We start from the raw sequence: 41257 nt of genomic DNA on the forward strand, positions 1-41257 counted from the left end.
CACACCAACGACCGACCTGGCCAGCAGTCACGGCAGACACCGTTGCAGTACTAGGAGCCGTTCGAGACGGGCCGGCTCTTCACTCCAAGTGTCGATCGCTACAGCCAGATCGCGGTTCACGCGAACCGGTACTCGGCCCAGGTCCGGCTGATCAGCAAGCGGGCCGGGGTCGCACTTCACACGTCTCACCTGGTGGTTACTGCGGAACATCGAGATTGCCCGGCACGAGCGTCTGATCGCAGAGGGAGGCTGCCGCCGGACGCCGCCTTGTCCGAGTGATCCCGTCTGCGGCGGCAGAAGAGCGGACGTATCCCCCACGCCTGCTCGTCGCTCCTCAGGGGAGGTTGCTGCGAGCGCGAGTAGCGTGCGATGGCTCCATGCGTCAGGGGCGAAGGTGCTTGAGGGTGAACTCGGGCGCGGCATAGAGGCCGGCCTGGGTGGCGCTCGGATCGGCTGAAAGGTCACCGGGAATTTCCGCAGCGTGGACTTCGGCATTGTCGACGGGGACGTAGGCCAGTTCCGTCACATCAGGGAGTTTCCAGAAGCGGCGGGTGTTGGCGGAGACGGCGTACGCCGTGACAAAGCGGGTGGTGGACGGCGCGGCCAGCGCAGCCCGGATGTAGCCGACGGCGTCGCGCGGGCTCAGCCAGGTCGCCAGGTGCCGGGGGTCGGTAGGAGTGCGCTCGAAGCTGCCGATGCGGAGGCAGATCACTGACAGACCGAACTTGTCGGCGTACAACTGTCCGAGGGCCTCGACAGCCACCTTGCTCACCCCGTAGAGGCCATCAGGGCGTACCGGCTCCTGTGGGCCCGTGAGATGTCCGGCGGGGTAGAAGCCGGTCACACGGTTGCTGCTCGCCAGCACCACCCGCTTGATTCCCGTGCGCCGCGCCGCTTCCAGGACGTGGTGCGTGCCCAGGACGTTGGCTTCGAGCAGGTCCGGGAGAGGAGCCTCGTCGGGCACGCCGCCCAAGTGGAGCACGCGGTCGGCTCCCGCGAGGGCCGATTCCACGGCGGCGGCGTCCCGCAGATCCACTCTGTGCACGACTTCGTTCTCGGCCTGCGGGTGGAGCGGTACGCGGTCGAGCAGGACAAGGCGTGCCGCCTCGTGTCGCAGCGCCTCACGCACCACGGAACCGACGGTGCCCGCCGCCCCTGTTACGGCCACTGTTCCCAGACTCATTGCGCTCCCCCTGGTTTCGACGCTCCCCGCATTTTCGCGCCCGTTGATCCACTCATCAAGGCGGTGGGGAACTGAGAAAACAAGGCCGGGGACCTCCTGGAGGATACGTGGAGAAGTTCTGGTCGGATCTGCACTGGATCCCAGCCCGTCGGCTTGCACGCAGGATTGTTTGCTCCTTCCTGGCACCGGTCCGCTCCTCAGCCGGCTTGCTCGGTCACAAACCGTTCGACCAACCCCCCGCTGGCTTCGTAGGATCACTGCATGCGACCTGCCTCGGATCGCAGTTGGCCTCGGCCGACCAGGGCGACAGCCTGGAGCGGGGCGGTCGGCTCGTAAGCTCAGTTGGCCAGAGCTCCCGGCTGCTTGTCGGGGCGCGCGGGTTCGAATCCTGCCGAGTCTGCGAAACACGGACCAGATGCGCTTGCAGTCCGGCCGGCACAAGACGCACTCCAAGTCGACGCAAGACCATTCACGCAATCGCGGCTTGAGGCGTCTTCAAGACAGCCGTCGCAGTCGTCCTTGTCGACGGGCCGCTCCCTCCACCGTCACTGGGCACCGATCCGGTACCAGCCGTCCGCGTCCGGCTCGACGACCCGCTCCCGCCGGCCCGGCAGCCCGGCCCGCTACGGTGTTCGGGATGGTGGTGCCCGGGGTGGTGGTCACCATCGGGGTTCCGTTCCAGAGAAAGAAAGCAGGCCGGCCAGCCCGGTACCGGTGGAGGCAGCAAGCGCGTAGAGAGTCACGGCGGCCAGGACGATGACGGCCTTGAGGCGAGCGGGGGTGGGTCAGCCGATCGTCAAGCCCGCGCGGAGCCGGTCGACGAAACGGCCGGCCGGAGGGCCGGGAAGGCTCCCCTCGCGGGCGGGAACTGCCGGGCCGCTCGGCCCCTTACGAATTTCGCGGCCGATATCTACATTTGCCCCATGGCCATTCGAAACACGGGCCCGTTGGCGGGAGTTGTGTCGGTGACGGCAGCGGGTGCACGGCTGGTTTTCGTGCCAAGTCGAGTCCGGCAGTTCGGCTTCGTGCTCGGCGCGAGCGTCATGGTCCCGCTGTGCATCGCGGCCCCCTCCTGCTGCTGACCCTGGTGGTCGCGGCGCTCACGGGGTCCGGGCTCGTCTGGGCCATCATCTGGGTTGGTCTCTGGTTGACAGTCCTGGCCGTGATCGGGCTCGCCCTGGCCTTGACAGGCATGATGTCGACCACGATGGTGCGGTGGATCGAGTTCCGCCCCCAACAAAATGCGACGCAACTCGTGATCGCGCGCTTCCTGCGTTCCTCGACCGTTGCTACGGCTGATCTCCAGCGCGTCGTCGTCGTCGAGCGGCTCAGATTGGGTCAACGGAAATCGATCACCGTGGTGCTGCACACGCGTGGAGGGACTGTGGACTGCGAGCCGGCGCTTCTCGCCCCGCTGTCCCAGGTCGAAACCGAGGCACTGCTCGACTGGCTGACCAGCCAACTCGGCCCAGCCCAAGCGGCGGTGGAGCACCGGACGGAAGTTGACCGGAACTTCCTGTGTCCGGACCAGTGGTGGACGCCTTCGGACCTTGCTGCCCTGTGGCACGTGCCCGTCAGCGCGGTCGACGAGCTGGCTGTCCGCCACGGCATCCGCAGTTACCAGTACACGCCCCGGGGCGCCGCGACGTATTCCGCGCACAGGACGATGACGGTCTACGACCCGTCTCGGGCACACGAGGTCGCGGAGGAGCTCCGCGAGGAACCCACCATGGGCCCGGAGGCCGACAGTACGAAAGAGAGGCGTGCCGGGACGGCCTGACAGCCCGTCCCGGGCATCTGGGGCGGGCTGTCGGCGGCTCGGCCGAGCGGGAAGTCAGCCGATCGTCAGGGCTGCGCGGAGCCGGTCGATGACGGGGGCGTTGCGCGACGGGCCTGGGTGGCCCTGCGGGCCCGCACGGCGGTCATCGGTGTACGGGAGCAGCGGGTCGGGGCCGACGCAGGTGGTGGTGCTCGCGGCTGGCGGGCGGCCCGCACAGCGGGAATGTACGCCTCGGCGACCTCGTCGAAGATCAGCTGGGCGGCACGGTGGGAGTACCGTCCAGCAGCGGGGCAGCGTCGGGGCCGTCCTGCTCGAACGCGGAGACCATGTTGTCGACGAACCGGCGCTGGGACGGGATGCTCGCGGTCTCCTCACACGAGACCGCATGACGTGCGGGTCACCAACTGGCACTGAGCGGTCCGCTACGAGGCGACCGTCCTTGCAGCAGCCGTCAACGAGTGGCCACAGCCATCACATTCGAACCGGCCGAGGGCAGAGGAAATGGTTCGCGATGGGTGTGGAGCGGATGGCAGGGTGCGGCGCATGGCACCCCAGTACCAGATTCGCGCAGACTACGACGCCGACACGATCGTGGTCTACCAGGCATACGCGCCCGCCATAGCCGACGCGGCGCTGCGAGCGGGCCGCTTCGTCGTGCCGTTCTCATTCCACAGGATGACTTGGATCAAGCCCTCCTTCCTGTGGCTGATGCACCGCAGCAACTGGGCCCGCAAGCCCGGTCAAGAACGCGTTCTCGCAGTACGGATGACCCGGCTGGGCTGGGAGGAAGCCCTGTCCCAGGCCGTGCTCACGACCGCGGATGCGGCAGCCGTCGCCCAGGCGGCCGTACATGTCCAGTGGGACCCGGAACGCTCCTCGCGTGGCGCGGCGCTGAACCACTACAGCATCCAGGTCGGCATCGGCCGCAATCTGATCCGCACGTTCACCGACGACTGGATCACCAGCCTCACCGACCTCACCCCCCAGGTCCGCAAGGCGGCGACCCTGAAGCAGACCGGGCACGCCGCCAAAGCCCAGCGGCTGTTCCCCGCGGAGCGCGTGTATCCACTGCCACGGCCCCTGGAAAGCCTTCTTTCCCCGGGCAGATGAGGACCGACCGGCGAGGAAGCGGTCACCTGCGACCACAGACACAAGATCAAAGTGTCGGAAGTGCTCACCTCCGCCGGCCTGGCCACGCTCGCCCGCCATCGGCGAGGTGCGGCCCCTGCTCGCGCAGCGGGGATGCACCATCGCGCCGGACGTCCGGCTGCGTACTCTCGCCGAGGTCATCGAGTACCTGGGCGTCGACGGTCGGACCGGGATCATCGACGGGCATGGAGATCCGTGTGCGACGCCCGGCCGCAGGCCGCAAGGACCGGGACACGTTCGTCTCCGGAAAACCAAGCAGAACGCCGTGAAGTCCATGGTCCGCACAGACGCAGAGGGGCGCATGCTGTTCTGCTGCCCGGCCCGGCCGGGCAGCCGGGCCGGCATCACCCAGGACCGGCAGCTCGGACCGGTCCAGCTCCTGGCCGGCGGCCCGTTTCATGGAGATCCTCGCGGATGCCGGCTACCAGAGCATGGGAGCGCAGACCGGCGGCCGGTGGTGACCCTCTGCCTCGCCCGACGCCCGGCCGACCTGCTCTTCGCGACACCCGGCGACCGCGCCTTCTGCCCATCACCAACCCCGATCACCCCGCGAATTCCGGATGCGCACCTGTCCCAGGCGGCCCCCGGCAGCCGCGCTCGCACCGGCGTGAGCCCGAACCGTGGCGCCGACGTTATTGCGAGCGTTGATACCTGAGGGCGCTCGGGCCCTCAGGCCCCGCGGCGGATCTCAGAAGTCGTCCGCGCCATTGCGGAGCTCGGGGGTCCAATAGCCGGTGAGGGCCTTCGCCGGTTCGACGGCGATGCCGCCGCTGCCGGGTGCGGTGACGGCGATGACCGTCGAGTCGCCCTCAAGCATGACGGAGAACGCTGACACGGGCTCATTGTCCTCGTCGACGCCGCCGTCCGACAGCTTGACCAGGGCATAGGCCGGGGTTCCCGCCGTGAGCACGACCGGTGTGGCCGGCTTGCTCTTGGCAACGACCGGAACGTCCTGCTTGTGGCTCTCCAGGAACTGGACATGCGGAAAACCCGTCAGCCGGCAGGAGTGGCCGGAGGTGTTCTTCGCCGTGAGGACAACGTGGGTGTACGGCGGGCCGTCCTGCGTGGCGGCGGTGACAATGACGTCCCGCGCGGCGCAGACCGGGACGGAGGTGGTCACCTGACCGCTGGTCGATCCGGTGGTCCCCGCGGAGCCGCCGGCGTCGGTGGAGCCCGTCGATCCCGCCGAGTCGGTCGAACCAGTCGGGTCGGACGTGCCGGTGCCCTTCCCGTCCGGCGCCTCCACCGTCGCCGAAGAGGCGGCCGCGGACGTCGACTTGGAGTCCGCGTCGTTCTGGCAGGCGGTGAGGGACAGGGTGAGGGCCGTGCCCACGACAGCGAGCAGGGCGGAGCGGCGACGAAGAGTGTTCATGGAGAGTTCCCCCGTGAGTGGTGTTGGGCCGGGGCTCGGTGCCATCGGCCGAAGTCGTTCTGCTGGTGTTCCGCGGTTCTCAGTTGCCATGGCCCGACTGGAGGTCGGACGGCAGGGGATGCACGGACTCTCCGGAGTCGACCTGCGCGGCTTCCAGCAACTCGTGGAAGTTGTGACAGTCGAGCGTGTGCAGGGTCCGGGTCGGGTTCAACGCGCCGGTTCCCGAACGCTCTTCCTGGACACCCCGACAGTCTGCTGCTTGCCGCTGTTCATGCAGGATTTCCCCGTTCGAAGATCGATGATGTGCATGCGGTGGGCGTTCGGCGGCAGGTGATCTGCGCCGCTCCCCCGGCCCGCACCGGGTCCGTCCCGGCGGGTCGTGTCCGCTCGGGCTCCGTTGCCTGGACTTCGTATGCCCGGGGCGTCCCGCGTCTGTCTTGAGTTGATCATCTGTTGCAGCCGCGTCCCAGGCGGTTCTCCCGGCAGAAGTGTCGTCAGCCATACTTCTGCCGGGGGCTTGCATCCGGGCGAGCCGGACGGTCGGGGGACATCGACGGTGCGCATGGAGGACTTCGGGCAGCAGCTGCGACGCCTGCGGGCACGTGCCGGACTGAGCCAGGAGGGTCTCTCGCACGCCGCCGGGGTGAGCATCCGGGCCCTGGCCGACATGGAACGCGGGCGCACCCGAGGGCCACAGCGTCGTACGGTGCAGGTTCTGGCCGAGGCACTGGGACTGAACGACGACGAGGCGGCGAACCTGGAGAAGGCCGCCGCCCTGGGCCGTCCGCGCCCCCGGACGGCCACCGGCCCGGCCGCCCCCGCCGTCTTGGCCCTGCCGCGCGACATCCAGGACTTCACCGCCCGCGTCCCGCCCCTCGCCCGGCTGCTGGAAATGGCCCAGGACGCCGATCCGAACCGGCCGATGGTCGCCGTGGTCGCCGGGCAGCCCGGTCTGGGCAAGACCGCGTTCGCGGTGCATGCCGCACACCGCCTCGCCCCACACTTCCCGGACGGACAGTTCGCCCTGGACCTGCACGGCATGGATCCCGAGCCGACCACACCCCGGGACGCGCTCGCCCGGCTCCTGGGATCGATGGGAGTCCCCGACGCCGCGATACCGGCGGGCACCGACGACCGTGCGGGCCTGTGGCGATCCGTGGTCGGCGACCGGCGTGTACTCCTGCTGCTGGACAACGCCGTCGACGAGTCCCAGGTCAGCCCCCTGCTGCCCGGCATCGGCCCGTCGCTGACCATCGTCACCAGCCGCCACTCCCTTGCGGGTCTGGAATCCGTCCACCGCAGCGATCTGGCCCTGCTGCGACGGGAGGAGGCGGTCGAACTCCTGACTCGTATCATCGGCTCGGAACGGGTTCAGGCGGAAGCACAGGCCGCACGCGACCTCGCCGACCTGTGCGGACACCTGCCGCTGGCCGTCCGCATCGCCGGCCAGCGACTCCTCAGCCGCCCGCACGAACGCCTGGGCAAGCTCGTCGCCCGCCTCGCCGCCGAGGGCCGGCGACTGGACGGCCTCCAGGCCGGAAGCCTGCGGGTGCGTGCCGCCTTCGCACTCTCGTACCGACAACTTCCCCCGGAGTCCCGGACGTTTCTGCGCCGTGCCTCGCTGGCCGCAGGAGCCGACTTCAGTCCCGAGACCGGCGCACTCCTGGCCGGCCTGCCCTACGACGAGGCGGTCGCCCGGGCCGAGGAGCTGACCGACGCCGGACTGCTCCAGAGCGATGCCGCCACGGAGCGTTACCGCTTCCACGACCTGCTCAAGCTCTACGCGGCCGAGCAGATCGCGGTCGAGGACGGCCCCGAGATCCGCGACGCCGCCCTCGACCGGGCCGCGCGATGGATGCTGCGCCGGGCCACCGCCGCCGCGCTGCACTTCGACGCCGAGCACGACCGGACCGCTCCGCGCGACGCCCCGACCCCGCACGACGACCCGGGCCCGGACGGAGCGCCCACCGGCCGGGAGGAGGCGCGGACCTGGCTGGAGGCCGAGCGAGCCCAGTGGCTCGCCGCGCTGCGCCGGGCCCACGTCACTGGCCGCCACCGGGAGGTCCTGGACACGGCGGAAGCGATGCACTGGTTCTCCGACCTCAACCAGCACTGGGAGCAGTGGGTGGAGGTGTTCCAGCTCTCCGTCGACTCCGCCCGCTCGCTGGGCAGCAGGCGGGAGGAGGCGGTCCACCTCAACTACCTCGCCTGGGCCTACAACCTCTGCGTCGCCGATCCCCACGCCGCCCTGACGTCCGCCGACGCCGCGCTCGTGGCCGCCCGCGACTGCAGGGACGGACTTCAGGGAGGCTGGGCGCTCGGCTACGGCGCGGGCGCGGTCCACCGGCTGGGCCGCTCGGAAGAGGCTCACGCGCGGCTGCGCGAGGCAGCCGACTGCCTGGCCTTGCAGGACTCCCCACAGGCCCGGCTGGCCGAGCTGACGATCCTCAACTCCCTCGGCACCCTGCTCCGTCAGGTCGGCCGGGCGGCGGAAGCCCTGGACATCCACCGCCGCAGCGAGAGGATCTGCCGCGCGGGAATCCCGGGCCGGACGGACGAGCTGATCACCTTGTACCACGCGGTCGCCCGCCAGCAGATCGGCAACGACCTGGCAGCCCTGGAACGCTGGGACGAGGCCGAACCGCCGCTGCGTCAGGCCCTCGCCGCCTTCGAGGCCTCACAGATGCCGGCCTGGGCCGGACCGGCCCGGCTCGACCTGGGCCAGGTGCTCAGTGCGACGGGCCACCCGGACGCCCGAGAGACGCTGCTCGCCGCCCGCGACGCCCTCGCCGCGCTGAAAAGCCCGCGCCAGGCCGAGGCCGCCACCTCGCTCGCCGTGCTCGACGAAGCGGCCGCCTGACTCGAGGCCGGTTGTTCCGTGTGTGCCGGCTGTCCGACGGGTCCCACGGGTGCAGCCCGGGCCCGGTCGGCGGTGCCGCCCCAGCGACCTCCGTATCGACCCGGTCGGTTCCCAGGAGCTCCCCAGGCGATGATGTGTCCTGACCCGGCGGAGGACCCGATGAGTGCAGTGGACTTGAGCCGCGGGGAGGCGGTCGCGCTCGTGCAGCGGATCATGCAAGCGGACTATGCTTCGGACGACGAGGTGACCGACTGGCTGAACAGGCTCGACAGATCCCTGGCATGCCCGTCCGGTCATGTCAGCGACTTGATCTTCTGGCCGTCGGAGCGGGAGCTTTCAGCTGGTGAGGTGGTCGACCAGCGCCCTGGCGTATCGACCGATCGCCTGGTGAGGCCGGGACTCGACTCCGAAGCCGATGAGCAGCGCCGCGGTGGTCGCGGTGCCGAGGACGTGGCCGCGCTTGTCGTCCCGAAACGTCGGTCGTTCGACCGATCCCGTCGACCGCCGCGCGCTCGGTCGTGGCGGCATGACTGGTGCCTCCCACCACGACTCCGTGGAGCGGGCCGGCGCCACCCGCAGATCCGTCATCGCCACCTTGGGCGGCGCCGCCCTCGGCGTGACCGCCCTCGGACGGGTGTCCTTCGGTCGCAGATGCTCGGCGTTGTCGGGTCCGTCAGGCGGCGGGCGGCGATGGCGCCGCCTCGGTCTACCGTGGCTTTGACACCGGCGAAGATCGCGCCTTGCAGGACTGCACACACCGACAGCTCAATGGTCGCCGACATCGCCCAGGCAGCTCTCTCGCCGTCGGCGGGTTCGGACTCACGAAGATCCCTGACCTCCTGATCGCGGCACTGGCCGAGCAGGAGGCCGATGGCCTGGAGGTCTTCTCCAACAAGTACGGTGTGGACGGGACCGGACTCGGCGTCCTCCTCGACCTCGGCCGGATCCGTCGGGTCACGGCGTCCTACGTCTGGGAGAACATGGAGTTCGCCCGCCAGTACCTCTGCGGGAAACCGGAGGTTGAGCTCACACCGCAAAGCACCCTGGCCGAGCGGCTGCGCGCGGGCGGCTGCGGCATCCCGCCTTCTACACACCCCCGCAGGCGTGGGCACACCGGTGGCCCAGGGCTGCCTGCCCTGGAGATACGACCGAGCTGGGGCTGTCCTGGTCGCCTCCCCTCCCAGGGAGGTCCCCGAGTTCCGCGGCAACCCGTACATCGTCCACTCCACCGCACCCACCGCATCGTCCTTGACCTGGACGTGCTCCAGCAGCCGTGCCCAGCTCCCGTCGTTCTCCCAGCGGGCGAACAACCGCTCGTAGACCGTCTGCCACGGGCCATAGCGCTCCGGCAGGTCCCGCCGGGGCGCCCCGGTCCGCAACCGCTGACTCACCCCGACCCACCACAAGATCCATCCTCAAGGCGCTCGCGGTCAGGATCACCTGCGGAGTACGGAACGAACATGCTCAGCCGATAGACGGTCGGATGCGACAGGCGTCCGCAGAGCGTGTCGATCCGGGCCAACTCCCCGTCGAATCGCTCCTTCCCGGCACGCAGGCCACGGAGGTGGGCATTGAATTCCGACACGTCACGAGTCTCGAAGACCACTTCCCAGTGACCCTTGTCCGGGGCGGTGCGAGCGGCAGTCCGTGCTCGTGAGTCCCGTTCCTTGCGCTTCCTCTTCCGCTGTCCTGGCATCGGGTCAGCATCACTGCCCCAGCCCACCACGGCAAGGCCATCGGCCCAAGCCGCAGTCGCGAGAAACGATCATTTGTCAGACAGAACCTAGGGAAGCACCACGGTGCGCGTGCTCTCCGTGTGCAAGAAGCCGATTCGTTCGAAAATCAGCCGGGCGGGATTCCCCTCCGTGACGGACAACCCCACTTCTGTCTCGCCGGCCTCTGCGGCATGTGCGAGGACCCATTGCAGCAGCAATGTGCCCAGACCCGAGTACCGGGGCAGTGGATCGCGGAACACGTCGGTGAACCAGGGCCCTCGGCGCGATGGAGTCCCGTCGTGGCGGTTGACCGTGACGGCTGCTACCACCTGCGTCCCCTCCAGCACCACCGCACTGCAGTCCAGGAGGGCGCCGTAGCGCGTACCGTCGAGAAGTCCCTGTAGTCGGCCGACACTGCCGGTTGCTCGGTCCGCCCCGTGGTCCGGGTGCCCCGGGCGGTAGGCGGTCTGGCGCGTTGCTGCCAGGTCCTGCGCGCTCATGGTGCTCGCAGCCACCAGTCGAAGGCGCGCCGGCAGCGTGGGCGCAGCCCAGTCGGAATCCGGTCGACGCAAGGCGAGATCCCATCCGTAGTGGTGGGCATACCGCACCGAGCGCGCCCCGGCCAGCAACAAGTCCGCGGCCAGGTTCTCGTCCGTCGTCACCGCCCAACCGGGTAACCGGTCCAGCAGCAAAGGGACGGTGCTGCCGGGGTGCCCGCTGATGGTCCGCAACGCGTCGGCCCAGGGACCGTCGTGGCTCTGACCCTGCACGTATTCGGCGGCCGGACGGCCGGCCTCATCCAGCAGCACCTCGCGCTCGGACGGTACCGCCGACGTCACTGCTCATCACTGTTCGCCGGGAGCGGACTGTGCCCGAAGCTGATCCCGCCGTTCACGGTGTCCGCCTGAATCACCGTGGCCACGTTGGCATTGCCCGCCACCTCGTTGTGCACGCCGCTCGCCCGCGAAGCAAGTCCCAGGCTGGCGCTGGAGGCATGGGTCCAGCTCTGCAAGGCCGCCGCGAAGTCGTCATTCCGCGCCGCCTCCTCGAGAATGAGCCCGGCGAGTATGCGGACCTGAGCCGGATCCTGCGGATCCACGGGTAGCGCGTCCTCGTCGGAAGTCCCGGGGGAACGCCGAACGGCCCGCCGTACGAGTTCGAGCAGTGATGCCCACGCCTCGCGCCCTGCCTCGGTCGCGGCGCTGGTTGCGGCCACGGTGACAACCGCTGCCACCGCCTGTGCCGTTGACGCGTCGAACATGGGCTCCCCTTTCCCCTCCGACCCATTCAAAGTAGCGCTTTTTGACTGCCCCGGACAGAAGGCGAAGCTGGTGCCCCGGGCGGCCTGGGGAGAGGAGTGGTGAAGGAGCCGTACGGGTAGTCCCCTAGCGGCCGACCGGCAGGGTTCCGCATCATCCGATCGCGAGGACATGGCATGGGCACGGATTCTGTGGACGCCGCGTTGGGCTCTCTCCATGTCGACGACAGGTCGATCAGGCTCGACTGCCCGGGCGCGTGGTTGCGGATGCACCGCCACCGGCTGTCGGTGTGCGGCGTCCATCTGGCGACGCCGGAAGAGGTGGCACATGGAGGATTCGCGGAGCATGCCATCGTGCCGGATGCGCCTGTGCCTCTGACGACCAGGCGGTCCAGGTGCATCACGCCGTTCCTGGCGGCTCCCGGGACGCCCGCAGGTCTGTGTGTCGGCTTCGGAAGACTGAGCCGCTCCCACCACCGGATGGTGGCCGCCGCGTCGGAGGAGGCCACCAGGCCGGATTTCGTACCCCACTACGGCTCCCGCTACGCACTCGGCTCGCATTCGGGCCGGCTGGTGGACGTACTCACGGCGCGAGGGGGCACACGGACCACGACGGTGATGGACCCGCGCATCGCCCAGTACTCCGAGCCCACGGCGGCCCGCTGGGTGGGCATGCATTACGACAACGCCTGGACCAGTCAGGGCGAAGGCGAACGTTATCTCCGCGACGTTCGCGTTGCGTGCGCGGATCGGCGTGTCATTCACAACTTGGGGCCGGGTGCCCGCTCACTGGTCTTCGCCCTCAACATGTCCGCCTTGCATCTGTCGGACAAGGTCCGTCCCGGTGACAGCCGGAATGTACCGAGCACCAAGCAGCTCCGTGACTTCCTCGCCGAACACCCGGCCGAGGTGTTGAACATCGTTTGTCTCGTCTGGACGACCGAGGTGGGAGATTTGGTCGTCCTGCCTGCCGGACTCGCACTGCATGACGGGTCGATGGAGGGTCACCCGTATTCGTCCAGCGCCTTGGTCTTCGCCGGAAACTTTCCGCGGGGCGCTTTCTCCCAGGCTTGATCAGGTGCCGGGACGGCTCCACATTTGGTTCATCGACTGGAACTTGTGGAATACGAGAACACCGTCGTGATCGGGCTGGGTGGTGCCCCGAGGTATCGGCCGCAGCAGCCACTCGAGGCGCTCCGCCTCAGCGAGCAGAACGTCGCCGAGATCTGGTTCCGGAGTATTCCGGCTGGTCATGGTTGGCACAGCAATGCCCCTTCGGTCTTCGCTTGATGGAGGTTTCGGCAAAAGTTTGTTTCGGTACCGTCGAGCCGCCCGAGCTCGAAGTACTTGTTCGCCGGCCAGCTTCCGCCGCAGACAACGGCGTAGCGGCAGGTCCGGCGACACGTGTCCACACCCGCGAGGGCTTCGCGAACCCACGGAACCGAGCCCGCTCCGCTCAGAAGATCCTCAAGGGGGTCCCGCAGTACGTTGCCTACCGTGAAAGCCCCATGCCTTGGATGCCGGAAGCCCGCAAGATCAGGGGACATGACCGTCACCTCCCCGTTGTACGACACGGTGGGGATAGGCTCCACGGGCATACTCAGGACCTCCGCGGCGGTGATCCCCGATCGCACCGCGTCGTAGCAGTTCGCCACGGACTCCAGTTCTCGCAGTCGCACCACGGGATTCGCCCGCCACTGCGTGAAGAGTTCAGCGAAGAAGCTCACCCATTCGCTTTTTCCGGTGGGTGAGCGTCCGCCATGGGAGCCCTTCGTTTCCTCGGGCAGGATTCCCAGTGCTTCCGCTCCGATGGCGCAGGCGTGGGAATAGATCAGCCGAGCGGCCTCGGGTGCGGGATCGCGCACCACGGAAAGCATGTGAAAGGGGGTCCCATGGCGCCTCAACACCGCGATCCCGGCCGCAATCCTTCGCCAGGCGGGGCCACCCCCGCGTGTGACCCTGTCCGCGTTCATGCCCCGTGGCCCGTCGATACTCACGGACACCCGCACGTGGTATCGGTCGAACAGAGCACACCACGCCTCATCGATCAAGGTCGCATTCGTCTGGATGTGATGAGCGATTCCGGGAGGCCATTCGGAGAGTAGATCCTCGAAATTCCGGACACCGACGGTGAGCGGCTCTCCCGCGTGCCATAGGACCTCCATCTGATGCGCAGGGTCGCTCCAGCGGGCCACGGACTCCACAACTGCACGATTGACGGCGGGCGACATGTTGAGGCGCTGCGCCCGGTCGGGCAGGTAGCAATATCTGCAATCAAGATTGCACAACGTCGTCGGCTGCATCACCAAGACGGACGGTCGCAGCCCGAGAGCCGCTCCGCTGTCACCGTCGGACGCGGAATGCACGCACACCCTCCTACGGTCATCGCACAGGGAGCCTTGTCATGGAACGGTGGCGCAGCCGAGTGTGTCAATGGCACCGGCAGCGGGACGGTGCGGAATACAACGGTCCGCTTCCCTGTGGCCGTGGACAGCGTTCCGTGTGCCCCCTATGCTGAATCCCCCATATTCAGACGATTGATGCGGCCTCATGACAGATCGTGTTGATCCACGTCCGCCCGACGGCTCGCACAACGATTTTCCCGGGACAGCCGACAACGTCGTCCAGGCGCGGCAAATTCTTGGTGGCGTGCACTTCCACACCGGACGCCCCGCTCCGGCGACGGCGCCTCGTCAACTTCCCCCAAGGCCGACCCATTTCACTGGTCGAACGGCCGAACTGGCCCGGCTCGAGTCACTCCTCGCAGCCTCTGATGCCCATGACCCGGCAACCTTGCCCATCACAGCGCTCGTTGGCGCCCCGGGCGTCGGTAAGACGGCGTTGGCCGTCCACTGGGCCCACGTCGTAGGCGACCGCTTTCCGGACGGTCACCTGTACCTCAACCTCCAGGGCTACGACGCCAGCCCTCCACTCTCACCCCACCAGGCCCTGGAGAATCTCCTCGTGAGTCTGGGTGTGTCTCCAGGCAGCATCCTGCCGGAATTGGACGCCAGGGCGGCCCTGTACCGCCATATGGTGAGCGGGCGGCGCCTCATCATCTTCCTGGACAATGTGCGCAGCGCCGCTCAGCTGCGTCCTCTTCTTCCCGGCACCTCACGGTCCTTGATGCTCGTGACCAGCCGAAGCCAGCTGTCCGGTCTTGTCGTCCGCGAGGGTGCCCAACGTATCGCCATCGGCCCCCTCCGCCCCCAGGATGCGACTGACCTGATGCGGTCCATTCTGGGAAGGGAACGCGTCGATGCGGAACCTGTGGCGTCCGCCAAGCTGGCAAGGCACTGCGTCCACCTTCCCCTGGCCCTGCGCATCGCGGCCGAGCGGGCGGCAGTCCACCCATTTTCGCCTATCGAGGCCCTGGCTTCCGAACTCGAGTCAGGAAGCCAACGGCTGGACGTTCTGACCACGTTCGACGACGACGAGACAACGGCGGTCCGTGAAGTGTTCTCCTGGTCGTACCGCGAACTCTCCCCAACGGCTGCCCGGACGTTTCGCCTTCTCGGACTGGTTCCAGGGCCCGAGATCAGCGTGCTGGCAGCCGCGGCACTCACAAAGCTCCCGCCCGATCAAGCCGCCCGCGTCCTCGGCGGGCTTGCCGGCTTGCATCTCCTCGAGGTGGCGGGCCAGGATCGATACCGGTTCCACGACCTGCTGCGTGACTACGCCCGCGAGCGAGTGTCCGAAGAGTCCGAGCAGGACCGCTCTGACGCTCTGCGACGCTTGCTGAGTTGGTATCTCTTCACAGCCGAGGATGCCGCCGCGGCGCTCGATGTCCGCAGGGGGCCGACGGCCTTCGACCGGACGACGAGCGACCGCCCCGCACCTGCGCTGACCATCAACTTTCCTTCCCGAACCGCGGCAATGAACTGGTGCGAGACGGAGTTCGCGAACCTCCTCGCAGCCTGTCGCCAGGCCGCCGAGATGGGCGAGGACGTCGTGGCGTGGCAGTTGCCGATCGCCCTCAGGTCCTTCTTCCAGCTGCGACGGCCGACCACCGACTGGGTCACGGCCTCTGAGACGGCTGTTGCTGCCGCCCGTCGCCTGGGTGACAGACAGGCTGAGGCGATCACCCTGCGATCTCTCGGGGCCGCGCTCTCCTATCGCGGGGCCTACGAGGAGAGCCTGCAGCGCAACCGTGAAGCCCTCGCCGCCAGCCGCGAGCTCGGCCAGGACGAGGGGTGGTGCCTCAACAGCATCGGAGACTGCTTGGTGTCCCTCGGTCGTTTCAGCGAGGCGATCGACCAGCTGGACCAAGCTCTGATCGCCGCCGAACGCAATGGCGATGCCTCTCTGGCCGCTCACTCTCTGGAGAACATCGCCCCTGCTTACCGTGGACTGGGGCGCTATGACGAAGCCATCGATGCCCTGGAGCGTTCCTTGGCGATGTTCCGTGGCCTCGGGCGTGCTTACGGGGAGGCATTGGTACTGGACAAGCTCGCCGACACGTATCTCTCCCTGCGTCGCTTCGACGAGGCGGTCCACTTCGCCTCAAAGGCGCTCCCACTGCACGAGGACCTTGGCAATCGCCTCAGCGAGGCCGCCACCTTGCGTATTCTGGCGCGTGCCTTCAAGAGCAACGGCCGAGCCGCCGAAGCCCGAGACCACTGGCTTCGCGCGCTCGTGATCCTGGAAGACCTCGGTCACCCCGAAGGGATCGACGTGAGGGCCGAGCTGCTCGCCCCTTGAGCGGGATCCGGCCGCTCTGCCTGAATGAATCAGTCCGATGTAAGGACGTCTCGTGGAGGGCAGGCCATGACCGGCGACGGCGCGGGCAGGATCATCACGTTCTACTCGTACAAAGGCGGTGCGGGCCGGACGATGGCACTGGCCAACACGGCCTGGATCCTGGCCTCCTCGGGCAGAAGTGTCCTGGCGGTCGACTGGGACCTGGACGCTCCGGGTCTGGGCCGCTTCCTGCACCCCTTCCTGAGTGAGAGCCAGCTGCGCTCCACACCACCCGGTGTGCTCCAACTGGTCACCCAGTCCACCCAGTTCATGCTCCAGGCACTGAACACGGCAGAACAGACGTGCCAGACCGAACTGGATTCCGAACTGTTGCCCGCGGCCGACGCCTGGACGAGCGACGGAATCGCTCTCGACACCTGCCTCGTCCACATCGACTGGGAATTCCCCGCGGGTGGCCGGCTCTCCTACCTCCCGGCCGGCACAAGCAGCCAGGGTTACCTCTCGGCGTTCTCACAGTTCGACTGGAAGGCCTTCTTGGACGGGCCGCTGGCGACCAGGTTCCTGGAAGGGCTCAAGCGCGAGTTCGTCGAAAAATTCGACTACGTCCTCATCGACAGCTGCACCGGGCTCAACGACATCTCCGACATCTGCACCGTCATCCTGCCGCACGCCTTGGTCACTTGCTTCACCCCGAGCAGCCAGAGCATCGAGGGCGCGGCAGGCGCGGCCGAGCGCGTCGACCGAATCCACAGCAACCGGGGCATCCGAATCCTGCCGGTCCCCATGCGGGTCGAGAACGCCGAGGCCGATCGGCTGGACGCCGCCCGTGGGCAGATCCAGTACCGCTTCGACCGGATCGTGCGCAAGCACATCACCGATCGGGCCCCGGAGGACTACTGGGGCAATGTGGAGATCCCCTACCGGCCCATCTACTCCTACGAGGAGACGCTCGCCCCGTTCCGCGAGCAGCCAGGGGATCCCAAGAGCCTGCTCGCCGCCTACGAGAGACTCACCGAGGTCATCACGGACGGCCAGGTCGACTCGATGCCCCGCATCGACGAGACGCTCCGCCGCAAGACCCTCGACCGGTACACCCGCCACCGTCCGCCGCACATTTCCGACGTATACGTCAGCTTCGTTGCCCAGGACCGGAGTTGGGCCAACTGGGCCAAGGCGGTCCTGGCACAGGCCGGTTTCAAGGTCCACCTGGCGCCCGAGGGCACGACGGAGGGCGTTCGGCAGCGGGACGAGACCGAGCGCGGCATCGAGTCGGCCTCGCACACCCTGGTCATCCTCTCCGAGACCTATCTCAGGTCGTCCCGCTTCCGCACCACCTGGGAGGCGGTCTACGCGGAGGGTGACCGGCGCGCGCACCAGCTGGTCTTGATACAGATCGACCGAAACGTGTCACGGGACGCGCCATTCACGGAACAACTCGCCGACATGACCCGCTACGACACCGGAGAGGCAGCTTGTCAGGCACTGCTGGCCTGCTTCGGCCGGACTCCCGAGTCGCTGACGCGTGATCAGTTCATCGACAGCGAAAGGAAGCTGCCCCGCTACCCCGGTGCCGAACCTCCGGTCTTCGCGGTCCCGTTGCGCGGCTCGTCCTTCACTGGACGCACGCAGCTGCTGGAGCGCATCCGGGAGATACTGCGGAAGGAGAACAGCCGCGCCCTCGTGCTCAAGGGCATGGGCGGGGTCGGGAAGACCCTACTGGCCCAGGAGTTCGCGTACCGCTACAAGAGCGACTACGACGTCATCTGGCACATCCAGGCCGAGCAGAAGATCCTGGCCGTCGAGCAGTACGCGGCCATGGCCGAGGCGCTCCGCCTGCCGATGCGTCCGACTCCGACCGATACGGCCAGGGCGGTGTACGAGGCACTCAACCAAGTTGTACCGCACGCCAGTTGGCTGCTGATCCTGGACAATGTGACAGAGGCCGAAGACCTCCCCGAGTTCATGATGGACGCCCGAGGCGGCCACATACTGGTCACCAGTCAGCGCGCCGAGGGCTGGGGACCGTTCGTGGACACCGTCGACGTCCCCGTGTTCGAGCGGGACGAGAGCACCGCCCACCTGCGCAGCCGACTGCCCGATTGCGGCTGGACGGAGGCCGACCGGATCGCGGAGGCCCTGGGCGACCTGCCGATCGCGATCGAACACGCCGCGGCCTACATCGATCAAACCGGAGTCGACGTCCGCAGCTACATCCAACAGCTCCAGCCCCAGGCCACCGGAGCCCCGGACGACACCACGGTCGACGAAGTCGCAAAGTCGATCACTGGCACCCGGGAGTTCGCCCTCGGACAGCTGAGGGAGAAGTTCCCGCCCGCGGTGAAGCTCTTGCAGATCTGCTCGTACTACGGCTCCGAGCCGATCTCCCTGGACCTGCTGGCAGGCTCTGAGGTCTCCCGGGCGCTCGGCGGTGTCGGCACGGTGTCCCGCGCCTGCGAGGAGCTGAGCAAGTTCTCCCTCATTACGGTGGACCGCAAGGCACGGGGCGTGAGGGTGCACCGGATGACACAGATCGCCATGCGCGAGGAGATGACCGACGCGGAGCGCGAGGCCGCACAAAAAGTGGTCCATCGCTCGCTGATCGCCGCCAGGCCGAGCGGGGGCGACCCCGAGAACCCCGACACCTGGGAGAAGTACCGCATCATCTGGCCCCACCTCGGCACACCGTGGGCCGAGACCGCGCCCGACGAAGGCATCAGGGAATTGTTCGTCGACCGGGTTCGCCAGCTGCGCTGCGGGGGCGAGCTGAGCCAGGCCCTGGACTACGGCCTCCGACGGGTGGCCGCCTGGTCCGCGGAGGGCTCGGCGGAAGAACGCTGGACGCTGCACATGCGCTTCCAGATCGCCAACATCCTGCGCGCCCAGGGCAGGTACGAGGAGTCGCTCGCCCTCGACCAGGAGGTCCTGGAGCGACAGCTCGCCGTACTCGACGACGTCGACGACCAGCACGTCCTGATGACCACCGGTAGCATCGCGGCCGACCTGCGGGGCCTTGGCCGGCTGACGGAGGCTCTGCGGTACGGCGAGGAGACGTACCGGAGGTACGAGCTCATCTACGGTCAGGATCACGCGCGCACCCTCATCGCGGCCATCAACCTCGCCGACACCCTGCGTCTTTTCGGCGACTGCTACAAGGCCCGCGAGCTGGACCGCAAGACGCTGGACCTGCTCGAGGCGCTCCTGCGCCACGACCATCCGCTGACGATCCTGTGTGCGGTGAACCTGGGCCGCGATCTGTGTGACTGCGGTGACTACGAGGAATCCGTCACGCTGCTGAGGCGCGTCTACGAGTGCTCTCTGCGCAACCCCGGCCTCACCCAGGGATCGGCGCCTGTGCTCAACACGGCCAAGACCTTGGCCGGTTCACTGCGAAAGGCGGGTCGGCCGGTGGAGGCCGAGGAGCTCGTGCGCCATGTCCTGAGGAGCACACCCGAGGGAGAAGGGGAATCGTGCTCGGAGGAATTGCTGCTGGAGATGAGCCTGGCAGGCGACATGGCAGCCCAGGGCCGCGCCGCCGAGGCGCTGAGCCTGATCCGCAGGGTTCTGGGCGATCTGAGAGACAGCCTGGGAGAGAGGCACCCCCACGCTGTGGCCTGCTCGGTCAACTACGCGGTCCTGCAGCTCGACGACGTCGGGTCCGTCAGTCCGGTAGCGGCCCACGAGGCGTGGGAGGCGCTGTGCCGGGCCCGGACGATGTTCCGTGAACTCCGTGGCGAGCACCATCCCTATGTGCTCATCTGCCGTGCGAACCTGGCCGTTGCGGAGGCAGCGCTCGCCCAGTGGGAGGAAGCCCGGAAGAGCAGTCATGACGCGTACGTACTGCTCAAGGAGGTTCTCGGGCCGACTCACCCGTCGACGCTGACCTGTGCCGGGAACTTCGCTGTCGTCCTGAGTCATCTGGGCAGGGCCGACGAGGCCCGCACCAAGCACCACGAAACCCTGGCCTCGCTGAGGAAGCGCATCGGTGGGGAGCACCCCCGCGTACGGGCCCTGCAGGAGTGGAAACTCAGCTGTCTCGACCTTGAGCCGCACCCGATCTGAGAGCGACGAGCCGGGGCGTGCGGCCGGTGCCGGTATCGGCGGCGGCCGCACGCACAGCGGCAGATGTCAGAGGCCTGAACGTGTCTCGGGCCCGGGCGGGCGCCTGTGGCGGGGCAACGACGAAGGCACGTCACACCACCGGTGCAGAGCGCGGATCTGCCGCTCTTCCGCCTCCCGGATCACCGGGCGACACTGCGTTCAGACTTCACCATGACCGTACTGAGGTCACGGTCGAAGTCCCTGTCGACTCGGGGCGGATGAGGACGCGCCGGATTCGGAGCGCGCGGCTGGAATGCGACACCGTCTCCGTGGGCATACTCAGTCTGCTCAGCGGTCGCAGGGGCGAAATGGGGGTCGATGGCCAGCCTCGTCGGTCGACGACGTGAAGCGCTGCTCCTCTCATCGGGCCCTGTCCTCGGGGCCGCCGTAGGCGCGGTGACCAACATGGTCACCGCCACCTGGAACTGGTGGCTCTTCGGCGCCCTTCTGGTGCTGATCTCCCTCGCCTCCGCCGGCGCCGCTCTGGTGCCCGGCAGCAGTCCCGGCGGCGCCGGGTCCACCTACCAGAACCCTCCGTGCACCCTCCCCCCGGGCACCGCGGTGTTCGCCGGGCGGGACCGGGAACTACGCAGACTCCTCGACGCCCGCCCGCCCAGAAGCGGCTCCCGTCCCCTTGTCTGCATCATCACGGGCCGGTCGGGGAGCGGAAAGACGGAGTTGGCCGTCCAGGCGGCGCACCTGCTCGCGGCGCGGTACCCGGCAGGACAGCTCTTCGTCGGCTACCGCAGTCACGCCGATTCGGCCGGCCGACTCGACCCGCTGGACGCCCTGGCGGCGCTTCTGGTCACGGTCGGGGCCGCCCAGACCGCCACGAGCCTGGAGCCGGCCGGCATGAGCGGGCAATGGCAGTCCGTCGTGGGACACAAGCCGTTCCTGCTCGTGCTCGACGACGTCGACCACACCTCCCAGATGCTCGAGGTCCTTCCCCGATCCCCGCACTCCCTCGTCCTGCTCACCAGTCGGCACATGATTCCCGGAATCGATGCGGATGTGCACATCGCGATCGACACGCTGCCCGAGGAAGCCGCACGCTCCGTCCTCCGCGCCATCCTGCGGCGGGGCTCCCGCAGCGTCGACGACACGGTGATCGACGGGCTGGTGGCGACGTACCGGCTGCCGCTCACGGTGAGGCACATCGCGGACCGGATCGTCGCCGACCATGTGCCGCTGGGCCCGCATTCCGGCCCAGCTGGCCGCCACCTTCACGGTGTCGGGCTCGAACCGATGCTGGCGACGATCCAGGCCCTCGAACCGGCGCACCGTCTGGTCTTCCGACGGGCCGCGCTCCACCCAGGGCCTCATGTGACGGCCGAGATCGCGGCGGCCCTGGCGAACCTGACCATCAGGGATGCCGAACGCTCCCTCACCGTGCTCCACCATCAGGGCCTGCTCGTGAGACCCGACCCGCATGGTTTCGGGTTCCATGATCTGATGCAATCGCTTGCTCAGCCGGAGGAGACGGTGCCGAACGACGAGGCGTCCGCGCAGGCCCGAGGGAGGCTGTTCGAACTGATGGCGTGCCTGCTGAAGCGGGCTAACGCCTTCATCTCCGCGCCCATGGAGCTGCCCGTGCCGGACAGCGTCCATGCGGGGCCTGTTGTCCCGATGACGGAGCGACAGGCCCTGGAATGGCTGGACCACCACTTCGACGACCTGCGGTCGGTGGCGCGCCTGGCCATCGAGTGCGCCTGGCCCAAGAGCTGGTGGCTGACGGCCGGGCTCACCTACTTCATGCGTATCCGGAGAAACCTGGTTCAGGCCGAAGAGCTGAACAAGGCGGCGTTGCAGATCGCCCTCGCGTCCGGAGACCTGTCCGGTCAGGCCAACTGTCGCGCCCAGCTGGGAACCCTGCATCGGGTGTCGGGCCGGTACAGCTCGGCCGAGGAATACTCTCGTACGGCGATGAGCATCTTCGCCGGGCTACAGCCGAGTGAGCCACACAACCAGGCGTATTGTGCGAGCGAACTCGGCGTAATTCTCTACCACTTGGCGAGATACGTGCCCGCTCGCTCCCTCACGCAGCAGGCAGTCGATCTCTACCGGGCCACGTCCGACCGGCGTGGAGAGGCCAACGGACTCGGTAACCTCGGGCTGATCAGCAGAGCGACCGGCGACTACCAAGGAGCCCGTGAGGCCCTCACGGAGGCCTATGCGATCTTCGCCGCCGCGGAGAACCATCGAAACAGGGCGTGGATCCTCATCGAACTGGGCACCATCGACCGGCTCACCGGAGACCAGCACCGGGCCTTGGCGCAGTTTTCTGAGGCTCTGGACATCTACTCCGACGCCGCGGACCGCAACGGCCGCGCCTGGGCCCGCCGCGAGATGGGGATCGTACAGAGGAGCCTCGGGCACTACGCCGAAGCCGGCTCTTTGCTCGAAGCGGCTTGGCGCGAGTTCGAAGACCTGGGCAGCCCGAGGAACATGGCGGACGCCCGGGTCGAACTCGGCTCCCTGCACCGGTCGATGGGCGATCTCGCCGCAGCACGCTCGCACGCTCAGGCCGCGCACGACATGTACGCCGGTATGGGCAACCGCCGGGGCGAAGCCTGGGCGGAGCTGGAGCTAGGGGCGCTCGACGCCGCGGAGGGCCAGTTGATCTCGGCGGCCGGCAGATTCGGGCGGGCGCAGAGGGTCTACCAGGACATAGGCGACCGTTCCGGTGACGCGCGCGTCCAGCTGGAGCTGGGCAGACTCGAACTCGGCCGGGGAGACCGTGCAAAAGCACGGAACCACCTCCATGCGGCTCTGACGCTCTACACCCAGCTGAATGCCCCGCAGAGCGCTGAAGCCCGTGACCTCCTCGCCGGGATGTGAGAGGGGACCTGTGGGGCCACCCGCCACTGGTCCGCTCGACGACCAGCGGAACGCGCCCAGGCCGGTGCCGTGTGGCTGACCGCGTTCGGCGATCGCCGGGCGGATGCCGCGCTCGCGCAGGAGACGGTGGTATGCGTCGTGGTCGTGGCCGCGGTCCGCGAACAGCGTGTCGGGCCGTCGACTGGGTCGCCCGACGGAGCCGGCCACGCGTGGGATCTTGTCGAGCAAGGGCAGGAGCTGAGTGACGTCGTCCGCGGTTTCCGCCGATCAGGGACACCGCGAGCGGGATGCCCTGGCCGTCGGTGATGACGTGGTACCTGCTGCCCGGCCGTGCGCGGACGACTGGGCCGGGGCCGCTTCTGGGCCCCGGCATGCGGCCCGGACGTGGGAGGAGTCGATCACTGCCCTCGACCGGTCGAGCTGGTTCTCGCGGTTCCGGCGCTCTGGTGCGGGTAGCGCGGCCGGCACCAGGCCGGCGGCGTACGCCAGGGCGCGGTCGACGTCGCCGGACTCCCGGTGGATCCCGCCCCCCATGCCCGGAATACGTCTCTTTTCAGCCATGCCCCGACAACATCCCTGCACGGAAAGGTACTTCCATGCAGGAGCATGCACCTGACATCTTGCATCCACCACTCGTTTCGTACGGCCCCGCCGGTGCCCTCGGCACGGCCGGGCCGTCTCCGGAGGACGCATTGATACCCCACATATCGAGCCGGACCAGACGCACGCTGGTCCTGGCGGCCACGCTCGGCGCCACCCTCGCGTTCGGCGCCCCGGGCGCCCTCGCGGGCACGCTCCCCGTCGGCCCCTCCCCCGCGCCGGCCGCCAAGGCCCTCGCTCCGGTCGCCGTGCCGGCTTCCCAGAGTGCGACCTGGGTGGCCGGCACGCGTGCCTACCTCGTGATCACCGCCCCCGGTGACAGTTCGGCGGTCCGCTCCGCGATCGCGGCCAACGGCGGCACCGTCTTCTCGAACTTCGACGCCATCGGCGTGATCGTCGCCCACTCGGCGTCCAGCGGATTCGCCGCCACCATGCGCGGCGTCGCCGGCGTGCAGCAGGTCGGCGCCACGCGCACCTCGGACGTCCCGGCCGACGCCTACAACCCTGCGCTCCCGGCCAATCCGGCCCAGGCCTCGACCCCGGCCGGAGAACCGGTCCGGGCCGACATGAGCCAGATCAAGGCCGACCAGGCCTGGGCCGTGAACCCAGGCTCCACCTCCGTCACGGTCGGCATCCTGGACACCGGTGTGGACGACCAGCACCAGGACCTGGCGCCCAACTTCGACGCGGCCGACTCTGTCTCCTGCGCCTACGGCAAGCCCGACACCCGTGCCGGCGCCTGGCGGGACGTCGACACGCACGGCACCCACGTGGCAGGCACCGTCGCCGCGGCCAAGAACGGCAAGGGCGTCGTCGGCGTGGCCCCCGGGGTGAAGATCGCCGCGGTCCGGGTCGCCGAGCCGGGCAAGTCCTTCTTCTTCGCCGAGAACACCATCTGCGGCTTCGTCTGGGCCGGTGACCACGGCTTCAAGGTCACCAACAACAGCTATTACACGGACCCGTGGCAGTTCAACTGCCCGGACAACATCGACCAGGCCGCCATCATCGAGGGCGTCACGCGCGCCCAGGAGTACGCCGAGGGCAAGGGCTCCCTCCAGATCGCCGCCGCGGGCAACGAGAATTACGACCTCGCCCACAAGACGACCGACTCCGCCAGCCCGAACGACTCGACGCCGGTCACCCGCACGATCACCAACGCCTGCCTCGACATCCCGACCGAGCTGCCGGGCGTGGTCACAGTGGCGGCCAACGGCACAGGCGTCACCAAGGCCTCGTTCTCCAACTACGGGCAGGGCGTCATCGACGTCGCGGCACCGGGCAGCAACGTGTACTCCACCGTCCCCGGCGGCGGCTACGGCAGCAAGAGCGGCACCTCGATGGCCACCCCGCACGTGGTCGGCGTGGCGGCACTCATCGCCAGCGCCAACCCGGGCATCACCCCGGCGCAGATCCGCGCCAAGCTGGCCGCCCAGGCCAACGACATCGCCTGCCCCTCGGACAGCCGCTGCACGGGCACGACGGCCAACAACTCGTTCTTCGGCGAGGGACAGGTCGACGCCCTCAAGGCGGTCGGGACCACCCCGCCGCCGGGCAAGTACTTCGAGAACCTCGCGGACTTCGCCGTCAACGACAACGCGACCGTGGAGAGCCCGATCGCCGTCACCGGCGTGACCGGCAACGCCCCGGCCACCCTCAAGGTGGGTATGGACATCAAGCACACCTACATCGGTGACCTGAAGGTCGACCTGGTGGCGCCGGACGGCACCGTCTACACGCTGCACAACCACACCGGCGGCAGCGCCGACAACATCGCCCAGACCTACACCGTGAACGCCTCCTCGGAGGTCGCGAACGGCACCTGGAAGCTGCGCGTCAACGACAACGCCGCCTCCGACACAGGCAGCATCGACGCCTGGAACCTGACCTTCTAGCACAGGACCCGGCAACGCCCACGTACAACACACCCAGCCGCCCCGATCCCCCGACCGCACACCCACCCCGCCCCTGCCCGTCCCCTCACCCTCGTTCTTCTGGTCCAGGGGGCGAGGGGGTGTGCGGAGGGGGTAGTCGGGCTACCTACCGGGCCGGGAATCCTGTGGTGAGCTGGGCGTTTGCCGCTCAGGGAGGACGGGACCGTGCGCTTGCCGGTCGTCGCTGCTGAGATCAACGAGTGATGTCGCGGGTCGTGGCTCTTGACTGCAGGGACACGCCTCCGCCCACCGGCACCGGGCGTAGATCATCAGTGATCGTTGCATCGGAGCCGTGGTCGACAGTGGGAAGCGATCACTCCAGGGTCGGTCAGCCGGATGATGCAGAGGGGGCAGCGGCCGTGGCCGACCATGCTGGGACGAGCAAGCGGAGGAACGTCTACGTCGACATGGTCGGAGATCTCTTCCACCCGGGCCATGTGGCACTTCTCAAGGCCGCGCGAACCTTCGGAGACCGGCTGATCGTCGGCGTCCTCTCGGACGAGGCCGTGACCGAGTACAAGCGAACGCCCATCATGACCCTGGCCGAGCGGGTCACGGTGATCGAGTCATGCCGCTACGTCGATGCGGTGATACCGAACGCTCCGCAACGCGTGACGACTGAGTTCCTGGACGATCACGACATCGCGATGGTCGTGCACGGGGACGACATCTCGCCGGATGCCATCGAAGAGGTCTTCGGTCCGGTGGCCGCTGCGGGGAAGTTGCAGCTCGTGGAGTACACGGCGGGTGTCTCCACCACTGACCTCATTCGAAGATGCCTGGCGCGAGGCGACTCCTCGTGATCTTCGTGTGATGCCGCTCTGCGGACGCGGGTCCCTGCCTCACAGCACCATCCGCACCGGCCAGGGCCCGGCCAACCCGCGCAACACCCGGCATGGTTGGGCCGGGAACGGGCGTAGAGGGATTCCGGCATCGCCGGTGGCTGGTGGCGGGTCAGTGCATCCTCGTCACGGTGGAGTCCGAGGCGACAGGCTGATGGTGATGTTGTCGATCCAGCGGTGCGGGACGTCGCCGGCCCGGTAGACGTTGTCGGACTGGTCCACGGTGGTCGAGAAGACGAAGGTGCGGGTGCCGTTGTCGGCGCCGACGATGTCGACGAGGTCCGTGACGCCGTCGCTGTGGCTGCGGGTGACCAACCCGTCGGTCTGCGCGAGCGTGAAGGGGCCGGTCATGGGGTCCGCCGGAGCGGGGCGACGTCGGTGCGGTGGTACGGCATTGTCGGACCGCGCGGGTGGCCTGGCCGAGACGGCGGGCACGCGCTCAGGGAGAGACGCAGTGGCCGCCATCCTGCAGCCATTCCAACTCACCCTTTTGGCAGTAGAGTTGACGGGTGCAGCAGGACATATCCCATAAGGGGGACGAACGCGCGTCCGATCTCGCGTTCCGGGTGGGTAAGGCTGTGGTCGAAGAGGCCCAAGGCGATTCATTCCGATATTCGAACCTGACCAAGCTGATCAATTCCTGTCGCCAGGACACGGAAGACGTCGACCGCGACACGGACGCAGATCATGATTTTCCTTTGCTCGGCCGCGCCGCACTCATCGCCTGGCGCATCTGCGCCGAACCTGAGCTGCTCGACCCGCTGGACGAAAACGACCGGCAGACCCAGTTGCATGATCTGGGTGTCTTCCTGACCTGGCTCGTGATCCATCGCATTCCGCATCTCGCGCCTCAACCGGTGAGCGGTTACCCCCGGCTGGTGGCCCGTTTCATCGACGGCGAGAAGATGGCCCACTGCTGGCTGGCGGCCGGCGCGCTCATATTCGAGACCGGGGGGCCGGATGTCTCCCGAGCCGCCGCGGCGCAATTCGAGGAGTATCTGGCGGATCTCCCACGTGGCCTTGTGCGCCAGTTCGACGAGACGTCCGACGACGTTGCCTCTCGGCTCCCGCTGGCGGTGGGCCGGTCGGTCCTGGAGGAGGCCGAACACCAGTCACGCCGGTACACGGACCTCAAGGCGCTGGTCGAAGGTATCGCGAACCGCCCCGACTTCGGGACGCCGGACCCCGACGATCCGGCTTTTGGCGTGGGCGCCGTCGCGCTGGGCGCCCTGTCCCTCACCCAGGACCCCGGCGCCTACGCGCTTGCCTCGCAGGAGCTGCGCTCGGAGCTGCTGCGCGGCTTCGACCTCTACATCCGCTTCGTCGTCGAACGCAGACTCTGGCATCTCGCCCCGCTGCCGGTGTCCCGATACCGGGAGATCCTCGACGAGTACGCGGACGAGCAGACCCGGGCGCGGGTGACTCTTGCCGCGGCCTCCGTCATCCGGGAGCGCGGCGAGCTGGAGGAGTCGCTCAACACCATTCTCAGCCTCGAACCGCAGCTGCCCAGGCTATCCCCCGCCCTGGCCATGACCTTCCACGTCCACACCGCCAACACGCTGCGCGATCTGCGACGCTTCGACGAAGCCCACCAGCGCTACCGACTGGCCGAGGAAGCGGCGGCGGGCCTGCCCGACGAGGAACGTGACGAGCCGCTGCGCGAGATCCGCCACCAGCGCCACCGGCTCTCTCTCTACGCGAAGGACGACACCTACGCGGCACGCGACGCGCCCAGCGGCGCGGCACGCGAGTTCGATCCCAATCTCCTGCGTCCCGGTTCCGTCTTCGATGCACCCGAGCTATGGCGTGACCGCCCCTGGCAGTTGCTGACCATCGCACAGAGCGCGGCCCACTCCGGCGACTTCTGGACCGCCCACTTGGCGCTGTCCGAGATCGCCGACGCAGCCGCCCCTGACGACTACGACCTGCTCGCGCCCGTGCACCTCGAACTGGCCGACGTGGCGGCGCTCACCGGCGCCCCGACGGCAATCGTGCGCTGGCACAATCAGCTGGGTCTGTGCGCCCGTCTCCTCAGCAGCAACCACCGGGAACTGGGCATCAGCCTGTCCGTCCAGGCCCGGCGCCTGGCTTCCCAAGGCGATGCGCTCGGCGCGTACAGCTTCGCCCGCTGGGCCCAGGCCGCCGCCCGAGTACCGCTGTACATGGGCGGTGTGCAGGCCGACCTCGGCTATGTGCTGTACCGCAACGGCACTCTGGATGCCGCGCGGTCGCAGTTCGACGCGTCACTCGCCGTCGAGGAGTCGGACCTGGTGCGTGCGCAGCGCGAGATGGTCGGCGTACTCCTCGGCGAGCGTGGCGCAGCCGACGCCGAGTGGGGCCCTCTGCGCCCGGACTCCTGGTCGCAGGTCGGACCGGCCCGCTTCCGCGCCGCCGCCCTCCTGCTGACCGAGCCCGGCAACGACGTGCACGACTGGCCGGACCTGCTGCTGCACTCCAAGGGAGACATCACCCCCTGGTCCCCGACCCTCCAGGTGCTGCTGGAGTCGTATCAGATGCGGCGGGACGACTCCTCGATGCCGGACATGTTCGGCTTGAGGGCCATAGACCGCGTCAAGGCCCGGGTCTTCGAGAATCTGATGGTCCTCGGGCTGCTCGGGATGCTCGACACCTGCTGGAACATCCCGCCCTGGGCCGGGGCCGCATGGGTGCTGTCGTCGGATGTTCCCGAGCAGGTCCGCGAGCAGGTCGGCCTGGAGGTCACTCGCTCGGCCACACCCGCCCCGCTCGTCTCCGCCGTCATCGACGACAGCGCGGGCCTGCCTGCCGGGGATCCCGTCCGGCAGCGCGACATCCAGGCCCGGATCGACCGGCTCCTCGCGCTCACCTTCCAGCCGGCCGTATCGGCCTTCACCTTCGGCAATACGGAAGACGCCGCACAACTGCGCCGGTGGGCCGCCGAGTTCGTCCGCACCCACGGCAGGCGCACCGCCTTCCGCCTCCATGACGGCCCACCCCCACACCCCCTCGACCGCCGCATGCAGCAGGGGGTGCGCCGCTTCGGGCGCCGCGCCGCCCGGCTGCCCCAGCGACTGCAGTACACGCTGGCGGCGATCGAGTTCGGCAAGCGGACGGCCATCGCCATCGGCCCCATCCGCGACATCCGTCTGCTGGAACAGATGCATCTGCTCATGATCGAGCGGCGGGACGCCCGCCGGCTGAAGACGCTCTACGCCTCCCGCGTCACCGCGCCCCAGTTGTTCGCGCCCCACCTCGCACGGCAACGGGCCGAGGTGCGTTCCTGGTTCACCCGCCGGGACCAGGCCACCGTCGACCTCGTCCAAGGACCCGAGGACGCACACGTGATCGGCTGCCGCCGGTCCCGTGACGTGGACGTCACCGTATCCACCTTCGCTCTGCCGCGGGCCCGCGCACAGACGGTCGCCGATCTGCACCGCCTCGCACCCTCGGAGCCGCCACTGGAGCCGACCGACCAGACCGCGGTCCGTCAGCTGGCGGACCGGCTGCACGCGGCGGCGCGAGATGCGGTCGAGGTGTCACTGCGGCTGCCCGAGCCGTGGCAGGCGCTCCCGGTGGAGAACCTCCCGGACGCCACCGGCCGTGCGCTGGCGCAGCGCCACGTCGTCGTCCGCAGGCACAGCGCCCGCCCGCGGTTCGGCGCCGCGACCCGCCCGTTGTCGCGCCGCGCGCGCGTTCTGGGCGATCCGATGGGCGGCGCGCCGGGGAACGGGGAAGCGCTGCCCGGCTCGCTGGCCGAGGCACGCGAGGTCGCCGCCCTGCTCGGGGTACGCGCCCACGTCCAAGACGACGCCACCTTCGACCGTCTGAGCTCCTGCGCAGCGGAGGCGACCCTGCTGTGGCTGTCCACGCACTGTGAGGCAGTGCCCCATCTGGGCGGTACGCCCGCCCTGTTGCTGCGGGACCGCTGGGTCCTGCCCGCCGAGATCGCGGCGCTGCCGGTCAATCCGCGTGCGGTGGTGGTGCTGACGGTGTGCGCGGGAGGTAGTGGCCCGGCCCTGGGCGCGGTCAGCGGCCCACCGCTGGCGACCTCGTTCCTGGCGGCGGGAGCCCGCCTGGTCATCTCTCCCACCCGAACGATCAAGGACATGGTCTGGGGTCCGCTCATCGTTGAGGCTCTGCGGCAGAGCCTGTCCGGCCGCGCCACGCCCGCCGGCCTGGTCCGGGCACTGAATGCCAGGACACCGGTTCCCGGAGTCGCCCCCTGGGTGATGCACGCCTAGGCAGAGGCGAGCGCCACAAGAGTCAGATCCATCGGAGGTGTCGTGCGATACGAAGTGGAGAACAGCGGTCTGGAGCCGACGGAGCTCAAGGAGGTGCTGCCCGACGCGTTCCCCCCGTTCCAGCGGGAGACCGGAGGGACGGGCCATCGCGGAGTACTCCTCGACACCCTCGTCGGCGTGGGTCAGAACCTCGCCGCGGGCGGGGTGACGGCCCTCCTCGCCGCCGCCTGGGTCGCCGTACGGCGGCGCCGTGAGCGCGAGTTGCGGGACACGTCGGCCGCAGTGGTCCGAGTCGAGCTGTTCGACGACGAGGGCGCAGTGGTGCAGTCGATCCTGGAGCTGCGCGGCGACGGCGGCGACGTGCTGCGCACGTTCGAGGTGGAGGTGGGTCCCCTCCTGGAGAACGGTCGCCTGCAGCGCGTCCGCATCACGTTTCCCAGGGATCGCTGACGCCAATTCGGCCCTCAGGGAGTATCGGCGCAGGAGCGGCACCAAGGCGTGTCGCAGAAGGACATATTTTCGCAGGTCAAGGCCCGATCGAGAGTGTTCTGATCACGCGGCCAGGGCGAGGTTGTGCATGTGGGCGACGGCTTGGACCGCGTGGTGGAGGCCGTCGCCGTACTGTCGGGCAGTCACGGAGGATCTTGTAGCGCTTCATGCCGGCGAAAGCATGCTCGACGCGAGCGCGGACCCGGCGATGCTCGGCGTTGTCGGCTTCCTCGCCTTCCAGCAGGGGCCGGCCGGGTCGTTTGCGGTGCGGGACGACCAGGCCGGTGTTGATGCGGGCGCCGTCACCGAGCACAGTGACACCCTGGCACTGGTTCCGGCAGGCCGGAGGCGCGCCAGACATGGGCGTCGGCCTTGTTGCCCGGGGCCGGGCGGGCGGTGGCCACGACCAGGCGGGTGTCGGCGTCGACGATGACCTGCGCGTTCACGGAGAATCGGTAGTTGCGGTCGGAGGCGCCGACCGTGCGGTCACGGACCGGGACAAGCGTGCCGTCTACGATCCACAGCCGGTCCGCGGCGTCGACGGGATGCGAGACCGGCTCGAGAGCGAGAAAAGCCCCGAACCGCTGGATGAGCGAGCTGCGCATGGTGAGGTTCGGCGCAGTGGAACTGATCACCGACACGGGGTACCGGCCGGTCCTCCCCTACGACAACTACACGTCCCACCGCCTGCGTCGGCGCCAACCCATCGCCGCGGCGACCGCCGCTGGTCACCCGGCAGCAGGACACCGTGCGTCGGTGCTTCCCGAACACTCCCACGAAGGGACTTGGCGCTGCTGCCCAGACAGATGCGCAACCTCTACGTCAACGTCGTCGTGGAAGCCGAGGGACGGCGTACAAACCAGCAGATCCTGACGCAGGTGTCGCACCCGACGTGCTCAAGGAGCTGATGGACCACCGTCAGCTCAGCACGACACAGGGCTATTACCTGGTGGGCCAGCAACGACGCGGGCGGCCGTCGAGCCGGTCACGGCCATGCAATTCGACCGGCACGGCCGCCGGATCCGGCGCCAGGCCCAGCTCGTTCTGGAGTCCGAGCACGCGCGGCGGGCGGTCGGTGAGGTCGCCATTCCTACGGGTTGTGCACCGAGCCGTCCGACGTCGCCGCGGGCGGCCACGACTTCCCCGTCCGTTCCCGCCGTATGGGCTGCGGCCGCTTCCGCACCGACGTCTCCTATCTGCCCGACCTGGAGTCCTACGTTGCCGAGCTGCTGAGCAGCCGCGAACGCTTCCTTCACGCCCTTGATGCGGCCCTGCGCAGCGGTCAGGACATCACCGTGTCCCGGATCGCCCACGCCGCCCGCGTCGACCGCACTTTTCGCCATCGCCCCTGTGACCTGCTTGAACGCGTCCACGCCGCAGCAGCGGCCCCTGCCGAGTCGGGCAGAACAGCGATCGCGAGCAGAGCCTCGCTCCGGGCCTGTCCGAGGAGCTGGGCATGACGGTCTGGACCGAGTCCGACCTCGGTGCCCCAGGCGACCTCGACCGGCTTCAGCGCCGCATCACCCATCTGGAACAGCAACTCAAAGATATAAAGGGCGAGTTGAATGATCCAAGCCAGAAACTTTGAGGTCGACCTGGCGCCCCGTCACGACGGCGGGCGGGCGCGGGGCCCCGTACGCGAAGCGTTCCAGGGCAGCTGCCCCCGGTGCGATTCGGGCCGGTCGGCGGTCTAGGCGACCTCGCGCTCGGCGTAGGGCGCTGTTGCTTTCGGCAGCGCCGAAGCGTCCGAGAACCTGAATGGACGGTCGTTTCATCTCCCTGATCGTGAAAGGCATGGAAGACCTCGACGAGGCAGAACTCGTGCGTGGCGTCGCCGGTGGTGACCGGGCAGCGTTCGACGAGTTGTATCGGCGCACTTCGCCCTGGTTGGCGGTGCGGCTCCGCCGCCGCTGCGCCGACGACGACGTCGTCGCCGACGTGCTCCAGGAGACCTACCTGGCGGTCTGGCGTGCGGCCGGCAGCTATGCGGGCTCCGTGACGGCGGGCAGTGCGGTCGGCTGGCTCTGGACGATCGCCGCGAACCGTCTCGTCGACGCGTTCCGCCGACGCGCCCGGGAGGAGCGGGTGCCGGCCGTTGCCCTGCTCGATACGACCGCGCCGGCCGCCGAGGACGAGGTGATGGCGAACCGCGTCGACCAGAACTTCGAACAGGCGCTGCTGCTGTTGCCACCGGAGTTGCGGCAGGTGCTGCAGGCGATGGTGCTCGACGACCTGTCGGTCCGTCAGACGGCGGTGCTGCTCGGTATGCCGGAGGGCACGGTGAAAACCCGCGCGCGGCGGGCCCGGATCGCGTTGCGGAAGGCGCTCTCATGACTCATCCCACCACCATGATCCTGGCCCGCTACGCGGACGGCGGGCACGGACTCGACGATGCCGCGCTCTGGTCGATCGAGGTCCATCTCGACGCGTGCGCCGACTGCCGCGCGTCACTGGCCGCCGAGGCCACTCCTGCCACGACGGCTCTGCTCGACCGTGTCGCCGTCTCGCTCGGCCAGGCGATCGAGGCGAGCCCGTCGCCGACCCGGCAACGCACACCAGTTACGGCGGTGCACCGACGCTGGCTCGCGTGGACGCTGCTGCCCTGGCTCGCGGTGACCGTCGCGGTGCTGGGCTGTGGCGTACTCCTGGACTCCGCCGAGCCGAGCCTGCCGTCGCTCGTGCTGCTGCTGGCCCCGGTGGCTCCGCTGCCCGGCGTCGCGGTGGCCTGGAGCCGGCGGACCGACCCCGCCTGGGAACTGATCGCCACCACACCGGCAGCCGGCCTGGCCATGGTGCTGCGGCGGACGCTCGCGGTGCTCGTCGTCGTGCTTCCGGCATTGCTGGTGGCGGGTGTGAGCACAGGATCCTCGCTGGCCCTCACCCTGCTGCCGTGCCTGGCGTTCACGGGGGCCGCTCTCGTGCTCGGCGCCCTCATCGGCGTACGGCGCGCGGCGATCGGACTCGCGGTGGTCTGGTGCGCGGCAGTCCTGCTGCCGAGTGTGGCGGCCCAGTCCCTGTCCCCGGTACTGCAGCCGGACAGCACCGTCGGCTGGTTGGTGGCCACCGTGGCCCTTGCCTCGATCACACCGCTCGCCGCCACGCACTTCCGTCGCCTGACCAGCGGCAACTGACCCCCCATCAACAGGATCGACAGGAGAGAACCCATGCGAGCGGTGCGTGCTGCCGAAACGGCTCCAACCCTTCATCCCTGGCTCGTCCACGCAAAGGAACTGCGTGTCCGGGTCGGCCGGCACCTGGCCGTCGACGGACTCGACTTGACGCTGACTGCCGGCGTGCACGGTGTGCTCGGCCCGAACGGCGCCGGCAAGACCACGCTGATGCGCGCGCTGTCCACCGTCGTCAAGCCCGCCGGCGGCTCATTGGCGCTGCTCGGCCAGCAGGTGGACGGCCGTGCCGACCTGCGCGAGGTGCGTCGCAAACTGGGGTACCTGCCGCAGCAGTTCGGCTTCTACCCGCGGTTCACCGTCCGCGAGTTCGTCGCGTACATGGCCTGGCTCAGGGAAATACCCAGAACCGCGATACCCGACGCCGTACAACGCGCGATCGATCGGGTGGGTCTCACCACCAAGGCCGACGCCAGGATGAGGACGCTGTCGGGCGGCATGCTGCGCCGGGCCGGCATCGCCCAGGCTGTCGTGAACGACCCCGAACTGCTGCTGCTCGACGAGCCCACCGTCGGACTCGACCCCGAACAACGTCTCGACTTCCGCGACCTGCTGCGTGACCTCGCAGCCGACAGCTGTGTGCTGGTCTCCACCCACCTCGTCGAGGACGTCGTCGCTGCCTGCACCGACGTCATCCTCATGAACGAAGGCCGACTCCTCTTCCAAGGCACCCCCGACGACCTGATCGCCCGTGGTGGGCAGGGCGATGCGGGCGACAGCCCGGCGGAGCGCGGCTACTCCGCACTCCTGCGCCGGCACCGGAGCAACGCATGAACCGCATCCTCGGCATCGAGCTCCGGCGCTCGGCCGCCCTCGGCGCCGCGCTCCTGATCGCCGTCGCCGGCACGATCGTCCTCCAGGCCACGGCGGGGCGATGGTCCACGGGGTGGATGGCGCTGGCCATGACGCAGCGCGAATACCTCGCGGTTCTCTCGCCCCTTGCGATGGCCGCCGGCGCCTGGCAGTCGTATCGCGAGCACCGGGCGAACGTCGCCGAACTGCTCGCCGCCGTGCCCCGCCCGAGATCGCAGCGCATGGTGCCGATCCTGGCCACGACGGCCCTGGCGGTGCTCCTCGCCTACCTGGTGACGCTCCTCGCGGCGGCACCACGGATCGCCGGCACGGCGCGCTACCTGCCGCCGGCCGCGTTTGTCGTCGTGGCCGTCGGGATGGTCGCGATGATCGCCTCGGTCTGGCTCGGGTTGGCCGTCGGACGCTTGGTGCCGGCGCTCGCCACCGCACCCGCGCTGGCCGTGATCGGCTTCGCACTACTGATCCTCGCGCCCCACGCCCTTCCGGACGGCGGATTCACGGCGGCGTTCTCCCCGGCCATGGGGATGAGCATGTTCAGCGACTACGACACCGTCGGCGGCGGAGTCAGCGCAGCCCAGGCACTCTGGATGGCCGCGGTTGCGGTGGCCGGCGTCGTGCTCTTCGCCGTCCAGAACCGTAAGTTCGCGTTCGCCGCGCTGCTGCCGCTGGCGATCGGGGCCACGGCCACGGTCCTGGTGGTGCCGACCGGCGCCGCCTACGACCAAGGGACGCTCGACCCGGTCGCCCAGGAACTGGTGTGCACCGACGACACCCCGCGGGTCTGCGTCAGCCGGGCGCACGAAGGGGTGCTGCCCGAGGTGACTCCCAAGGCCCGGCACGCATTGGAACTCCTGACGAACACATCGATCGTCGAGGCACATGAGGACACCTCCACGTTCTCTCCTCCTACGGCACCGAGGTCGCGGGCCGACACCGCGCTGATGGGGATCACGGTCGACAAGCACGGTCACCTCGCCCACCCGAGGCGGCTCGAACCGACGCTGCTCACCGGAGTGTTCACCGGCTCTCTCAGCTGCGGAGACAACCGGAACTTCACCGTCGCCACCGCTGCGGCCTACTGGCTGCTCGACCGGGAGCCGACCGCCGGTCCCGATGGCCTCGAGTTCGACGACCCGGACGCCGTCAGGCTCTGGAAGGGACTCCAGGCACTGCCGCGAGCCGAGGCCGAAGCCCGGGTCGTCGCCGTCCATCAAGCCGCCCAGAAGTGCCAGGACACCACCGACCTCCTGAGCCGAGGCGCCCGATGACAGGACTGACGCTCTACATCCGCTCGCGCCAGGGGCCGGCGGCGCTCGGCGCGGCCGTCGCGGGCACTGCCCTCGCGTGGCTCCTGGCGACGGCCTTCAGCGTCAAGGGCGAGGTGAGCAGCACCGTACTCGCCCTGACGGTGCTGCTCCTGGTAGCCGTCGCCACCACCACGCTCGCAGGCCCCGACGACTCCCTGGACCGCACGGCGGCGAGGCCGTGGGAATGGCTGCGGTTGTCCCACCTGGCCACGGCCCTGGGATGGATACTCATGTTGCTGCTGGCCACACTGCTCACCGGCACGCGGTTCGGGCCGTTCGGATGTGCCGTCCGCGACGCGGCCGGCCTGCTGGGCCTGACCGCCCTGGGGACGGCCACGGTCGGCACCGCTCGGTCGTGGTTCCTGCCTCTCGGGTGGACGCTCGGCGCGGCGGCGTTCCCGGGCATGGGCCCCGTGGGGGAAGCGCTGACCTGGCAGACCCAGGCCTCGGACAGCCGACCCGCGGCCATGGTCGCAGCGGCACTCACCGCCGCCGGAACCGCCGCCTACGTCAGCCGAGGCCCACGTACTACAGCTGGAGATCTTGTGACGCCTCCTTCACCGTGAAGGGAGCCTCGCTCTTCTCCTGGCCGCCGTGCGCCCGCATCGGCACGGCTTCCAGCGCGTAGTCCCCGATCGCGAACTGGACGCGGCTTGCTGTCTGGCAGAAGACCGCCGGCCAGCAGCAACACGGCACACACAGCAGCGACAACACGGCGGCAGCCAGGCCGCCTGACCCCGTGCCGGCGCGCAACTGCTGGCGGCCCCTCTCTCGTGGTTGTGTGGCAGTCCACCCCGTCCCAGGGACTGGACTGGCATGGCGAATCGGCGGCGGCCGTCTCTACGGTGGTGCTCATGGATCTCTTCGAGGTCCGTCGCGCCCGGGGGCAGGGAGGTCAAACCAGGCCCCGGGCGCCAGCCGTTTCACGTCAGGAAGCAGTGCGGTTGTCGGCGGGCCGCCTGTCGTGCAGCAGACCGATTTGCATGGCCGTGTCGAACTTCAATGGTCCCGACAACCGAACGCCCGCCGGCAGCCGACCACGTGCACCCGTGACGCACCGGCCAAGACACGCCCCCGAGCAAGTGGTGACCGCAGCCTGTGGTGAGCGGGCTGGATCAACGGGTGCCCGTGCGTCGTTGGAGGTACGTCTGGACGCCGGGGCAGTGCGGCGGTGCGTGTTTTGTGCAGGCGTCCCGCCTGTGCCGAACAGCGTCGTCCGCTTTGGGTCAGGTGTTGAGGCGAGGTGTGCGGAGACGGGTGTACTCAGCGGCTTTCTCAACGCGTGACCGGTGGAAGCCGCCGGGACTGTCGCAGGGCGCGTTGCGGGCCCTGCGGCAGTCGGGACAGGTGACGTCGTAGGCATGCCACTTGGGGCCAGAGACCTCTTTCGATCCGCTGGTGCGTGGCGAAGTCGGGGCTGGCGACGTAGTCAGTGGCCCGCGCCACCATGAGGTCCTCGGCTTCGGTACGGCCCTCCGACGCGGTCGCTTCGACACGGAGCACAAGCCTGCGGACCTTGCCGGTTCTGTGTTCCGTCACGGCCCGGTCCAAGTCGGCGAACAGCTGTTGGCGCCTCATGTCCCGTTCTTCCAGCCAGACGCTTGCGTTCCGAAGAGCGGTCTCCAGCTGGCCCCGGATCTCCGGGTTCATTCAACGCCGTTCACGGCTGTTCAGGTGGGACCGAAGTCGGTAGTCGCTCCCATGACCGGCCGTGCATGAACGCAGGTGAACGGCCCCGTCCGAGGCTCCCAGGACCACCACAACTTGGAAAGCGGGCGGAGGCCGCTGACCGCCTCGCGAGTGCTCAGCCTTCGCTGTCAGTCCCGAGCTGTACGGTCCCGCCCATGACTGAGAGACCGACTACGAGCTGGCGTCACGGCATGGCCGAGGAGGCCGAGGAGCTTGCCGCCGGCACCCTGGATCCTGAGTGCGCCTGCATGGCCGGGCTGTTCCCCGACGTACTTCTGACGGCGACAGATGAGGTCCTCGACTCCTTCGAGGGTGAGCTTCCCGGGCTGGGCGAGGCCGGCGACGAGAAGGTCTTCGCCGTCGTGGAACGCGTTGTCCTGGCGCTGAATGCGGTGGACGAAGCCCACGACGGAGCGGCCTTCGAAACCGACGAGCGCGAGGAGCTGTGTGACTACATCGACCAGTCGCTCACCGAGCACGGCGTCGATGTTGTCGCCCTGACCACGCGCCACGGACTGGGCCGGTACCAGCTCACGGACAAGTGGCGGAAGTGGTAACGCCGCTCACCGACGCGGCCCGCGAGCAGCACGCCTCACCGCACCACAAGCGCACCAGATCGAGCGGGGAACAGCAGGGAACCACGGTGAAAGCCGCAGAGGCCGACGGCGCAGCGCCCGGGGCCTTTCGCCCAGGTCAGCACCCAAGCCGCCCTCAAATGCCCGCAGCTTCCCAAGCTGAGGGTCTTCACGGCACCATGGGTCGACTGACCGGAGGGGGTGTCGTGGGGAACAAGGAGACGGAGCAGGCCGCGATCACACATGTAATGGCCTTGGAGCGAGCCGCCGGCCGCGACCCGAAGGACGTCCATACCTCGGGCCTCCCATACGACGTCGAGAGTTCCCCTCGCATGATCGAGGTGAAGGCATTCAGTCGCTCGGCGCGCAGTAAAGCGTTGCCGCTGGAACGCCGGCAGGCGGAGGCTGTCAGGGCGAACCCCGAGCACTACTACCTCTATGTGGTCGACAATCTTGCGGGCCTCGACGGGGCAGAGGTCGGTGTGCGCATCCTGCACGGAGAGGCGCTTTTGGCAATGATCGAGCGAACCCAGCCCCAGATCACGTATTGGCCCACGTTCAGGGCAGCCGAGTACGAGCAGGCGGAACGGCTGCTGTGAGTGCTGCAGTACAGCAGCGAAGTACAGCAACCACCACGAGCGCAGCCGACCGCCAAGAGCCGTCAGCGGCCGATTGACCGGCTCGCTGGACCTCAATGACTACCCAGCCGAGAGTTCGGGACGAAGCGGTCAGGCCAGATGCGTGCCAGATCGTGTGGGGAACCGCGGGGAGCACCGGGAAACCAAAGGACCCGCCTACCGGCCGCCAGCGCCTTCCGCCGCAGGTCAGGTCAACGACAGGTCCCAGATCACCTCAGCTTCCCAAGCTGAGAGCGCGAGTTCGATTCTTGTCACCCGCTCCATGGAGAAGGCCGAGGTCAGCGAGCGTTTTCAGCGCTGCCCTTCCAGGGTGAGGACAGCTTTGGTGATGTCGGTCATGCGGTTGGGACTGATGCGGGATCTTCGGAAGATCTGCCAGGACTTCAGCCGTGCCATGCCGCGTTCGACCGGTGCCTGGGCTGCGGCCAGGGCTCGGTTGACGGTGCGCTGGGTGAGGGTGAGCCCGCCGCCCGGTGGCCGTTTGAGTCCGGTGGTCACCCAGAAGCCGGCACCCGTGTAGGCACGGTCGGCGAGGACGGGGACACCCTGGCATTCGCAGATACGGATCATGCGGTGGATACGGGCCGCGGTGAGGTCATGAGTGCGGACCGACAGGGCGGGCGAGATCCACAGCAGCTCGCCGGCCGGATCGGTGAGGACCTGGACGTTCAGGTGATGTACGCGTGGACGGTACCGACGGACATCCCCAACCCGGCCACGATCCGGGCGAGGGTGTCTTGGCGGCGCGGGTACATCAGAGCGACAAGCGCACGCTGGTACGGCGGGAGCTTGCAGCGGAGGTCACTCTCGCGGGTGACGATGAGCATGGTGACCCACTCGACCAAGGCGTGAGGGAGGTCGCGTGCGGCAGGACAGGGAACCAACAGAGCTTCTGTACCGGTGGGTTGAGACGTCGACGCTCAGTGCTTCCGTTCGCTCGTCGAGCCGGCACGGTATCCGCGAACAGGGGCCCACCCCGGCGCGGTTCGCATCCTGTCGGGGGCGGGGGACGAGCGGCGAGGCCCCCCACGTGTCTTGGTAGGGGGGTCTCGTCCAGTAGCGGCGCGGGCGGAGTTGCTGCCCTTCGCGGGCTCAAAGGCTCTTGTACATCGTGACCGTGAAGCTGACCTTCCTACCGTTGTGGTAGTCGGTGCTGTCCCACACCGAGATGTGAGACGTGTCCTGCATCCGCAGGTGCAGCACCTCATCGGCGTTGCTCCAGTTGTATCCGACGAACTGGAAGTTCGGCTCGGGACTGTCTCCCATTCTCCTGTTTCCCCAGCTGCAGATATGCGACGAGTCGTTCTCGCAGACGGACCAGGCCCTGGCGTACAGGTGGCAGTCCTCTCCCTGCCATACGTCGATACGCTTCAGCCTCGCGTCGGACGAGCGCCACGTTCCGTTGAACCGGCTGGCGGAGCACGAGGCGGCTGCTTCTTTCGTCGAGGTGACGGTGAGCACCACCGAGAGGGAGAGCGCCAGGGCGGCCGTCAAGAGCAGGGCCATGATCTGGCGTAGTGGAATGCGGGCAGAAGAGACCTGTGTCATCGTGAACCTCCGAATAGCGGGTCGCAGCGCGGGGCATCCCGTCGTCACATGACGCGTCGTCCCCCTCCTTCGGCTGAACGCCACCCATTCGGACCCGGATCATTTAGCCCTTTACCCCCCACCTCTTCCAGAGCAGCACTCCGCAATCCTGATCGCAAGTCGGTAGAATTTTACATTTTGCGCACGATTCAATGATGAATGCGATTCAAAGTGGATCGGTCAAACTGATTCCATCGATGCCGATATGCTTCTCTTCGACATCGATGACGAATCGGACAAGAGCTTCATAGTCACCCTGTGACTGCCTTGATGGCCTCTGGCGATCACTCACCGCAACACGACCCACCATCCCTGGGTGTATCGCCGAAGTCCCACCACCCAGCCGCCGCACAAGGTGAATTGACCGGTCAACTAGAGGTTGTCCCGTATGGGGTGTGAGTTATCCAGTGAGGGCCAGGTTGTGGAG

The 41257-nt window shown here is 68.5% G+C and carries 29 protein-coding genes, 1 tRNA gene and 6 pseudogenes; 23 read left to right on the forward strand and 13 right to left on the reverse strand.

All coding sequences use genetic code 11. The features are described 5' to 3' along the window. Positions 1-382: 382 nt before the first annotated feature. Positions 383-1132: an NAD-dependent epimerase/dehydratase family protein gene (locus IE275_RS42595; RefSeq protein WP_229871244.1), complete on the reverse strand. Its 750-nt coding sequence runs from the start codon at positions 1130-1132 to the stop codon at positions 383-385. Between the two features lie 377 nt (positions 1133-1509). Here IE275_RS42595 and IE275_RS42600 point away from each other — a divergent pair. The 3 genes from IE275_RS42600 to IE275_RS42610 all read left to right on the forward strand — a co-directional run bounded on the left by IE275_RS42600 (position 1510) and on the right by IE275_RS42610 (position 4073). Beyond that, positions 1510-1583: transfer RNA gene (locus IE275_RS42600), tRNA-Ser, on the forward strand. A gap of 654 nt (positions 1584-2237) precedes the next feature. Further along, complete coding sequence (locus IE275_RS42605; RefSeq protein ID WP_189718080.1) at positions 2238-2963, forward strand: hypothetical protein; 726 nt, start codon at positions 2238-2240, stop codon at positions 2961-2963. Positions 2964-3506: 543 nt separating this feature from the next. Beyond that, entirely contained in the window at positions 3507-4073 is a 567-nt protein-coding gene (locus IE275_RS42610) for a DUF4291 domain-containing protein (protein WP_189718081.1), read from the forward strand. Positions 4074-4800: 727 nt separating this feature from the next. Here the strand turns inward: IE275_RS42610 and IE275_RS42615 are convergent. Together IE275_RS42615 and IE275_RS46970 are read right to left on the reverse strand one after the other, a co-directional pair. Further along, positions 4801-5484: a DUF4232 domain-containing protein gene (locus tag IE275_RS42615; protein WP_189718082.1), complete on the reverse strand. Its 684-nt coding sequence runs from the start codon at positions 5482-5484 to the stop codon at positions 4801-4803. Positions 5485-5563: 79 nt separating this feature from the next. Further along, a complete protein-coding gene (locus IE275_RS46970) occupies positions 5564-5695 on the reverse strand; it encodes a hypothetical protein (protein ID WP_268255357.1) in 132 nt (43 codons plus the stop codon). A gap of 351 nt (positions 5696-6046) precedes the next feature. Here IE275_RS46970 and IE275_RS42620 point away from each other — a divergent pair, with 351 nt between their 5' ends. From IE275_RS42620 to IE275_RS42630, 3 genes and pseudogenes are all read left to right on the forward strand, one after another. After that, positions 6047-8344, forward strand: coding sequence for an ATP-binding protein (locus tag IE275_RS42620; RefSeq protein WP_189718105.1), 2298 nt, complete (start codon positions 6047-6049; stop codon positions 8342-8344). A 159-nt stretch (positions 8345-8503) separates the two neighbouring features. Then, positions 8504-8735 (forward strand): annotated as a pseudogene (locus IE275_RS46475) (bacteriocin immunity protein). A gap of 349 nt (positions 8736-9084) precedes the next feature. After that, positions 9085-9554 (forward strand): annotated as a pseudogene (locus IE275_RS42630) (CoA transferase subunit A); the annotation flags it as partial. A gap of 4 nt (positions 9555-9558) precedes the next feature. Here the strand turns inward: IE275_RS42630 and IE275_RS47405 are convergent. The 3 genes and pseudogenes from IE275_RS47405 to IE275_RS42640 all read right to left on the reverse strand — a co-directional run. Continuing rightward, positions 9559-9738 (reverse strand): annotated as a pseudogene (locus tag IE275_RS47405) (transposase); the annotation flags it as partial. Positions 9739-10127: 389 nt separating this feature from the next. Next, a complete protein-coding gene (locus tag IE275_RS42635; RefSeq protein ID WP_189718084.1) occupies positions 10128-10898 on the reverse strand; it encodes a GNAT family N-acetyltransferase in 771 nt (256 codons plus the stop codon). Continuing rightward, positions 10895-11320 carry a hypothetical protein gene (locus IE275_RS42640; protein WP_189718085.1) on the reverse strand — a complete coding sequence of 142 codons (426 nt, stop codon included), beginning with the start codon at positions 11318-11320 and terminating at the stop codon, positions 10895-10897. The genes IE275_RS42635 and IE275_RS42640 overlap by 4 nt, the downstream gene beginning before the upstream one ends. A gap of 174 nt (positions 11321-11494) precedes the next feature. Here IE275_RS42640 and IE275_RS42645 point away from each other — a divergent pair, with 174 nt between their 5' ends. Beyond that, positions 11495-12391, forward strand: a complete 897-nt coding sequence (locus tag IE275_RS42645; RefSeq protein ID WP_189718086.1) for a hypothetical protein — start codon at positions 11495-11497, stop codon at positions 12389-12391. Between the two features lie 176 nt (positions 12392-12567). Here IE275_RS42645 and IE275_RS42650 read toward each other — a convergent pair whose 3' ends face one another. Then, the gene (locus IE275_RS42650; protein ID WP_229871245.1) at positions 12568-13683 is read right to left on the reverse strand and encodes a radical SAM protein; all 1116 of its coding nucleotides are present in this window, start codon (positions 13681-13683) and stop codon (positions 12568-12570) included. A 184-nt stretch (positions 13684-13867) separates the two neighbouring features. On the opposite strand from IE275_RS42650, the gene IE275_RS42655 reads away from it, so the two are divergent. From IE275_RS42655 to IE275_RS42665, 3 genes are all read left to right on the forward strand, one after another. Next, positions 13868-16018 carry an ATP-binding protein gene (locus tag IE275_RS42655; RefSeq protein WP_189718087.1) on the forward strand — a complete coding sequence of 717 codons (2151 nt, stop codon included), beginning with the start codon at positions 13868-13870 and terminating at the stop codon, positions 16016-16018. 66 nt (positions 16019-16084) lie between these two features. After that, positions 16085-20077 carry an FxSxx-COOH system tetratricopeptide repeat protein gene (gene fxsT, locus IE275_RS42660; protein WP_189718088.1) on the forward strand — a complete coding sequence of 1331 codons (3993 nt, stop codon included), beginning with the start codon at positions 16085-16087 and terminating at the stop codon, positions 20075-20077. 717 nt (positions 20078-20794) lie between these two features. Next, positions 20795-22954: a tetratricopeptide repeat protein gene (locus IE275_RS42665; protein WP_229871246.1), complete on the forward strand. Its 2160-nt coding sequence runs from the start codon at positions 20795-20797 to the stop codon at positions 22952-22954. A 42-nt stretch (positions 22955-22996) separates the two neighbouring features. Here the strand turns inward: IE275_RS42665 and IE275_RS46485 are convergent. Beyond that, a pseudogene (locus IE275_RS46485) lies at positions 22997-23377 on the reverse strand (transposase); the annotation flags it as partial. Between the two features lie 269 nt (positions 23378-23646). Here IE275_RS46485 and IE275_RS42670 point away from each other — a divergent pair. Together IE275_RS42670 and IE275_RS42675 are read left to right on the forward strand one after the other, a co-directional pair. After that, positions 23647-25446, forward strand: coding sequence for a S8 family peptidase (locus tag IE275_RS42670; RefSeq protein ID WP_189718090.1), 1800 nt, complete (start codon positions 23647-23649; stop codon positions 25444-25446). 398 nt (positions 25447-25844) lie between these two features. After that, positions 25845-26288: an adenylyltransferase/cytidyltransferase family protein gene (locus tag IE275_RS42675; RefSeq protein ID WP_189718091.1), complete on the forward strand. Its 444-nt coding sequence runs from the start codon at positions 25845-25847 to the stop codon at positions 26286-26288. A gap of 165 nt (positions 26289-26453) precedes the next feature. On the opposite strand, the gene IE275_RS42680 is transcribed toward IE275_RS42675, so the two are convergent. Further along, positions 26454-26678 (reverse strand): hypothetical protein, encoded by a 225-nt coding sequence (locus tag IE275_RS42680; protein ID WP_189718092.1) that lies wholly within the window; start codon positions 26676-26678, stop codon positions 26454-26456. A gap of 251 nt (positions 26679-26929) precedes the next feature. Then, the gene (locus IE275_RS42685) at positions 26930-27157 is read right to left on the reverse strand and encodes a hypothetical protein (RefSeq protein ID WP_189718093.1); all 228 of its coding nucleotides are present in this window, start codon (positions 27155-27157) and stop codon (positions 26930-26932) included. A gap of 27 nt (positions 27158-27184) precedes the next feature. On the opposite strand from IE275_RS42685, the gene IE275_RS42690 reads away from it, so the two are divergent. Next, the gene (locus IE275_RS42690) at positions 27185-30547 is read left to right on the forward strand and encodes a CHAT domain-containing protein (RefSeq protein ID WP_189718094.1); all 3363 of its coding nucleotides are present in this window, start codon (positions 27185-27187) and stop codon (positions 30545-30547) included. Positions 30548-30589: 42 nt separating this feature from the next. Then, positions 30590-30997 (forward strand): hypothetical protein, encoded by a 408-nt coding sequence (locus IE275_RS42695; protein WP_189718095.1) that lies wholly within the window; start codon positions 30590-30592, stop codon positions 30995-30997. 102 nt (positions 30998-31099) lie between these two features. On the opposite strand, the pseudogene IE275_RS42700 reads toward IE275_RS42695, so the two are convergent. Further along, positions 31100-31629, reverse strand: a pseudogene (locus tag IE275_RS42700) (transposase family protein); the annotation flags it as partial. Between the two features lie 504 nt (positions 31630-32133). On the opposite strand from IE275_RS42700, the gene IE275_RS42705 reads away from it, so the two are divergent. From IE275_RS42705 to IE275_RS42740, 9 genes are all read left to right on the forward strand, one after another. Next, positions 32134-32496, forward strand: coding sequence for a hypothetical protein (locus tag IE275_RS42705; protein WP_189718096.1), 363 nt, complete (start codon positions 32134-32136; stop codon positions 32494-32496). Beyond that, positions 32493-32624, forward strand: coding sequence for a hypothetical protein (locus IE275_RS46975; protein WP_268255358.1), 132 nt, complete (start codon positions 32493-32495; stop codon positions 32622-32624). The genes IE275_RS42705 and IE275_RS46975 overlap by 4 nt, the downstream gene beginning before the upstream one ends. Positions 32625-32830: 206 nt before the next feature. Next, the gene (locus IE275_RS42710) at positions 32831-33370 is read left to right on the forward strand and encodes an RNA polymerase sigma factor (protein WP_189718097.1); all 540 of its coding nucleotides are present in this window, start codon (positions 32831-32833) and stop codon (positions 33368-33370) included. Beyond that, positions 33367-34167, forward strand: a complete 801-nt coding sequence (locus IE275_RS42715; protein WP_189718098.1) for a zf-HC2 domain-containing protein — start codon at positions 33367-33369, stop codon at positions 34165-34167. Before IE275_RS42710 ends, IE275_RS42715 begins: the two co-directional genes overlap by 4 nt. Before the next feature lie 33 nt (positions 34168-34200). Next, positions 34201-34995: an ABC transporter ATP-binding protein gene (locus IE275_RS42720; RefSeq protein WP_189718099.1), complete on the forward strand. Its 795-nt coding sequence runs from the start codon at positions 34201-34203 to the stop codon at positions 34993-34995. Further along, positions 34992-36302, forward strand: coding sequence for a hypothetical protein (locus IE275_RS42725; protein WP_189718100.1), 1311 nt, complete (start codon positions 34992-34994; stop codon positions 36300-36302). The genes IE275_RS42720 and IE275_RS42725 overlap by 4 nt, the downstream gene beginning before the upstream one ends. Continuing rightward, entirely contained in the window at positions 36299-36907 is a 609-nt protein-coding gene (locus IE275_RS42730) for a hypothetical protein (RefSeq protein ID WP_189718101.1), read from the forward strand. The genes IE275_RS42725 and IE275_RS42730 overlap by 4 nt, the downstream gene beginning before the upstream one ends. Positions 36908-38221: 1314 nt before the next feature. After that, entirely contained in the window at positions 38222-38587 is a 366-nt protein-coding gene (locus IE275_RS42735) for a hypothetical protein (RefSeq protein ID WP_229871249.1), read from the forward strand. Positions 38588-38811: 224 nt separating this feature from the next. Further along, positions 38812-39204: a protein NO VEIN domain-containing protein gene (locus IE275_RS42740; RefSeq protein WP_189718103.1), complete on the forward strand. Its 393-nt coding sequence runs from the start codon at positions 38812-38814 to the stop codon at positions 39202-39204. Between the two features lie 330 nt (positions 39205-39534). Here IE275_RS42740 and IE275_RS42745 read toward each other — a convergent pair. Continuing rightward, positions 39535-40127: pseudogene (locus IE275_RS42745) on the reverse strand (transposase family protein). Between the two features lie 208 nt (positions 40128-40335). Continuing rightward, positions 40336-40791: a hypothetical protein gene (locus tag IE275_RS42750; RefSeq protein ID WP_189718107.1), complete on the reverse strand. Its 456-nt coding sequence runs from the start codon at positions 40789-40791 to the stop codon at positions 40336-40338. Between the last annotated feature and the right edge of the window lie 466 nt (positions 40792-41257).

Source organism: Streptomyces phaeofaciens, assembly GCF_014648915.1.
Taxonomy (GTDB): domain Bacteria; phylum Actinomycetota; class Actinomycetes; order Streptomycetales; family Streptomycetaceae; genus Streptomyces; species Streptomyces phaeofaciens.

Bases quoted from the DNA above. Each gene is read 5' to 3' on its own strand.
- IE275_RS46975 (WP_268255358.1), top strand. From the start codon at position 32,493: ATGACGGTCTGGACCGAGTCCGACCTCGGTGCCCCAGGCGACCTCGAC.
- IE275_RS42730 (WP_189718101.1), top strand. From the start codon at position 36,299: ATGACAGGACTGACGCTCTACATCCGCTCGCGCCAGGGGCCGGCGGCG.
- IE275_RS42610 (WP_189718081.1), top strand. From the start codon at position 3,507: ATGGCACCCCAGTACCAGATTCGCGCAGACTACGACGCCGACACGATC.
- IE275_RS42720 (WP_189718099.1), top strand. From the start codon at position 34,201: ATGCGAGCGGTGCGTGCTGCCGAAACGGCTCCAACCCTTCATCCCTGG.
- IE275_RS42655 (WP_189718087.1), top strand. From the start codon at position 13,868: ATGACAGATCGTGTTGATCCACGTCCGCCCGACGGCTCGCACAACGAT.
- IE275_RS42615 (WP_189718082.1), bottom strand. From the start codon at position 5,484: ATGAACACTCTTCGTCGCCGCTCCGCCCTGCTCGCTGTCGTGGGCACG.
- IE275_RS42725 (WP_189718100.1), top strand. From the start codon at position 34,992: ATGAACCGCATCCTCGGCATCGAGCTCCGGCGCTCGGCCGCCCTCGGC.
- IE275_RS42640 (WP_189718085.1), bottom strand. From the start codon at position 11,320: ATGTTCGACGCGTCAACGGCACAGGCGGTGGCAGCGGTTGTCACCGTG.
- IE275_RS42750 (WP_189718107.1), bottom strand. From the start codon at position 40,791: ATGACACAGGTCTCTTCTGCCCGCATTCCACTACGCCAGATCATGGCC.
- IE275_RS42620 (WP_189718105.1), top strand. From the start codon at position 6,047: ATGGAGGACTTCGGGCAGCAGCTGCGACGCCTGCGGGCACGTGCCGGA.
- IE275_RS42715 (WP_189718098.1), top strand. From the start codon at position 33,367: ATGACTCATCCCACCACCATGATCCTGGCCCGCTACGCGGACGGCGGG.
- IE275_RS42735 (WP_229871249.1), top strand. From the start codon at position 38,222: ATGGCCGAGGAGGCCGAGGAGCTTGCCGCCGGCACCCTGGATCCTGAG.
- IE275_RS42680 (WP_189718092.1), bottom strand. From the start codon at position 26,678: ATGACCGGCCCCTTCACGCTCGCGCAGACCGACGGGTTGGTCACCCGC.
- fxsT (WP_189718088.1), top strand. From the start codon at position 16,085: ATGACCGGCGACGGCGCGGGCAGGATCATCACGTTCTACTCGTACAAA.
- IE275_RS42645 (WP_189718086.1), top strand. From the start codon at position 11,495: ATGGGCACGGATTCTGTGGACGCCGCGTTGGGCTCTCTCCATGTCGAC.
- IE275_RS42685 (WP_189718093.1), bottom strand. From the start codon at position 27,157: ATGGATCACGAGCCAGGTCAGGAAGACACCCAGATCATGCAACTGGGT.
- IE275_RS42710 (WP_189718097.1), top strand. From the start codon at position 32,831: ATGGAAGACCTCGACGAGGCAGAACTCGTGCGTGGCGTCGCCGGTGGT.